This window comes from Brevibacillus centrosporus (genome assembly GCF_003710815.1).
GTDB lineage: Bacteria > Bacillota > Bacilli > Brevibacillales > Brevibacillaceae > Brevibacillus > Brevibacillus centrosporus.
In genome coordinates, this window is the sequence record NZ_RHHP01000031.1 from 115,132 (window position 1) to 172,802 (window position 57,671).

Genomic DNA, 57,671 nt, shown 5'->3' on the forward strand with positions numbered 1-57,671 from the left:
GATCGCTATCTCAATTTCCTGAAAGGCGGCAGCTCCGACTATCCGCTGAACCTGCTGAAAAACGCAGGAGTAGATATGACGACTCCCGATCCGATTCGCGAGGGCTTGGCGGTCTTCAAAGAGCTGCTGGAAGAAATGGAGCAGCTGGTCTCGAAAGGATAAAGAAGAGCAAGGCACAGATCCGAGAAAGCAGTCAGGGCATACGCCTTGGCTGTTTTTTCGTTTGATTTTTTTGTAAAAAATGAGAAAAAAAGTAACGGCTGACTATTTGTTTCGTATATACTTATGTCTTGCGCTATATTGTCCCTCCGCCCTTGGACGGAGGAGAATTTCCACCCGTTGGCTGTTTTGCACAGGAGGGAAAAACTGGCACAATGATGCAAGGAAATGATTGCGAGATAGGTGGAGGAATCAAGGTGAAAAAAAGAACGTCGATTATGTTGGCTTCCTTGCTGCTCGTAGCAACGGGATGCGGCCCTGCTCCCGAAGCTCCCCAGCAGGCAGAAGCAAAGGCAAAAGTAGTGGAAGTGATCAAAGTACAGAAGGCTGCAAAACCTGTCATGCTGAGTGTAACGGGCATGGTGGAAGCGAAGAGGGATGCTGTTCTGCCTTTCGGGACAGGGGGGACGATCTCAGCTATCCAGGTAAGCAAGGGAGCCAGAATCGGTCAAGGGCAGCTTTTGGCGACGCTGGATACCCGATACTACCAAAAGGAAGTGGAAGTAGCGGCAAGTCAGGTCGCAGAAGCGGCGGCACGCAAGACACAGACGCTCAAAGGGGCGACGACGCAAGCGATCGAGCAGCAGCGCCTGCAGGTAAAAAGTGCGCAAAGTCAGCTGGATAAAGCCCGGCAGGATGTTACAGTAGGCGATAAGCTGTTAGCTGGAGGTGCTATTTCGCAAAGCGAAATAAATGACCGGAAGCGGGCGCTGACCCAAGCCGAAATCGCGGTAAGAGACGCACAATTGGCGCTAGACGAACTGTTGCGTGGAGCCGAGCCAGAAGACGTGGCAGTCGCCAACGCATCCATCAAGCAGGCGTCAGGTCAGGTAGATCGAGCGAAAAAGACGCTGGAAGATGCGAAGATCGAAGCGCCTTTCGCAGGCACAATCGTAGAAGTTTTCAAGCAATCCGGGGAGCAGGCCTCACCGGGTGAGCAGATCATCCACCTAGTCGATTTGTCTGAGGTAAAGGTGACATTGGATATTACCAATGACAGCATTGGTCAGTTCCAGGAAAAAGCAAAGGTGCAAACTGTCTCAGATGACGGGAAGAAAAGCGAAGGAACGGTAACATTTGTATCACCCGTCGTCGACAAGCAGACGGGTAAATACCGCGTCGAGGTCACCGTCCCGAACCCGGATAACTACTGGCGAGGTGGCATGACTGCAACGGTGGAGGTTCCACGTAAGATCAACGGCTTCCTGGTACCTTTGGAGAGTGTCGGGGTAAGCCAATCCCAGCACTACGTCATGGCAGTGGAGAACGGCTTGACTGTCCGTAAAGAAGTCAAAGTCGGTCAGATGACAGGGGACCAGGTTGAAATCCTGTCCGGAATCAAAGAAGGGGATCAGCTTTTGCGCACCGGCATTACGTTCTACGTAGAGGGGCAAAAAGTAGAGGCGAGAGGAGAATAGCGGCATGAACAAGATGATCCTCTTTTTGCTAAAGCGCCGGCTCATTGTCTACCTCTTCACGCTTCTGTTGGTGATTGCAGGGATAGGCTCTCTAACCAGCTTCAACGTCGAGCTGGTACCGAAAACCAACTTCCCCGTTCTGTCGGTCAACGTATCGGGTGGATCCATCCCACCAGAGGAAATGGAAGACAAAGTCACCAAAAAGATCGAGCAAGAATTAAAGTCCATCACGGAAATCAAGGAATACACATCGACGACAGGCTCTGGCTCCGTAAACATTCAAATTACTGCAAAGGAAGGGACAGGCGAAAAGGTCAAATCTGACGTACAAAATGCTGTGAACCGGCTGCGCAATGACTTCCCAAAAGCAGTGGACCGGGTGGAAGTCAATCAAATGAGCTTTGGTGACGATGCCCTGATCGACTATGCCCTGGTTGGTGCTGATCCGCAAGCGATGCTGAGCCTAGCCAAGACGACGATCAAAGACCGCATTGAAGCTGTTCCCGGTGTAAAGGAAGTAGAGATTTCCGACCGCAGCTTTGAAAATCAGATTGCCGTCACACTCCGCCCCGAGCAGCTAAACGCTTTTCGGACTACACCTGCCGAGGTCATAAGTCAGCTGCAGCAAACCAACTGGAAGCAAGCCGTCGGAACATTGGAGAACTCCGGGTTTGATACGGTAGTCATGGTCGATGATACGTACAGCACGGTACAGGAAATGACCGTTCTCCCGATCGAAACGCCAAATGGAACAGTCACGTTGAGCCAGCTCGCTACGATTGAGGACCTGCGCGGAAAGGTCAAGGACTCGGTAGCACTGACCGATGGAAATGTCTTCGTTCACTTGAGTGTCAAACGCGCAGAAGGCAGTGATCTGATCACGACGCAAGGCAAGGTCGAAGAAGTCGTCCGTGAAATCCAGGCAGAGGCAAACGGACAATACCAATTGAAGGTCATGGTAGAAGCCGTCTCGTATATTCAGCACGCAGTGACAAACCTCAGCCGTGATGTCATGATTGGCGGCGCGCTGGCCATTATCATCCTGTTCGTCTTCCTGCGCAACTGGCGCGTCACACTGGTCATCGCGACTACACTGCCATTGTCTGCCCTCATGACCTTTATCGCGATGAAGCTGGGTGGATACAACATCGACATGGTGAGCTTGCTTTCTCTCAGTCTATCCGTAGGTCTCATCGTGGACGCCGCCATCGTGGTTCTGGAGAGCATTTATCACTTCAGAGAAAAGGGCGAGCCCTTGACGCAAGCGATTGTCAAAGGGACCAGGGAAGTACTTACTCCGGTTTTTACGTCGCAATTGACGATCATTATCGTATTTCTCCCGCTGGTTTTTGCAGATTTTGAAGACTGGCTCAAACCGATTTTAGCTACGATTGCTTTTACGGTTTCCTCGGCCATTATTGCATCTACCATCGCTGCGTTTTTCTTCGTGCCGGTCTTCTCTGATCGCTTCTTGCAAAAGGATAAGAAAGTTTCTCTGGAAGGAGAGGTCAAAGAGCATGTTATCGTTCGGTGGTTCAGCAAGCTGCTGCAGCTGGCCCTGCGTCACCGGGTGAAAACGTTGCTGGTAGCCGTCGCCACTTTCGTCGTAGCAGGAACGATGATGCCGCTCATGAAGATGGGGCAAGGCATCGATGCCAACGAAAATCTGGTGTTTGCCACCATCGAGATGCCGACAGGCTCAACGCTGGAAAAAACGCAAAAGGCCGCTTTGGCTGGAGAAGTTGCTTTGCGCGAGATTCCCGAGGTTAAAGATGTTTTCTTCTTCTCTTCCAAAGAAAGCTCGGAAATCTTTATCTCCCTGCGCCCAAAAAGTGAGCGTCAGCGAGATAAGGAAGCACTGACAGCAGATGTGAATGAGCGCCTCAAAGCGATACCGGGCATTGATTCCATTTCCACAAACTTTGGTGGGCAAGGTACGGATGCACCGATCCAGCTGGATATCGTCGGGGATGACATGGAGCAAATGCGCAAGATCGCCTCCGATGTAGAAGGCATGCTCGCCACGATCCCAGGTGTTGACAACATCCGTAACGACTTTAAAGAGGGCAAGGAAAAAGTGACCCTCGTACCCAAGCAGGAAGCGATGTCCCGCTTGAACGTCGACCCTCGTTCCCTGCTGCAGCAGCTTAGCACGATGATTGGGGATCAGCCGATTACGTCCATCACGAAAGACGGGATTGACATAGATGTCGTCGCCAAGCTCCCTGACAATTGGCTAAAGCACCCTGATCAGCTGAAGCACATGATGATTACGAGCAAAAGTGGGTCACAAGTGCCTTTATCCGAATTGGTAGATTGGACGTACAGCAAATCGCCAGTGGTCATCACCCACGACAAGGGTGAGCGAATTGTAACGGTTTCAGCAGAAATGCAAGGAACCGATTTGGGGGCAGTTGGCAGACAGGTAACGGAAAAGCTCCCTACGCTAGCTGTGCCTGCTGGCTATAGCATTGAAATAGCAGGGAAGCTGAAGGAACAGAGCGCTAATATGACCCAAGGAATCTTCGTAATCGCCGGCGTGCTCGCACTGATTTACGTCGTCATGGTCGCGCAGTTCGGAAGACTCTCTCAGCCGTTTATCATCTTGCTGACGATACCGATGGCACTGGTTGGAGTCGTGATTGGCTTTGTTCTGACCCAGCGCGTATTCGGTGAGATGGCCATGATTGGGATTATCATGCTCGTGGGGATCGTGGTGTCGAACGCCATTTTGCTCATTGACCGTATCAACCTGCTGCGCAGTCGCGGTATGAACTTGGCAGAGGCGATTGTGCAAGGGACCAAGGAGCGTGTACGTCCTGTCATTATGACCAAACTGACGGCGATACTAGGGATGCTCCCGATGGGTCTTGCCATGGCAGAGGGCTCCGATCTAGAGGCTCCGCTCGCGACAGCGGTCATCTCAGGCCTCGTATTCCACACGATCGTGACGCTTGTTCTCGTGCCTGTCTTGTACTCCTTGTTTGAAGGGGCAAAAGAGAAGCGGCTCGCCCGCAGACTGGCACGTCAAGCCAAGCGCCAGGAGAAGAAAGCAGAGAAAGCCAATCTGCAGCCGACACAAATGTAAAAAGAAAAGAAAGAGAGAAGAGGAGTGCATGATCCCTCTTCTCTTTTGCTTTTCGTATTTCAGAAAGTTCTGTAGAATAAAGAGAGAGCCATAAGATTTGACTGATGGGCATCATGAAGGGAGAATGGTTATGGATTTGCAATTGCAGGGAAAGACAGCGATCGTACTCGCATCGTCAAAAGGGTTGGGAAGAGCAACCGCCATTTGTCTCGCACAAGAAGGGGCAAATGTCACGATCTGCGGTCGCGATGAAGCCGCATTGGCGTCCGTACGGGATGAGATCGAGCAAGCGACAGGGAAGTCTCCGCTGGCAGTCACTCTTGATGTGACCAAAGAAGAAGACATCAAACGTGTTGTAGACGAAACGGTTCGTCATTTTGGCAGTGTACATATTTTAATCAACAACTCGGGCGGACCGACTCCAGGTACATTCGATCAACTCAGTGACGAGCACTGGGTCAAGGCATTTGAATTGAACCTGCTCAGCTATGTTCGGGCGATTCGCGCCGTGTTGCCGCATATGCGCGCCAATCAGTTCGGGCGCATCATCAACTTTGCTTCATCCTCTTTTAAGCAACCGTTGGAGAACCTGATCCTCTCCAATACATTTCGGACTGGTGTGCTCGGCCTCGCAAAAACACTGTCTGCTGAACTCGGCCCGGACGGCATTCTGATCAATACGGTAGGACCGGGACGAATTGCCACCGATCGCGTGAGACAGCTCGATGAGATGGACGCGCAGAAGCTGGATTCCAGTGCAGACGAAGTGCGCAGCTTTTTTGAGAAATCGATCCCGCTTGGACGTTACGGTCAACCGGACGAGTTTGCGCGTATGGTTACGTTCCTCGCATCCCCTGCCAACAGCTATGTGACGGGTCAATCCTTCCTCGTAGATGGCGGGCTTGTACGTGCAATCTAGCGTTTTTTAGCCTGTTGAAAAAAAGTAGACGTAGAAAGGGGTTTTTCCATGAGCAAAGAAAGTTCGTTTGATATTGTCTCCAAAGTGGATTTGTCAGAAGTAAACAATGCAATCCAGACTGCACTGAAGGAAATTGAAAACCGATTTGATTTCAAGGGCAGCAAAAGCAAAATCACGCTGGAAAAGGAAGAGCTCGTCCTCGTATCCGATGACGAATTCAAGCTCGGGCAGGTCAAGGATATTTTGATCGGGAAGCTCGTGAAACGGGAAGTTCCCATTAAAAACCTGGATTATGGCAAGGTAGAGCCAGCTGCTGGGGGGACGGTGCGCCAACGTGTCAAGCTGGTTCAGGGGATTGACAAGGAAAACGCGAAAAAAATCAACACCATCATCAAGGATTCCGGATTGAAAGTGAAAACCCAAATCCAGGACGATCAGATTCGAGTGACCGGAAAAAGCAAGGATGAGCTCCAGCAGATCATCCTTGCCATTCGCAAGTCAGACCTTCCACTGGACGTGCAATTTATCAACTATCGATAAATGCTAGAAAAGTTTTGCTTCTAACTCTCTATATTTTCGCGTATGCATGTACAAATAAGTGACAAGCTTGAGTGAAAGGGAGAGTAGAGACATGAAGGTCTTTATCGTCAGTATGCGCAATCTCATTTTGGGTGGAATCGTCGTCCTGATCGTCCTGGTAGCGGGCATCGTGTTATTAGTAAAAGATCCTTTGCACGTATCGGATTCGTATCGACCGACTGAAGAAAGCGTACCGGCTTCCTCGGTTCCCGTAACTCAGCCCGTCGGTTCGGAAAAGCCCTCGCTGAACATGGACATTTCGGTAGACGGTACGACAGCGGAAGTAACGTTGCTCACGCAGAATTTCCAGTTTACACAGGAAAATGGCGATATGAGCCAGCAAGCGGTATTTGGTCAAGGTCACGCTCATCTGTATTTGGATGGGGAAGCGAAGGGCATGATCTACCACCCCGAGTTTCTTTTAAAGAAGCTGCCAAAAGGAGAGCATGAGCTGCGTGTAGAATTGAACTACAGCAATCACCTCCCCTATAAGGTCGAAACGACTCAAAAGTTTGTCGTGAAGTAAGCAGAAAGCGTTCCAATTGCGGGACGCTTTTCTTTTTGGAGAAGAGCAGGAATATGCTGGAAGAGAGAGAATTTTTCCAATGGCAAGGTCGATTTGTCTGAATATTCGGAGGTGTTTTGCATGCTGCGTGAAATCACAATCGGAGATTTATTGGATGAAACGGCGGGTCAGTATCCAGAGAAAGAGGCCCTCGTTTATCATGAGAGGGGACTTCGCTATTCGTTTGCTCAATTTCAGGAAATTTGCAATCAGGCAGCGCGAGGATTTCTGTCTTTAGGGATTCAAAAAGGAGAGAACATCGCGATCTGGGCAACGAATGTCCCAGAATGGGTCATCTCCCAGTACGCCACGGCAAAAATGGGAGGCGTTCTGGTAACAGTCAATACGAGTTACCGAACGCATGAATTGGAGTATTTGCTGAGACAGTCGGAATCGACGACCCTGCTCTTGATCGACTCCTATCGCGATGCGAACTATTTGGGGATGCTTCGGGAGATTTGTCCAGAGCTTGACACCTGCGAGCCAGGCAAGCTGCATTCAGCACGGCTTCCTCATTTGAAAAATGTGATTTATATCGGGGAAGAACGGCAGCCAGGGATGTTTTTATGGCAGGATCTGATGGAGCGGGCAAATCTGATCCAGGAGGAAGAGCGGATCGCCAGGCAGCAAAGCCTAGCACCTGATGATGTGATCAATATGCAGTACACCTCCGGGACCACGGGCTTTCCCAAGGGTGTCATGCTTTCCCATACGAATATTGTCAACAATGCGATCAAGGTAGCCGAATGCCAGCGACTTGGCGTGCAGGATCGCGTATGTATCCCTGTTCCCTTTTTTCATTGCTTTGGCTGCGTCATGGGAACCTTGGCGTGTGTCGCTACAGGGGCGACGATGGTTCCTGTCATCGCATTCGATCCGGGTATCGTGCTGCTTGTGGTGGAAAAAGAACGATGCACGGCCCTATACGGTGTACCCACAATGTTTATCGCAGAGCTGAACCATCCGACCTTTGCCGAGCGGGATCTAAGCTCGCTGCGGACGGGTATCATGGCAGGCTCATTGTGCCCGATCGAGGTCATGAAAAACGTCGTCCATAAAATGGGCATTCGAGATATCACGATTGCTTACGGACAGACGGAGTCTTCACCCGTTATTACACAGACAGTCCCAGAGGATTCCATCGAGCGGAAGGTATCCACAGTGGGACGACCGCACGCAGGAGTCGAGGCGAAGGTCATCGACCCGGTCACGGGTGAGAGCCTGCCACAAGGAGTGCAAGGCGAGCTGTGCACGCGCGGGTATCTCGTGATGAAAGGGTACTACAACATGCCTGAGCAAACGGCGGAAGCGATCGACGCTGAAGGCTGGCTGCATACCGGCGATTTGGCAACCATGGATGAGGACGGCTATTTTCAAATTACTGGCCGCCTGAAGGACATGATTATACGTGGGGGAGAGAACATTTATCCGCGGGAGGTAGAGGAGTTTCTTTACACTCATCCCAAAGTTCTCGACATCCAGGTGGTTGGGGTGCCGGACCCGAAATACGGGGAGCAGGTGCTGGCGTGCATTCGTGTGAAGCCGGGAGAGGCCTTGACCGAAGAAGAGGTGCTCGAGTATTGCCATGGGAAAATCGCCCGCTTTAAAATTCCGCGCTACATTCAGGTAGTTGACGAGTACCCGATGACTGCTTCTGGCAAGATTCAAAAATTCAAACTGCGTGAGCAAGCCATCCAGTCGCTAGGACTTCAGGGAGATACGGGTATCGAAACCGCATAAGCTGATCTGCAAGTCTTTACATTCGTGCAGGTCTCCTCTATCATTGATGGGAAATGCAAGGAGAGGGGCAGCAGGGATGGAGATCAGACAGCTGGGACCAGAGGATGCACAAGCTTTTGCAGCATGCAGATTAGAAGCGCTGCAAAAGGATCCGGATGCATTTGGGTCGACCTACGAGGACGAAAGGAATCGCACGCTGGAGGAATGGCAGGAGAGGCTGACCCAGACTCCGGGAGAAAACGCATTCTTTGGCGCTTTTGAAAAGGGAGAAATCGTAGGAACCATCGGCTTCTTCCGACATAAGGGAAGGAAAGTCAGACATAAAGGCGCTATTGTTTCCATGTACGTAAGGGAAGTACATCGTGGCAGCGGGGTGGCTGCGGGCTTAATGCATGCGGCACTCGACTACATCCGCGGATTGGGAGATGTAGATCAGGTACAGCTAGCTGTCGTTACCACGAATCCGGCAGCGGTTCGCTTTTACGAGAAAATGGGCTTCCAAACCTATGGATTCGAGAAAAGAGCGCTGAAGGTAGGGGAGCACTACTTCGATGAAACGCATATGTACATGCTAATCGAATAGATCGAAGAGAAGAGGGGCTTCGGAAACAAGAAAGCGAAGGCATGGAACCCGTGCCTTCGCCTCTCTTTTCTATTAGGAGCGTTGTGCTTCGTATGCGGAGATTTTGTCTTCGTACTGCAGCGTCAGGCCGATGTCATCGAGTCCGTTCAGCAGGCAGTAACGACGATAGGGATCCACTTCAAACGGATAGGAGAGACCCTCGTTGTCTTTCACAACCTGCTCATGCAGGTCGATTGTCAACTGGTAGTTTTCGCGGCTTTCTGCCCGTTTGAACAGCTCGTCGACTTGTTCTTCGCTCAGCTTGATCGGCAAGAAGCCGTTCTTGAAGCAGTTGTTGTAGAAAATATCCGCAAAAGATGGTGCGATGACCGCACGGAATCCGTAGTCCGTAAGCGCCCAAGGTGCATGCTCACGGGAGGAGCCGCAGCCGAAGTTGTTGCGGGCGAGAAGAATGGTAGAATCCTTGTACGCTGGCGTATTCAGGATGAACGAGTCAATCGGTGTGCCGTCTACGTTAAAGCGCCATTCAAAGAACAGGAACTGGCCAAAGCCACTGCGCTCGATCCGTTTCAGGAATTGTTTTGGGATGATGGCGTCTGTATCTACGTTTACACGGTCGAGAGGGGCTACCTGACCTGTGTGGATGACAAATGGATTCATTGGAATACCTCCTTGCTCACGTTCTCATTTTTCCATTCACGTACGTCTACGAAGTGGCCAGCAATCGCCGCAGCTGCAGCCATTTCCGGGCTCACCAGATGTGTGCGTCCACCGCGTCCTTGACGACCTTCGAAGTTCCGGTTAGAGGTAGAAGCGCAGCGTTCGCCCTCCGAGAGGATGTCAGGGTTCATCGCGAGGCACATCGAGCAGCCGGACTCGCGCCAGTCAAAGCCAGCTTCTTGGAAAATGAGGTGCAAGCCTTCTTGTTCGGCGAGCTGTTTCACCGATTGAGAACCAGGAACGACCATGGCATGAACAGCAGGGGAGACCTTGCGTCCCTTAGCTACCTCAGCTGCTTTGCGAAGGTCTTCGATCCGACCGTTCGTACAGGAGCCGATAAACACGCGATCGATTTTGATTTCATTCATCGGTGTGCCAGGCTCAAGACCCATGTAAGCGAGCGCGTCTTGCGCAGCTTTGCGTTGTGCAGTGGTCTCGAAGGACTCTGGATTTGGAACGGTGCTTGTGATGTTGGTACCCATTCCAGGACTAGTACCCCATGTCACTTGCGGAGCGATTTGTGTAGCATCGATTTCTACCACTGTGTCGTACGTCGCACCTTCGTCTGTGACAAGCTGTTTCCACGCTTCTACGGCAGCCAGGAAGTCTTCACCCTGTGGTACATAACGCTTGCCTTTCAGGTAGTTAAACGTAGTCTCGTCAGGAGCGATCAGACCCGCGCGAGCGCCGCCTTCAATCGTCATGTTGCAAACTGTCATACGCTCTTCCATGGTCAGCTTGCGGATGGCAGCACCTGTATACTCGATAACATAGCCAGTAGCGAAGTCAGTTCCGTATTTTGCGATAATCGCCAAAATTAAGTCTTTTGCGCTGACTCCGAATGGCAAGTCGCCATTTACGCGCACTTCCATCGTTTTTGGCTTGAGCTGCTGGAGGCACTGGGTCGCCAGTACGTGTTCAACCTCGCTGGTGCCGATCCCGAATGCCAGGGCACCGAATGCTCCGTGTGTAGACGTGTGGCTGTCCCCGCAAACAATCGTTTTCCCTGGGTGAGTCAGACCGAGCTCAGGACCGATGACGTGTACGATCCCTTGGTCAGGGCTGTTCAGGTCAGCGAGGGTGATGCCAAATTCTTGGCAGTTCTCAGTCAATGTTTCCATTTGCTGACGGGAGATTGGATCTTTTACATTGAAGCGGTCTGCTGTAGGAACGTTGTGGTCCATCGTAGCGAATGTGAGCTCAGGACGGCGAACCTTGCGACCAGCCAAGCGAAGCCCTTCAAATGCCTGTGGAGAGGTAACCTCGTGAACCAAATGCAGGTCGATGTACAAAAGGCTAGGTTTTCCTGCTTCCTCGTGAATCGCGTGATTGTCCCAAATCTTTTCAAACATGGTGCGAGCTTTCATAATGACGATTCCTCCTTCGTTCGAAACTCTTATCAAGGTTGTATCATGGTAAAGAAAATAGTTCAAAGATATAATAATTATGAGAAGGATAGTTTTTGCCTATCGGGAGGTTTTTATGGAGTTACGACAAGTTCGCTATGTGCTTGCAGTCGCAGAAGAACGCAGTTTTTCGCGAGCAGCAAACCGATTACATCTGGCTCAGCCATCGCTTAGCCAACAGATCGCCAAACTAGAAAAATTGCTCGGAGTGAGCTTGTTTCATCGGCTGCCCCAACATGTGGAGCTGACGGATGCAGGACAACGTTTTGTGCAAGTCGCCCAAACATTGGTCGATATGTCAGAGGGCTTGGAGCGCGAGATGCGTGCGTACGCGGTCGGGGAGAGCGGCAAGCTGCTCGTCGGTAGCTTGCCGATCACGGGAGCCTACGTCCTGCCGCGCGTCATTTCTGCCTTTACCAAGCAGTTTCCGGGTGTAGAGCTGCAGCTGATGGAGGATACTTCCAGTCATTTGGAGCAGCTGCTCGTGCGAGGGAAAATCGATGTGAGTCTATTGACCATGCCAATCAGTGATCCTTCCCTGGAGATTATTCCGGCGATCAATGAGGAAATATTCTTGGCGCTGCCTCCTAGTCATCCTCTGGCCGATCGGAAGGAAATCGATTTGGCGGAAGTAGCGGACCAGCCCTTTATTTTGCTAAAAGAAGGACAAGGCTTCCGCACCATTTCCCTGCGTCTCTGTGAGCAGGCAGGCTTTCGTCCCAAGATCGTTTTCGAGAGCAGCAACATCCAGACGGTGCAGTCTTTAGTGGCAGCTGGAATGGGGCTTTCCTTTGCTCCCAAAATGATTACGCTGGCACCTGGCACCGTCGAGCCGCCTGTCTACGTCCGCATGACAGCCAAGCCGTACCGGACGCTCGTCGTGGCGTATCGCAAGGACAGGCCACTGTCTCGCCCTGCTGAGGTGTTCGTGCAAAACCTCGTAGAACAGGGAGAACATATCTAAAGCAAAAGGCGAGCCTTTTTTGCCCGCGAAGTCCCGGCGGCTACACTTCCAGTTACGCAAGATCGGCAAGGTTGTGATACACTATTTCCAAATCATTCTGGGAGGGAAACAACCATGAGAGAAGTAAAAATAGAAGCAGATTTTGAGCAAGTAATCTGTGCATCGAAGCCAGTTGTCGTGAAGTTCTTCACAGATTGGTGCCCAGACTGTCATCGGATCGACCCATTCATGCCAGCAGTTGAAGAAAAGTATCAAGCAGAGCTGGACATGATTTCGGTAAACCGCGACACGTTGCCAGAGCTGTCTCAAAAGCTGGATGTATTCGGAATCCCAAGCTTCATTGCCTTCCAGGAAGGAAAAGAACTGATTCGCTTTGTTAACAAACTGGGCAAAAGCCGTGAAGAAATCGAGCATTTCCTGGATCGCGTCATCCAAGTAGGAAAAGGGCTGGAGCAAGCCTAAGTCTTGAGTAGAAATGCCAGGGAGAATCGAACGCCATGCAAACCATGAAAAAAGAAGGGGAGTGGCTTGTAGCGCGCTTGACTGCCGCTGATGCAGCCACCCCGATTGGGAACCTGCTTAGAGAGGGATGGAAGCTGCCTCGCAAGCAGGTCCATCTTTTATTTCAGCACAAAGAAGTTTTCATCGATGGTCAGCCTGTGCCGCAGCATGCAAAGGTGGAAGAAGGGCAAGAAATCCGGCTGCGTCTATGCCAGCCGGAGCCGTTTGGGATCGAGCCGGTAGAAGAGCCTCTCGACGTCTTGTACGAGGACGACCATCTGCTAATCGTTGAAAAGCAGGCAGGAATCCTGCTGCATCCAACAGAGCCGCACCACCATTTGACGTTGGATCATCTGGTTGCGGGCCACTTTTTCCGCACAGGGCAGCAGGCAAAAGTACGGCATGTCCACAGGCTGGATCAGGATACCTCTGGTGTCGTGCTGTACGCCAAGCACCCTTGGGCGTCCGCCGTTTTGGATGAAATGCTGCGCGAGAGGCTCATCAAACGGACGTATGTGGCCTTCGTACATGGGCAGGTGACCAAAGAGAGCGGGAAGATCAATCAACCGATCGGAAAAGACCGCAATCACGCCACACGTAGAAGAGTGACGCCAAATGGGGAATCAGCCATTACGCACTATACGGTACGAGAGAAGTATCGAAACGCCACAAAAGTCGAATGCAGACTGGAGACAGGGAGGACCCATCAGATTCGGGTTCATCTCAGCTACATCGGACATCCATTGATCGGCGATACCTTGTACGGAGGCAAGCGCGACGGGATCTCGCGTCAGGCTCTGCACGCAGAAGTCCTGCAATTTACGCATCCATTTGGAAATGAAACAGTCGAAGTGCATGCCGATCTGCCAGCCGATCTGGTGGAGCTGGAAAAGAGACTCAGATAAGTGCCAATGCTGCCGTAGGTGAATAAACTGCCAGGGAGGAATCGAGAGAGGGTGGTGTGATGAAACGACCCACGATCGGTGTTCTGACCTGGCGCGAAGGCAAACGATTTGCAGAGCCGGCGTACTTCCGGCGTCTTCTCCGGGCAGGACAGGAGCTGGGCAGCACGGTTTTTTTGTTTTCTCCCAAGGATGTGCTGGCACAAGGAAAACAGGTGAGAGGTTTTATTCTTGACGCAAATGGCAACTGGCAGGCGCGGATGTTCGACCGGCCGGATGCCGTTTTTGATCGATACCGCTATACGCCAACGCAAGCTTTTAAAGACTATGTCGCGTTTCGCCGCACGAGCAATTTCCTCTATGCCAACAATCGCTTGGCGAATAAATGGCGCGTGCATGAGGTGTTGTATCGGGATGAGCGGATGCATCGCTGGCTGCCGGAGACCTTTTTGTACAACCGTGCCAACTTCGTTAAAATGCTGGGCAGGCATTCCTTTTTGTACGTCAAGCCGTTGAACGGTACAGGTGGGCGCAACATCCTTTGCATTGAAAAGACGGATCAGGGCTACCGCCTGCTGGGACGAGACAGGCAGCGATCGAAAATATCTACCGTCGTCAAACAGGTGGATGCTGTTTTGCGTTATGTCGATCGCTGGACGAGGGCAGAAAAGTATATTGTGCAGCAAGGACTTCGGCTACAGCTCGTCCCGAAACGGGCTGTCGACATGCGCCTTCTGATTCAAAAGGACGGCAATGGCGATTGGAGGGTTACGGGGCACGGGATGCGTGTCGGGGGAGAGCGCAGCGCCACATCGAACCTGCACGGCGGCGGAAAGGCGATGCCCGTTCAGGAGTTTTTGCGTCCGCGATTTGGGGATGCACGCACCGTGGAAATCGTGCGAGACTGCGAGCAGCTGGCCAATCAGACGGCAGAATCCCTGGAGAATCACTTTGGCCGGATGGTGGAGTTCGGCCTTGATATCGGGATTGATGTAAACGGACGTGCGTGGCTGATCGAGGTGAATCCGAAGCCTGCTCGCGAGGTATTCCGGGAAATGGGGGCCGTGCAGCAGTACAAACAGGCCATTTCGAGACCAATCGAATACGCGATGTATTTGGCTCGCACGAAAGGACAGGAAGAGAAAGAGAAAAAGTATTCCCGCGTATCCGCCAGGCGGTGAGGCGAGGGGACAAAATGCAGGGGGAAGGAAAGCTTCGGACCTGTACGATTCGATTCCAAAACTAAAAAATGAGCGTGAATGACAGGAAAAGCCGGACCAGCAGCAGGTCCGGTTTTTTCATTTGCCATTGTGCGAGAAAGGGAGCAATTGGAAAGATACATAATACTGATTATGTAAACTTATTTCACAATGAAACCAGCAGGTAACGGCAGTCGTAGGGGGCAACTTTTCGATTAAAGCAGGTCCTGGGACAGACGAACCATATCGATCACCTGTATGCCATTTTCAAAGATCGGCTCGTCGTAATGGCGGAGAAAAAAGTCCCGGTCCACTCCTGTGATGCGGAAGCCGCATTTTTGGTAAAGGGCGAGCTGTCCAACGCTTGAATTTCCCGTACCGATCTCCAGCGTGCGATATCCGAGCAGCTTCGCCTGCTCAATTGCATGCTGGACCAGACGTTTGCCGAGACCTTGTCCTTGCCTGGCCTCTGCGACAGCGACATTGACCAGCTCGATCGTATCCGGGCGGGTCGGCAGCAGCACATAAACGCCGTAGATGGCATCAGCTTCCTGGGCGATATAGCATACGCCCCGTTTGATATATTCTTCTACCAGCTTTTGCGAAGGATCTGCCAGCAAGAGCAAGTCTAGCGGGATAGGGTAGGAAGCAGGCAATGGTTTAATTTCCATGTCAGTCACTCCTTTAATGATTATTTTTCGCCTTTCTCGATGTGCTGTCTCAAAAGCCGCAAAAGCTCCTTGGACGTCTTGGTCAAGGAGTTTTTTTTCTTTTTGACCCAGGCGATCTGCATCTTGATTTGCTCACCGTTCATCAATAGCGGGACCACCACGATTTCGCCGTCATCCAAAAAGGCGTGGTTGCGAATCGAAAGCTCCGAGAGAAAAGTGATGCTCGTCCCGTTGACGACTCTGCTCTTAATGGCCTCGATATTGTTGGTGGTCAAAGAGTACTTAAAGTAATCACTTTTGTTGAAGTAGTTGCGGAACCACTCCTTGATACTGCCATTATAAATGACGATGCGCTGATCGATCACTTCTTCGGGAGATAAAGACTCTTTCTTGGCAAGAGGAGAGTCTTTATTGATACAGACAAAAGTATTGGATGACATCAGCACCTGATAATCCAGCTCTGGGTCTTGCCGAATCTCGTCATTCAGGATCAAAAAGCCCAGATCGAACAGGTTGTTTCGCACTTCATAAATAATTTCCTTCGAGCTTTTTTCTGCAACTTCGATTTGTGTAGAAGGGTGCTCGCTCATAATGGTTTCCAGAGATTGGTTCAGGATCAGCATGAACATTGGAACAGAGGCGAGTTTGAGTTCCCGTTTTGCTTTTGGCCCGTGCTCATCCGCAATGTCATTGAACTCACTGACTTTGCTCAAGATTTCCTCGGCTTTCTGGATCAGCTTCCATCCGGCTGGTGTAGGCACGATACCTGTTCGAGAACGAATGAACAAAGTAAAGCCCAGGTCCTGCTCCATGCGCGAGATCGATTTGCTGACAGCGGATTGAGAGACGTGAAGATTTTGGGCAGTAGCTGAAATGGAGCCCGTTCTGGTTGTTTCTACTAAATACTGTAGCTGTTCAATATTCACTTGGCACCCTCCAGTATGACAAAATCTCATACCAATATGACTAACCTGTATTTTATCAGGAGACAGAAATGAAATACAATATAAACAATTCAGTAAACCAATTGTGAATGCGCTTTCTACAAGCAGACGCGTTCTTGGTTTTAGATAGTAAGAAAACTCATTGATCAAACAAGTTTCATGACAAAAGCAAGCGATGAGGGGGAGCAGGATGAACGAGTTGAACCAGGCTGTTTGCTGGGTAACAGGCGCTGCGGGGGGAATCGGTAAAGCTGTATGTTCGCTGATTATGGCCAACGGAGGTCATCTGGTCGTATCGGATGCGAACGAAGAAAAACTGTATGAGCTTTGCGAGGAGCTGAAAAACGAGCAAACGCAAATTTTACCGATCGTGCTGGATGTATCCGATCAGCAAGAGGTAAGATTGGCCGGTGAAAAAATAGAGAGCACGTTTGGTCGTTTGGACGTTCTCGTAAACGGTGCAGGGATTTCGCCGAAAGGGGAGAATGGGCGAATTCTTGTGGAGGACATGGACCCGGCGATTTGGAGAAAGGTATTGGATATTAATTTGAATGGTACCTTCTACTGTAGTCAAGTAGCAGTCAAGCTCATGAAAAAACACAAAAAGGGCCATATCGTCAACATAGCTTCTTCCGCTGGCCGTACATACAGTCCGATCACAGGGGCACATTACGCCGCGAGTAAAGCAGCAATGATCTCGCTGACTCGCCAGCTGGCAGGAGAAGTAGGGCCGGACGGGATCTATGTAAACGCTGTAGCGCCTGGGCGAATTGACACCCCGATGATTTGGGATGTCGCTTCCGAGGTAAACGAGAATGCTGCGAACAATACGCCATTGCGCAGGTTAGGCACACCGGATGAAGTGGCCAAGGCGATCGGATTTTTGATTTCCGAGCAGTCAAGCTTCATCACGGGAGCTGTCATTGATGTAAATGGTGGGCGATTCATGGTGTAGCGGCAAAGGGAAGAGTGGTCAGCAAACTCTTGACACAATCTAATTAGATAGTTCCGAAATTAGTTTGCCACATCTTTAGGCAGCGCGAATCATTTTCCTGCTAGTGAGAACAGTGAGTATTTTATCGTCGGGCGCAGTTTCTAACTAATGAAGCTGCTAGATCGAACATACGAGGAGGGCCGGTTGTGAGTACAAAACAAAAAATCATTGATACGGACGTCCATCACGAGATTCGTTCAACGAGAGATCTGCTTCCTTACCTGCCGGATCAATGGAAACGTTATATTGCAGAGTATGGATGGGTGCCAGAAAGAGCGATTCCATTCAATCAGGTGCGCAAAAATACGAAATACCGGATGGATTCCATTCCGGAAGATGGAGCGACGCCAGGCTCCAACTTTGATCTGCTGAAAGAACAGCTGCTCGACAAGCATGATATGTCGTATGCCGTACTGACCGGTTGGTTTTACGAGGCTACCGTAGCGAAGGGCTGGTATGAGTTTGCAGCAGCGCGGGCCTCTGCCTACAACGATTTTACGGTAGACAAATGGCTGTCGAAGGATAAGCGCTTGCTTGGTTCCATTACGATCCCCAGAGAGCCTGAAGCGGCCGTGCGAGAAATCGACCGGATGGCGGCACATCCGCAAATGGCTCAAGTCATGCTTCCGATCGGGGACTTCGCGTGGGGAGATCCTTATTTCCACCCCATTTTTGAAGCGGCAAACCGGCACGGACTGCCGATCGCCATGCACCTGTCCGCGAGCATCACCGCTCAAGGGGGAGACTTCCTCCGTTATTACGTAGCGTGGCGCTCTCTGCATCCGCAAGCGTATATGACCCAGGTGATCAGCTTAATTACGAACGGCATATTCGATAAGTTTCCGGATCTGAAGGTCGCATTGGTGGAAGGCGGCTTTGAATGGGTGCCGTTCATGATGCACCGCATGGACTCTGCGTACAAAGCTCTGAGACAAGAGACGCCATGGGTCAAGCGAATGCCAAGCGATTATTTCCGCGACAACATGCGGTTCACCACACAGCCATGGGATGATCTTACTGCCCGGGAGTTCATGAATGTAATTGACATGATGGGCTCGGAAGACATGATTATGTACGCTTCGGACTATCCGCACTGGGATTTTGATCCGCCTGAACGTACGATGCCCCATCAAATTTCTGATTCGTTAAAGCAAAAGATCCTGTATGAAAATGCGCGTGATTTTTACCGCTTGTAGATTATTAGCCACTTGGGCGTTGAAGAAAGGAACTGATCAAAAATGAAGCACCTCGTGTGTCATTACGACGATCTGCTGCTGACCCAAAAAAAGTCAGTTTCGATTGATCGAAAGCCGATTGTCGTCGTCCGCTCGGAAAGTGGCGACGTGTATGCCCTTCGCGATGTTTGCCCGCATAAAGGACCTTGCTTGTCTGAAGGCATGCTGGATAAAAGCTGCGCGGGAAAAGAGGTAGGAGAGTATATTTTTGAACCGGACAAAGATGTACTGAGGTGTCCGTGGCATAGCTGGGAGTTCGACATCAAAACAGGATGCTCCTTGTTCGATCCAGAGAAGGTGCGGGTCAAAACCTATGAAGTCACCGTAGAAGACAGCAAAGTCTACGTAGAGGTTTAGGGAGTGGCAACAAGCAAGAAGCAGCAGGAGTTGCTTCTTGCTCGAGCCTCAACGATAGAAGGCAATGGAGGGAGAACACGCATGAAGTACGTACGATTTTCTGAAAACGCTTCCGTTTCTTACGGTCTTGTAGAGGGAGACGAAGTCATCAAGCTGACGGGATCGATATTTGCATCCTACGAAAAAACAGACGAAAAATATGCTCTCAATCAAGTTCACCTGCTTGCTCCCGTGCAGCCAGGAAAAATCGTGGCGATCGGGTTGAATTACAAGAAACATGCGGAAGAAGTGAACAAGCCTTTGCCAGAAGAACCGATGATGTTCCTCGTGGCACCGTCTGCGGTCATCGGTCTGGATGAACGAATTTTGCTGGCCCAGCCGGAACACAGAAATGAGCATGAGGGAGAGCTGGCGATCGTGATAGGAAAACGGGCGAAAGACGTTTCTACTGATGAAGCCCTTGACTATGTGCTCGGCTATACCTGTTGCAATGATGTGTCCGACCGGATCCTGCAGAAGAAAGACGGTCAGTTTACACGGGCAAAATCGTTTGAAACCTACAAGCCGCTCGGTCCCGCGATCGTGACAGACGTCAATCCGGATGACCTGCCGATTCGCGTCCGGGTGAATGGAGAGGTCCGGCAGGATTCCAACACGAGCGACATGATCTTCCCTACTGCTGAATTGATCTCGTTTGTTTCCAAAGTCATGACCCTTGAGCCAGGAGACATCATCATCACGGGGACTCCATCGGGTGTTTCCCCGATGCACGCTGGCGATGTCGTCGAAGTGGAAATTGAGGGGATCGGTACGCTGAAAAATGTAGTGGCCAACAAGCTATAAAAAAACGGAGGGTCTCTTGATGAACAAAAGGAAGCTTGTAACACTGGCAGGGCTGGCTCTTTCACTCGTTATCGGTTTGGCAGGCTGTTCAGGTGCCAGTCAGACATCGGGCGGCACGGCCAACTACCCAGACAAACCGATTCAAATGATCGTACCCTTTACGCCGGGCGGCACGACGGACATCGCGGCCAGAGCGCTTGCAGGTGTCATCAATAAATACATGCCTAATGGCCAGACGGTGGCTGTTATCAACAAAGACGGCGGTGGGGGAACCATCGGAGTATCCGAGCTCTTCCAGGCCAAAGGGGATGGCTACACGATCGGCATGGTGACGTCCGGACCGATGACGATCAAGCCACATGGCGGGCAAGTCGCTTACAAGCCGGAAGATTTCAAGCCAGTGCTGGAAGTCGTGGCAACCCCCAATGTATTGATCGTGAAATCGGATTCTCCCTGGAAAAGCTTTGACGAATGGCTGGATTATGTAAAAGCAAATCCAGGTGACTTCAATTACTCCACGACGGGAACCGGCCTCACGCAGCACATTACCATGGAGAGCATTCAAGTAAAAACGGGAACGAAATTGACGCATGTTCCGTTCAACGGGGGCTCTCCTGCGATCATGGCCATGCTGGGCGGCAACGTTGCCGGAGCATTTGTACAGACGACCGAAGCGATGCCATACATTCTCGATGGAACAGCTCGTCCGCTTTTTGTGGCAGGCACTTTCAAACCGGAAGAGCTCAAAGATGTGCCGATGCTATCTGACAAGAAAATTGATGTTCGGGGCGATGTTTGGACAGGAATTGCCGTTCCGAAAGATGTTCCTGATGAGATCGTTACGATCTTGCACGATTCGTTCAAAAAAGCACTGGAGGATCCAGCCGTAGTCGATCAGTTCAAAAAGATTGGGGCAGCCCCTGTCTACAGAGGACCGGCCGATTTTAAAGCGATTATCGAGCAGGATTACCAAACGAACGGGGAAGTTTTACAAGCGATCGGATTGAAAAAATAAAGAAGGGACGAAAGACGTGCAAAACGGGTACGTCTTTCGGTTTTCTCCAAAAGGGGTGTTCGAGTGCGAAACGCAGGCAGCTGGGCAGCTGTTGTCCTCTTGATCTTTTCGGCACTTATCCTGTGGCAGTCGCTGGGGATGGAAAATCAGAATGCACTTGGCTTTGGTCCAGGGTTTTTTCCATTCTGGCTGAGCATTTTAATGGTCGTTTTGTCCATCGCATACTTGTTCCAAACGAGAAAAGAACGGATTTCCATCAAGGAAATGCTTCCGAAAAACAAAGCGCTTCGGGAATTTCTGCTCATTCTCGTGGCGATGGCTTTGTTCGTTTTGACAGCAGAGTGGATCGGCTTCATCGCCGCTGGAACGATTTCTGTATTTTTGCTGGTTTATCGAGCGTTTAGCAAGGGCGTTGCAGTGGGGTTCTCGATCGGAATTTCGCTCTTGTTGTTCTTCATCTTTGTGAAAGCATTGTCTGTGCCGTTGCCGGTTAATTCATTTGGGTGGTAAAGGAGTGGAGATATGGAAGCATTGGATTCTCTGATCAGCGGCTTCGCTCATGCAGCGACCTGGGAAAACCTGCTTTTCTGTATTATCGGGGTTTCGGTCGGGATGTTTGTCGGTGTCATGCCAGGCTTGGGGCCAGTAGCGGGAACGGCCATCCTCATTCCGATCACATACGGAATGGATCCTACGTCGGCGATTATCATGCTGTCTGGTATTTATTACGGCGCGATGTACGGGGGGACGATTACTTCCGTATTGATCAATATACCGGGCGAGGCGGCGTCCGTCATTACCTGTATCGACGGCCACCAGCTGGCGCGCAAGGGAAGAGCGGGGCTGGCGTTGGGCGTATCGGCTATCGGGTCGTTTGTGGGCGGCATAACAGCCTTGCTCGGGCTCTCGTTCATGGCGATTCCGCTCACGAAGCTGGCGCTGACTTTCGGCCCACCCGAATATTTTGCCCTCATGATCCTTGGACTGGTCATGCTGATTGGCTTGATGGGCAAGTCGCTGGTGAAAGGATTTATTGCGGCTGCCTTTGGACTTTTGCTTTCCTTGGTCGGGATCGATCCGATCTCAGGCTCCACCAGGCTAACGTTTGGCGTGCAGGACTTTTTGGGCGGGATCGATTTTGTGATCGTAGCCATGGGATTGTTTGGGGTATCGGAAATCCTCATGAATGCCGAGGGTCAGAACAAGCTGGAAAAACCGGAGAAAGTAACGGGGCTGCTGCCGCGCAAAGGCGAGTGGGCTCCCACCTCCAAATCGATCGGACGGGGGACCGCGCTCGGCTTCCTAATCGGGTTAATCCCAGGAGCCAATGCCGTGCTTGCATCGATCGCATCCTATTCGCTGGAGAAAAGAATCGCCAAAAACCCGGAACGCTTCGGGAAGGGGGCCATTGAAGGGGTTGCAGGTCCGGAGACAGCCAACAACGCGTGCTCGGGAAGCGCTTTAATTCCGCTGTTCACACTGGGTTTACCCAGCTCACCGACGGTTGCCGTCATCATGGGAGCGTTTATCATGCACGGCCTGCATCCTGGACCTCGATTATTTACGGAACATGCAGACTTTGCCTGGGCCGTCATTGCCAGCATGTTTATCGGCAATATTGTTTTGCTTGTCATGAATCTCCCTCTTGCCAACGTATGGGCAAAAATCGCGCTTGTTCCCTATAAAGTGCTGCTGCCGTTAATTGTCATGTTTACCATGGTAGGAGCCTACACCGTTCGCAATAATATGTTCGATGTCGGAATGATGATCGTATTTGGACTGATCGGCTACGTTATGAAAAAGCTCGACATTCCCATCGCTGCCACGGTTTTGACGCTGGTGCTCGGATCGCAAATCGAAAGCTCTCTGCTGCAGTCCCTGGCGATCTCCAAAGGAAGCGCAGACATTTTTTTCACCCGTCCGATTGCGGCAGGTTTGCTCGTCGTGACGGTGGTGATCCTGCTGGTCAGTGTATGGGCGGGCATGAAAAACAAGAAAGATATGCTGGCAGGAGATCTGGAAATATAAATGGATTCCCATAGAGGAGAAAGAAGGATGAAAAATGGAATTCAATTGGCAAAAACTAACTGAATTTTCCAATTCGTGCCTCGTGAAAATCGGCGTGCCACAACGCGAAGCAAAAATTATTACAGAGACGATGATCAAGGCGGATGCGAGAGGAATCCACAGCCACGGACTCATGCGACTCCCGATTTACATAGAGAGAATGGAAAAAGGACTGGTCAAAAAAGCTTCCAACGTTCTGGTCGTGAACGATTCCAAGTCCATCGCGGTCATGGATGGCAATGGCTCGGCAGGCCAGGTAGTGGCGACCCAGGCAATGGAGCTGGCGATCACGAAAGCAAAAGAATATGGCGTCGGAATTGTCAGCGCGAGAAACAGCAATCATTTTGGCATCGCTGCGCACTACGCGTTGATGGCGAGTCAGCAAGACATGGTGGGAATCGTCATGAGCAATACGGCCCCGTTGATGCCCCCAACAGGAGGAGCGGAAAAAGTGCTGGGAAACAATCCTCTCGCCATTGCTGCTCCGACGCTGAGAGAATTCCCACTCCTTTTGGATATGGCGCTGAGCAACGTAGCGTTAGGGAAAATCCTTTACGCTCAAACAAAAGGCACGGATATTCCAGCTGGCTGGGGTGCAGACCGGAATGGAAACCCTACGACGGATCCTTCCGCTGTCCTCAATGGCGGCTTTATTCTACCGGTAGGCGGTCCCAAAGGCTTCGGCCTCGCGCTGATGGTAGAGCTGTTGACAGGTGTCTTGTCCGGCGGAGCGTTCTCCAAAATGATTCCGTCGATGTACGATCTCACGCAAACGCAAGCCATCGCCCATTTCATGCTGGCGATCAACATTTCTTCCTTCATGGAAGTAGAACGCTTTAAAGAGCTGTCAACGGTTCTTTCTTCCTACGTGAAAGACGCTGTCAAAGCAAACGGAGTCGAGCAACTGTACTTGCCTGGTGAAATCGAATTGTCCACAGAAGGAAAGCGGATGCAGACAGGCATTCCCGTCAGTGACAATGTCGTGGCTGAATTAAACAAGCTGGCAGATGCCCTGCAGGTTGAACCGTTGCAGCTTCAGTAATACAGGACAGGAGAGTATAGACATGAATAAAATCATCGACTTGACAATGCCCATTTATGAAGGAATGCCTCAGCATCCTTCTCACGGAAGGACACCGATGTTTCTGACAGGCACGAGGACCCATGACGTGTGGAGGTCGTTTAGCCGGAAAAATTACTATAACGAAGAGGATCTGGTGTCGTTTCAAAATGAGAACATCATCGTCTGCGGACACACAGGCACGCACATGGATTCCTGCTTTCACGGAGATCCTGAATCGCCGTACACCATCGACAAAATGCCGATTGAATGCGGCTTTGGCGACGCGATCTGGCTTGACGTCTCGCATCGCTTCGGGCCGAAAGCGCGAATTACCGCCAAAGATCTGAAGGAAGCGGAAGCGAAAACGGGGACATCCGTCCGCAAAGGAGATATCGTGCTCATTTTTACAGGCTGGTCGGCGATCCAGGACCCGGCGAGCTATGCCCTCGACCATATGGGCTTATCGATTGATGCTGGAGAATGGCTGCGTGAAAAACAAGTGAAAACGGTGGGAATCGATACGTGCAATGTGGATGCGCCAGGCGAGCTGACGCTGCCTGTTCACATGAACTTTTTGCGTCCGCGTAGTCTCGGGTTAGGCAATGATGCGTTTATTGCCATCATTGAGAATCTGGTCAATATCAACCGGATTCCCAAGTCCCGTTTTTTGTTTTCGGGAGCGCCGATTCCGTATTTGGGTGGTACAGGCGGGCAAGTTCGGGCGTTGGCAATTGTTGACTAAGGAGGAAGCAGCATGGCGAGACTTACCAATTTCTTTACTGTACTGATGAGAAAGTATTTGCCCGATCCTTTTGTTTTTGCCATAGGATTGACGCTATTGGCTGTTCTGCTGGCGGTACTGGTAGAAGGGCAAAATATCGTGGCTACGGCAGCAGACTGGGGAAAAGGTTTTTGGAATTTGCTCGCTTTTACAACACAGGTTGCTGTGATGCTCGCGATGGGATACGTTTTGGCGAGAGCGCCGATTGTGGACAGGCTGCTGGATCGGCTCGTCAATCTGGTGCACACGCCGAGAACAGCGATCATCGCAGCCACATTGGTGGGCGCGATCGGCAGCTATCTGAACTGGGCTTTTGGGCTTGTGATTGGAGGAATCGTAGCGACCAAGCTAGCGTCCAAAGTAAAAGGTGTCCATTATCCGTTGATTATCGCCGCTGCGTATAGCGGCTTTAGCCTATACGGGATGGGGCTTTCGTCCAGCGTGCCCGTTCTCGTATCGACTCCTGGCCATCCGCTGGAAAAGGCTATGGGCGTTGTGCCGTTGAGCGATACGATTTTTGCCTGGCCGATGGTGATTACAACTGTCGTGACGATCGTAACACTACCTCTGCTGAATGCCTGGCTTCACCCGAAAAAGAAGGAAGAGGTAATCGAGTACAAGCTGGAGGCGAGTGCCCAACGGGAAGCAGCGGCAGGAGTCGAGCTGACCCTTCAGCAAGAGAACGTCACGCTGGCTACGAAGCTGAACAACAGCCGCATCCTTAGCCTGCTCATCGGTTTGCTGGGATTCACCTACATCATTTATCATTTCGCCACAGGCGGCTCGCTGGACTTTAACATTATCAATTTTATCATCCTCTTTGGCGGGATTTTGCTGCTCGGAACGCCTGCTAACTACGTGACTCAGCTAAACGAAGGGATCAAAACAGTCTCAGGTATCCTCCTGCAATATCCGTTTTATGCGGGAATCATGGCCATCATGGCCGGATCTGGCCTGGTAGACACCATTTCTGCTATTTTCGTGAAACTGTCTGATGCTTCCACGTTGCCGCTGTGGGGGCTGTGGAGTTCGTACATCATCAACTTCTTCGCGCCGTCTGGGGGAGGTCACTGGGTGGTGCAAGGCCCTTTCATGATTGAAGCAGCCAAACAGCTGGGGGCGCCCTTCAATCAGGTCTCCATGTCTGTCATGCTGGGGAACGCTTGGAATGATTTGATCCAACCGTTCTGGATCCTTCCCGTGCTGGCAATTTCCAACCTGAAATTGAAAGACATCATGGGCTATCTGGTCATCATGATGCTGTGGGTGGGGGTTATTTTCAGTGCAGGGGTGCTGCTCTGGGGATACCTGGGATAGCGCGCACGCGAAAAAAAGCAGGAAATGTCGAACTTCATCGCGAATATAATCTTTCGCCGTTCCCGATCGCTTGAATACGTCCCCCCAATTTTTGGCGACAATGGGGAGAGAAGGAGTGATGAGCGTGGAACAACTGCTTCAATTGGCGAAAGATTATTGGCCGGTTGCGCTTTGCATCATCGTGGTGGTCATGGCAGCTCAGTGGATGCTGCGCAGTCTGTTTCGGATTATTTCGCTGCTTGTGGTGATTGGGGTCGTTCTGGTCCTCTTCTTCCAATTCAGTCCTGAAGAAGTGATACAGATGGGGCGTCAGGCAGTTTCCGCTACGCAGGAAGTCGTTGACAAAACGATCAAGCCTGTGCTGGATGGGGAACTGAAGGATGCGGACATTGATTTTCAGCCGGATGGCACCTACGAAGTAAGGACAGCGAGTATTCGGATTGTTGGGAAAAGAGGCGAGTCGAAAGCCACCGTCTATTACAAAGACGAGAAATGGGAAGTCGACATCGGTCAGCTAGGCAAAATGTTTGAGGATCGACTGGGAAAAGCGGAACAAGAAGGAACGGCTTTGTAGCAGCTGAAAAACAAAAGGAAGACGCAGCCTCCTGTGAGAGAGCTGCGTCTTTTTGCATGTATCGCTACTCCTATGATTCCATTTGCGGTGGAATGCGCAGGCGGGTTGCTTGCTCATAGGCATACGCCATACGAAGTAATGCCGGCTCGGAGAAGGCAAGGCCGGTGAACATGATTCCGAACGGTTTTCCTGCGGAGGTGTAGCCCGACGGTACCGTTACAGATGGATAGCCTGCGCGTGCTGCAATTCCGTATCCTTCGCTGCCTGGGAAGAGGATACAATCCAGGTTGTGCTCAGTCAACACGGCATTGATTCCTTTGTCCTGCGACATTTCCAGATCGTAGGCCCGCTGGTTCAGATAGGCAGCTTCCGTCAAGGTTCCACTCGTCGCATTGGCTCGCTCCAGCAAAACTTGCCCGAATCGCAGCGCTCGTTCCTCATGCTCACGGTTAAAGGCAATGACATCTGACAGCGTTCGAATAGGGTAAGAAGCGGGCAATGTTTTCAGGTAGGCGTTTACACCGGATTTGAATTCATGCAGGAGCACACTCGGCCCCCATTCCGCGTTTTCGGCTGGGATAGTTACGGCATCGATGACAGTAGCACCAGCTTGCCGCAAATGGTTGATGGCATCCTCGTACAATTTCTTTTCCTCATCATCGTACCTGTCCAAAAAGAAGGAGCGGATGATCCCGATACGAGCGCCCTGTAAGCCATTCACATCGAGGAAAGGCTGATAGTCCGCATGGGAGAGGCCGAGACTTTTGCCTGTTACAGGATCTTGTTCGTCTACACCTGTGAGGGCGCCGAGTAAAATGGCCGCATCTTCCACCGTGCGAGCCATGGGGCCGGCTGTATCCTGACTTGTTGAAATAGGGATGATTCCTCTGCGGCTGATGAGACCTACAGTCGGTTTGATGCCGACCAGTGAGTTTTTGACAGAAGGGTGCAGGATGGAGCCGGATGTTTCCGTCCCGACTGCAACAACAGCAAAGCCGGAAGCGATCGCAGAACCAGAGCCTGAGCTGGACCCCCCGACGTCCAGTTGACCAGGGCCATATGGATTCAAGACTTGTCCGCCGCGAGAGCTGTAGCCGTTTGTCATATTCTCCGTCATGTAGTTGGCCCACTCGGTCAGGTTTGTTTTCCCCAAAAGCACAGCCCCTGCCTCGCGTAGGCGAGCGGCAACGGACGAATCAGCAGCAGCATAGGAATCTGCTAGAGCGAGTGAGCCTGCCGTTGTGTGCATGGAATCGCCGGTTGCGATGTTGTCCTTAATCAAGACAGGAATACCGTGAAGTGGGCCGCGGCTGCCTTTTTCCACCCGCTCCCGATCGAGAGCTTCTGCAATATGGAGGGCATCCGGATTGATTTCACTGATCGCATTGACGGCGATTCCTTGCTTGTCGTATTGGGCGATTCTCTTTAAAAACAGGAGGGTCATTTCCCGAGAAGTGGTCGTTCCTGCTTCCATTGCTTGTTGCCATTCCCGAATCGTAGACTCATGGCTAAGCTCCATTTTTTTCACCTTTTTCATTCAGTTTTGACAGTTTCTATTTTACTAAAGAAGAAGAGGATTGTAACGATTTTCAGGGTAAGAGAAGCGGCATAAAAAAAGCTGACTCCGAAAAGGAATCAGCTGGGTGTACACTTGTATTTATTTACTTACTCCGGCAGCCTCGAGCTTCGCTTTTTCTTCCGCTTCCACGAAACGGTTGCGAGGATGCTCGCGGCATTCATCCGAGCAGGAACGCTTGTAGGTTTGCTCGCACTCAGGGCAGCAAAAATGCTGTTTGTTGCAGAATGGGTTCGCGCAGTTTACGTAGCGGTCTTCCACCTTGCCGCAGTAGTAGCAGCGTCCGATGACAACATCTTCTTCCGTGTGGTTGATCGGCACGGAGATGCGCTCGTCAAACACGTAGCACTTGCCATCCCACAGGCGACCTTGAACTTCCGGATCCTTCCCGTAAGTGACAATTCCGCCGTGAAGCTGATACACATTTTCAAAGCCTTGATCCAGCAGCACACCCGTCAGCTTTTCACAACGAATCCCGCCAGTGCAGTAGGTGAGCACTTTTTTGTCCTTGAACTGGCTCATGTTTTCGCGGATCCACTCAGGGAATTCACGGGAGGAATCCACCTCAGGGCGAATCGCGCCACGGAAATGACCGAGATCGTACTCGTAGTAGTTGCGGCCATCGAGGACAACTACGTCATCTTGCTGCAGCATTTCGTAAAACTCTTTTGGGCTGAGGTACTTCCCTGTCTTCTCGTTAGGATCTACGTCATTTTCCAGACGCCAGGTAACGAGCTCTTTCTTTGGACGGACGAAGATTTTTTTGAAGGCATGCTCATCCGACTCATCTATTTTAAACCACATATCCGCGAAGCGCGGGTCTTTGCGTACGTATTCCATGTAAGCTTCTGTTTGTTCAATGGTACCGGAAACCGTTCCGTTAATTCCTTCCGGAGCAACGATAATCCGTCCCAAGAGGCCGTTGTCTTTGCAGAACTGCAAATGCTCGGCAGCGTACTCCTCGTAATTTTCAATCGGAGTATACTTGTAATACAGGAGAATGCGATATGGTTTTTGTACTTGCAAGGTACAATCCACCTTTCTTTAGCGATATTAATTTTTTTGATACAACGGAGAGTATACCACACCGAATGTGAAAATGCGTAGAAAAAGACAGGGATTTGTGAGCTTTCTATGAAAAAAATGTGTGGAAAAGCTGCCTTGCTGGGAGAAGAGCCTTCTTGTACACTATGAGAGGATCATAGGTAGAGAAAAAGGAGAGACGAATCATGATGGTAACAGGTGAACGCGTAACCGCACAGGTAAAAATAAAGAAGCTTCATCCCGATGCAGTCATCCCGCAGTATGCACGCGCAATGGATGCGGGCTTTGACTTGGTGGCAGTAGAGGATGTCTTGGTTGCACCGGGCGAATCAGTGAAGGTACCGACTGGTTTGGCATTTGCCTTGCCAGAAGGTTTTGAGCTGCAGGTACGTCCCCGTTCGGGAATCAGCGCAAAAACAAAGCTGCGCCTATCGAATGCGCCAGGAACGATCGATGCCGGTTATCGCGGGGAAGTGGCCATTCTCGTTGACAATACAAGGGAAGCTAGCCGAACGTACAAAAACGTTTGTCTGGATGCTAGCGAAAAAGAAGTCACTGTAGATCAAGAAGTGGACACGCATAGCTATTTGATCAAAAAAGGGGACCGACTCGCTCAAGGTGTGATCGCGATTGTTCCGGTTGCCCAGTTTGAAGTCGTTGACGAGCTCGATGAGACCGAGCGTGGTACAGGCGGCTTTGGAAGCAGCGGCATCAAACGCTAGGCGTGCCTTTAAACTCAATCAGCATGACAAAAGCCCCTTACCGATGTAAGGGGCTTTCCTGTTTCGCCGGTTAAACTTTCGCTGTCAAAAATTGATTGATCCGCAGCAGGTCTTCTTCGGACAGGGATCGCCCATCCTCTTTGACAAAAACACAGGTGCCATATACCCAATCCAGATACCCCTCTGAGGTGACTGGAAAATTATTGGCTTCCACTCCGCGTGCATCTTCATTGACGATCAGGGAGATTCCTGCAAGGCTGTCGTCTACTACGACTTCGATCTCGCCTCCGACCAACTCCTGCAGCTCGCCTTGTCCGTCTACCTCGTAGGAAAAGGCAGCTTCGTGCGGGCGTTTGACGTACACGTGAATCATGCTCGATCACTCCTTTGACCTTCATCATACCCGAAAAGAACAAAAGGCGCGATAGCAACGGATTAGCCATTGGGCGTTGGTTATCCTAAAAGGGATCACGAATGAGGGGACATGGACATGAACCTGATGACAGGAAAATTGTATTGGCCGACAACACTTGCCGTGCCGCCACGATACCCAGAACTTTCGGATGACTTGCTTTGCGATGTCGTGATCGTGGGCGGAGGGATTGCCGGAGGTCTATGCGCCCATTATTTGATGAAGCACGATGTGGATGTCGTGTTAATAGAAAAAGGATGGATTGGGGAAGGAAGCAGCCGAGCCAACTTGGGGATGCTGCAATTCGCAAATGATAAATCGTTGACTTCCTGTCTGCGCTCCTTTGGGGAGGAGAGAGGAAGGCGATTTTATCAATTATGCCGTCAAGCACTTGATCAGCTCGAGATCATCTCCCGTTCCTTGACGATTTTTCCTGATTTTCAGCGCAAAGACAGCCTTTATTTTGCGAGTCAACCGCAGGAAATCGAGTCGCTTCGTACCGAGTACGAAAACCTGATCCAGCATGGATTCCCCGTCTCTTACTGGGGGCAAGAAGAGATCGAGAACCATTTTTCCTTCTCCAAGCCCGCGGCCATTTATTCCAAGGGAGATGCGCAGATCAATCCATACAAGCTGACCGTGGGATTGATAGCCGATGCTGCTGCTCAAGGCATGTGGGTATACGAGCATACAGAGGTCGTCCATCAAAAAGAGGAAGCAGGAGATATGCTCATCCTGACAGGAAAGGGAAGCCGTATCCGGTGCAAACGGATTGTATTTGCCACCGGCTATGAAGCACAGGTCTTGAAACGCAACCCAAACGCAATCCGATCCAGCACCTCTGCGATTGTGACGAAGCCTGTCAAAAGCTTTCTCGGATGGCCGAAAGCCTGCCTGATCTGGGAGACAGCCCGACCCTACATGTATATACGGGCAAACGAGGAAGGACGCATCATCGTAGGAGGATTGGACGAGCCGAATACAGACCCCAAACATCGAGAAATGACAGTGCTGAGCAAGCGAGATCTGCTGCTTGACAAGGTACAGGCTTTATTTCCGCAGCTATCTCTGGAAGTGGAGTATTACTGGTCCGCTGCATTCGCTTCCACCCACGATGGCCTGCCTATGTTCGGGGAACAAGAAAACTACCCGAATTGCCTGTTTTCGCTTGGATATGGGGGAAATGGCACTGTCTATTCAACGATTGGCGGGCAGATCATTGCCGATTTGATTGTGAAGGGAGAAAATGCAGACGCAGCCCTGTTCTCCTTTGATCGCCCGAAATTCGCTTCATCCGCCCCAAAGCCGAGCCATTTCTAACGGATTTCGTCATGAGCGACAATCCGTTTTTTTGTGCTGGGCAAAAGAATCGGGGAAGGCAACGTTTTCTGGTACTTAGTTCCTAGGATCGGAAATAAGGTTAGAGTGTGACCGCGAAAGGAGGTGAAGATATGGCGGCTCGCTTTTTGAAAATCGCTACCATTTACTTTGTTCTAGCCATTATTTTAGGAATCGGTATGGGAATCACGCATGTTTTTGCCTATGCATCTGTCCACGCCCACCTGAATCTGGCGGGGTGGGTCACGCTTGCAATCATCGGACTGATTTACAAAGCTTATCCCCAAGCAGCTGGGAGCAGGCTTGCGAATTGGCATTTTTGGCTGCACAATCTCGGCCTGCCGGTTATGCAGGGATCCTTGTTCCTCATGATCCTAACGGGGACAGAATCCTTCGTTGTGGGGGCCATTATTGGTTCTTTGGTACTCGGGATAGGCATTCTGCTTTTTGCGATCAACGTATGGAAGCATGTCACGGAATAGGTGCTTCTATCACCAAGCAGCGCGAGCTTTCGGATGGGAACCCGAGTGCACGCGCTGTTTGGGTTGGGTAGGGGACGGTGAATAGAAGGAGTTGGAATGAGTCAAGATAGGTCTATCTTTTCTCGCGGGGAGGGGGTAGGTCTATGCAAAAGAGCATGCACAAAAAGAGACGTATCGTGCCCTCCAAACAATGGTACACAGCTCTTCTTACGACCATTTCGCAAGCTTTCCAATTGAAAAAGAACCCGCTTCCGTGGGGCAGGGCGATCGGCGCTGGTATTTGCTCCGGAATCCCCGTATTGCTTGGATTGCTAGCGGGAAATCTGCCCTACGGGATGCTCGCCGGGATCGGCAGCTTTACATATTTGTACGTATTCAATATTCCTTACGCCCAACGTGCAAAAAAACTGTTGTTTGTCATGCTCGGACTCGCCTTTTCTGTCGGCTTGGGGACGTTGGTGGCTCCCCACCCCTTGGCGGCAGCGATTATAGTGGGATGGATCGGCGCCATTGCAACCTTTATCTTTGGAGCATACAAAGTAGCGGGACCTGCTGCTATTTTTTTTGTCTTGGGCTTCTCCCTTGCAACCGGAATGCCGATTGACCAGTCGGCAGCTCCGCTTCGGGCGGGGCTGGTCCTACTTGGGGGAGCCTTGGCTTGGGTGATGGGCATGAGTGGTTGGCTCCGCAATCCACATGGACCGGAGACTACCGCGATGAAAAAGGTTTATTTGGAGCTCGCCAAATTTATGGACTCAGTAGGCAGTGCAGAGGCACAAGAGGAGAGGCAAAAACTGGTACTGTTACTCAAGTCAGCTGAGGAAACGTTGTATGCTGGGCACGTCTCCTGGCAGCAATCCGGTGAATACCAGCGTCTTCATTCCTTGAATGATCAGGCCAATGCCATTTTCCTTGACATCCTTGCCCATATGGATCAATCGAAGGACAGGCTCCCCGCACATTTTGGGCGGTCTGTACAAGCGATAGCGTCTGCGCTCGGGGAAAAGGACAAGAGGCAGCCAGAGGAGAAGCAGCGAGAAGAGCTTTATGAGCACAGCGAGGTCACAGAACGTCTGCAGGCAAGTATCCGTGAGGCGTTGGCGGTGCTGGAGGCACCTGTCGCCTCTCTGGAGCAAGAGAAGGTCGGGAGGCGGACATCCTTTTGGGTGGTGCTTGGCGGTTCATTTGATAAGAATTCGATTGTGTTTCTCACATCGGTTCGCTTTGGACTGATATTAGCAGTCGCAGCGATTCTCGCCTATTCCTTTGAGCTGAACCGATCGTATTGGGTGACGTTAACCTGTGCAGCGGTGATGTCCGGTTCGACGATTATTGCCACATTTCATCGTGCGATTCAACGGTCGATCGGCACAGTCGTCGGAATCCTAGTGGCTATCATCGTTTTGGCTGCGCATCCACACGGACTTCTCATCGCCGTATTCATCATGCTTCTGACCGCATTGACGGAGCTGTCAATCGTCCTCAACTACGGGCTTGCTGCCTTCTTTCTTACACCCAATGCCTTGCTTTTGGCAGAGAGTATGGGACAGCAACAAAGCCTCTCGTTTTATGCTTCGGCACGACTCATTGATGTGCTTTTGGGCTGTGCGATTGGACTTGTTGGGACCTTGCTTATCGGGAGACGCCAGGCATCAGCATTACTGCCGCACTATATCGCTAAAACGATTCGCAGCCAGCAGCAGTATTTGTTAACGCTTTTTTCCGAGCAGAAAAATCATTCCGATCTCAGAGCGTCGATGGAACGAAGAAAAATGCAGACGAACCTGAGCAATTTGCGGATTGTTTATACGACAGCAACAGGAGAAATCCCCAGTGATAAAACGAAGCTGGAATTTCTCTGGCCTGTCATTTTCTCCATCGAGCAGATTGGCTATCTGCTCGAATCCTGTTTGAAATCGGCTCAGTGCCCCATTCTCCCGGACCAAACGCTATCACAGCTTTTGCTCGTCTTTGAGAACATGGCGAAATCAGCGGAGAGACAAACCTCTTCCGCTAAAAAAACGATCCCGCCAATCAGTGGATTCCCACAGCTGGAAAGGGAAATTCGAGAATTGCAGGACGCGCTGATCATGAGTACCAAAGCTTAACTACGAAGAGCTCCTTCGCTTGCGGAGGAGTTTTTTTGCACTCGACATGCTCCTGTCCCCCGGAATGCGCCCAATTTTCTTCCCTAGGCAAATGCCAGCCGAACTTTGCCTAGGGCTTCGGCATAATGTACATGGAAATATGGTTGACAGGAAGAAAAAGGCAGGTATAATTCTTAATAACTTAGTATTCCGATTAAAATAGTATAGATTAAAGAGGAGTGAAAAAGCCTACATGAGCAAAGCAATCAGTCCCATCCAGAAGTGGTGGAAACGAGCAGGATTTATTTTATTGGCAGCTGCCATTGGTGGGTGCTCGTCAACAGCTCCGACGGGAGGAGAAACCAAAACCACGGATGCGGCTGCTGCTCCTGCGGTTGAGCTGTTGAATGTTTCTTACGATCCGACCCGCGAATTTTACCAGGATGTGAATACGGAGTTCGCAGCGGAATGGAAACAGAAAACGGGTCAGACAGTCACCATCAAGCAATCTCACGGCGGTTCTGGTAAGCAATCCCGCTCTGTTATCGATGGACTGGAAGCCGACGTTGTCACACTCGCCCTCGCCTACGACATCGATGCGATCGCAGAGAGAGGCTTGATTCCGAATGACTGGCAACAGAAGCTTCCTGACAACAGCTCTCCTTATACATCGACGATTGTTTTTCTCGTGCGAAAAGGAAATCCGAAGCAGATCAAAGATTGGGATGATTTGATCAAGCCGGGCATTTCCGTCATCACTCCGAATCCAAAGACCTCTGGGGGAGCACGCTGGAACTATTTGGCTGCCTGGGGATATGCTTTGGAAAAGAATAACCATGACGAGGCAAAAGCCAAGGAATTTGTGACAAACCTCTTTAAAAATGTTCCCGTTTTGGACTCTGGTGCACGTGGTTCTACCACGACCTTTGTGGAACGCGGGATCGGGGATGTACTGATCGCATGGGAAAATGAAGCGTATCTCGCTGTAAACGAGCTGGGCAAAGACAAGTTTGAGATTATTAATCCGTCGCTGAGCATTCTCGCGGAGCCACCTGTAACTGTGGTCGACAAATATACCGACAAACACAAGACAAGAGAAGTGGCTGATGCGTATCTGCAATTCCTGTACACCAAAAAAGGGCAGGAGCTTGCAGCCAAACACTATTACCGACCACGTGACAAAGAAGTGCTTAAGGCACATACCCCTGCTTTTCCAGAGATCAAGCTGTACACCATCGACGAATGGTTCGGTGGATGGACAAAAGCCCAAAAGGATCATTTCTCGGATCAAGGCATCTTCGACCAAATCTACAAGCCTTAATCATCTAAACCATCAGAGGAGTTATCTCCATGAGAAAATCATTACGCAACAAAGGGTTTTTGCCTGGCTTTGGAATGACGATGGGCTATACGATCGTCTACCTTAGTTTGCTGGTGTTGATCCCTCTGTCTGTATTGTTTTTAAAGGCGACGACCATGAGCTGGGAACATTTTGTTGGCACGATCCTCGATAGCAGGGTGCTTGCTTCTATTCGTGTAAGCATTCTGACTTCTTTCTTCGCTGCCTGTGTAAATGCGGTGTTTGGCGTATTGGTAGCCTGGGTTCTGGCACGCTATCAGTTTTTCGGAAAACGAATCATCGATGGGATTGTAGACCTGCCTTTTGCCTTGCCTACGGCGGTCGGCGGGATCGCGCTGACTTCAATTTATGCGGAAAACGGCTGGATCGGACAGTATTTGGCGGAGTGGGGGATAAAGGTTGCGTACACTCCCTTGGGCATTTGGGTAGCCTTGACCTTCATTGGGCTGCCGTTTGTGGTGCGTACCGTCCAGCCGGTTCTCCAAGACTGGGACCTCCAGATGGAGGAGGCCGCAGCGACCTTGGGAGCGAGCCGCTTGCGTACCTTTGTGCGTGTGATCCTGCCACATCTGATGCCCGCCATTCTCACCGGCTTTGCGCTTGCTTTTGCCCGTGCGCTCGGCGAATACGGCTCGGTCGTCTTTATTTCCGGCAATATGCCCTTAAAGACAGAGATTGTTCCTTTGCTGATCATGACCAAGCTGGAGCAATTTGATTACGCAGGGGCAACGGCGATTGCAGCGGTGATGCTGATCGCTTCCTTCGTGATGCTGCTCATCATCAACTACCTGCAGTGGAGAATCAACAAATTTGACGCCGCACGATAGGAGGTGCAAATTTTGAAGCATTTGACCGAGCCGCGTTACATTCGCTGGCTGCTGACTGGGATAGCCTTTATATTTCTCGCCTTGTTTCTGATATTGCCGTTGATCGCCGTATTTACAGAAGCATTCAAGCAGGGAGCCCAAGTTTTCCTGGATTCCATAGCGGAGCCTGAGACACTTTCTGCCGTTAAGCTGACGCTGTTCGTGGCTGCCATCAGCGTCCCGCTCAATGTCGTCTTTGGCATAGCGGCGGCATGGGCCATTGCCAAATTTTCCTTTCCTGGAAAAAACGTGCTGCTGACGCTCATTGATCTTCCTTTCGCTGTTTCCCCCGTTATTGCGGGTCTGATCTTTGTGCTCTTGTTCGGGAGTCAGGGCGTACTCGGCCCATTGCTTGAAGTGTACGACATCAAGATCATTTTCGCCGTACCGGGGATTGTACTGGCGACCACCTTCGTGACGTTTCCCTTTGTTGCCCGCGAGCTGATTCCAATCATGGAAGCGCAAGGAAAGGATGAGGAGGAAGCAGCTGTCTCGCTTGGAGCTAGCGGTTTTAAAACCTTCCTCCGCGTGACGCTGCCCAATGTGAAGTGGGGCCTTTTGTACGGCGTCATATTGTGCAATGCCCGTGCGATGGGAGAGTTCGGAGCAGTATCGGTCGTGTCGGGACATATTCGGGGCATGACGAATACGCTCCCTCTGCATGTTGAAATTTTGTATAACGAATATCAGTTTGCGGCTTCCTTTGCCGTAGCCACACTTCTCGCCGTGCTGGCACTCGTGACGCTAATCGTCAAAAGCCTGATTGAGTGGAGGACTGAGCGACAGCACGCCACCGAGGAAGAGCATTATCACTACGAGGGGTCAGGAGAGAGGGCCGTATGAGCATAGAGGTTGTCAACATTACCAAATCCTATAAGAACTTTACGGCATTGAAGGATGTCAGCCTGCAAATACCCGAGGGTGAGCTGGTGGCTCTGCTCGGTCCTTCCGGGTCAGGAAAAACGACATTGCTGCGACTGATTGCCGGATTGGAACAGCCGGAGCAAGGCAGCATTCTCTTCAATGGCGAGGACAACACAGATCGGGATGTGCGGGAACGGAGAGTCGGCTTTGTGTTTCAGCATTACGCTTTGTTTCGGCACATGAACATCTTTGACAACATCGCGTTTGGCTTGACAGTCCGTTCGCGCAAGACACGACCGAGCAAGCAAGAAATTCACGAGCGCGTCCATTCCTTGCTCAAGCTGGTCCAACTGGAAGGATTGGCACATCGCTATCCGTCTCAACTGTCTGGAGGACAGCGGCAGCGGGTGGCATTGGCGCGTGCACTCGCGGTAGAGCCCAAATTCCTGCTGCTCGACGAACCGTTCGGTGCCTTGGACACAAAGGTCAGGCAGGAATTGAGACGATGGCTGCGTCATTTACATGGAAAGCTCGGACTGACCATTCTGTTCGTCACGCACGATCAGGAGGAAGCGATGGAGTTGGCTGATCAGGTAGTGGTCATGAATGAGGGGAGAGTCGAGCAGGTAGGGCCGCCTGAAGAAATCTACAACTATCCGGCAAACCCGTTTGTCTACAGCTTCCTGGGACGAGTGAATTTGTTTCGGGGAAGAATCCAGAATGGCATCGTGAAGCTGGGAGAAGCAGAATTCGAGACGGATAGCGTGCAACAGCCAGGCGAATACCCTGCCATTGGCTATATGCGGCCACACGATGTAGAGGTCTCCCTGACACCTAAGTGGGAGCAGTCGGTGCAAGCACAAATCCGGCATATTTCCCCGCTCGGTCCGATTGTCCGTCTGGATTTGAAAAGACTCGATACAGAAGAAGTGTTCGAAGCAGAGCTGACGCGTCAACGTTTTACAGAGCTTGGGCTCGCAGAAAAAGCAATCGTCTACGTAACCTTGCACAATCTGTCGTTTTACGTAGATTCCCAACCTGCTCAAGCACCGTCGCCGGCCTTTATCCCGCTGCAGGCGAGTATATAGAAAAGAGAGAACCGGACTGCTTGTGTGCAATCCGGTTCTTCCTGTGTCGATGGCTTGTGTTATTCGCCGCGCTGCTTGGACTGGGTCCGTTCTTTTCCGAGGGTGTTGGATGAACGGGTTTGAGAAGGGTTTTCCTTGTTGCCCATTTCATTTTTCACGCCATTTTTCTTGGACATATTCCTTACCTCTTTCTTGCTGGATTGGAAGTTCTGTGCTAGCTTTCCCTTGTTTGCTTCCTTCTATTGATAAAATGCTCCGCGATTTTTGCATTATCCGGTCAACTCTGGTAAGATAAGTGTTTGAACGATTCAAAAAAGGCAGGTATTGCGACGATGATAAGCACTCAGAACGTGACGCTGCGCTACGGCAAACGCGCACTGTTTGAAGATGTATCCATTAAGTTTACCCCAGGTAACTGTTACGGCCTCATCGGCGCGAACGGTGCGGGTAAGTCCACCTTTGTCAAAATTCTCTCCGGAGAGATTGACCCTACCAGTGGACATGTCTCTGTAACTCCAGGCGAACGGATTGCAGTATTGAAACAAAATCACTTTGAGTTTGACGAATTTGAAGTGCTGAAGACGGTAATCATGGGTCACAAGCGACTCTATGAAATCATGGAAGAGAAAACAGCACTGTACATGAAAGAGGACTTCTCTGAAGCCGATGGTAACCGCGCTTCCCAGCTGGAAGGGGAGTTCGAGGAGCTCAACGGTTGGATGGCGGAAGCGGATGCTGCGAGCCTGTTGATCGGTCTGGGCATTTCGACAGATCTGCATGACAAGCTGATGAAGGATCTGTCTGGTACGGAAAAAGTACGTGTGCTCCTGGCGCAAGCTCTGTTCGGAAACCCACATGTACTCCTGCTTGACGAGCCGACGAACCACTTGGACATCGAGTCGATTCGCTGGCTGGAAAACTTCCTGGCTGACTACGAAAACACAGTAATCGTCGTTTCCCATGACCGTCACTTCCTGAACAAAGTGTGCACGCACATCGCCGATATCGACTTCGGCAAGATTCAAATGTACGTGGGTAACTACGATTTCTGGTACGAGTCCAGTCAATTGGCATTGAAAATGGTTCGTGATCAGAATAAGAAAAAAGAAGAAAAGATGAAGGAGCTGCAAGAGTTTATCGCGCGTTTCTCCGCCAATGCTTCCAAGTCCAAGCAGGCGACGTCGCGTAAAAAGCTGTTGGAGAAAATTACACTGGAAGACATCCGTCCGTCCAGCCGTAAGTATCCATTCATCAACTTCAAGCCTGAGCGTGAAGCGGGCAAAAACCTGCTGCAAATCGAAGGCTTGAGCAAAACGATTGAAGGCGAAAAGCTGTTTGACAAGCTGCACCTTTCGATCAACAAAGGAGATAAAGTTGCATTTGTCGGACCAAATGAGCTGGCAAAAACGACCTTCTTCCAAGTGCTGATGGGCGAGATTCAGCCAGACAGCGGTACGTTCGAATGGGGCGTTACGACCTCCCAGGCTTATTTCCCGAAAGACAATGCCGAGTATTTCCAGACGGATCTCAACCTGGTTGACTGGCTCCGTCAATACTCCAAAGAGCAAGACGAAACCTTTATCCGCGGGTTCCTGGGACGCATGCTGTTCTCCGGGGATGAAGCGCTGAAAAAGGCAAACGTATTGTCCGGGGGAGAAAAAGTTCGTTGCATGCTGTCCAAAATGATGCTGGCTAGCGCCAACGTCCTCATCATGGATGAACCGACGAACCACTTGGACCTCGAGTCCATTACCGCACTGAACAACGGATTGATCGATTTCGATGGCACACTGCTGTTCGTATCTCATGACCATCAGTTCGTACAGACCATTGCGAATCGCATTATCGAATTCACGCCAAAAGGCATCATCGACAAAATGATGACCTACGATGAATACCTCGAGAGCGACGAAATCAATCGTTTGCGCGAAGAGCATTACGCATAAGCTGCCATTTCGTTAGGAGCGGACTCTGCGCTTGGCCCAAAAAGCCCTCTACCATTTGATAGTATCCCCTTTAAGTAGACAGTAATTAGAAAGCCCTTTACTGTTTAACTTGGAGGGGAATTTTTATGGGCCAAATAAAAAAGAGCTACTCCCTTGAATTCAAACACCATGTAGTGGAAAAATTTGAACAAGGGGCTACATATAACGAGATTAAAGAAACATATGAGCTTGATTTGAGGATGTTCCGAAGATGGGTAAGGAAATACCGGGATAATGGCTTAAAAGGACTGGAAGATAGAAGGGGAACACCGCGAAAAACAGATAACACTTTTGAAAAGCTCCCCAAGAGAGAAAATACAAAGACTTGAAACAGAAATAGAATTCCTAAAAAAGCTCTTAGAAGACAGAAAGGGGGAAAGAAGGCAAGGGAGAAAGCGGTAGAATTTAAGATCATTGCAGAGATGGCAAAACGGTATCCTGTTTCTCTCCAAGTCCGGCTAAACGATATGAGCCCGGTTCCTTACCGAACTCAAATTACCTAGTATTCACTGAAACTAATGTATTAGACCTTGAAAATGTAGTTGTAGATTAAGAAAATAACGCTTTAAACTAACTACTGAGTTAGTAAAAAACCACCATACATATCAACAGTCCAAATATTACCGTAATCTAGCCATTGTTTTATGTCCACTCTATATAACCATCTGTCCTTTGTTATAACTAGTATGTGGCGATCATGTCCGCTCTTATTGATTGTTTGGAAAGATTCGATTTCTTTTTGCAAATGTTGTGCGAAAAAATTTCCGAGTACTTTTTTATAATCTTTCCGATCTGATTCATCCTGTAATTCTATAAGCTTTTCTATCTCGAACTCCTCACCAGAATTAAAGTCATGAATCATGGAATATTGATCTACAAGTTTATCCCGATCAATAGCAGCATTAACATTCATTGAATTAAAGCGATCAACGGTTTCACAACCAAGTAAAAATAGGAATACTAGACAAGAAGTTGGTAATTTCATTAATCCCCACCCTTTTCTAACTATTGCCATTTCACATCTAAACATAACATAAATTGGGTGTTTTTACCAAAATCATTATCGATAAAAAGTAATTCAACTAACAGGCTCGATAGTTTAATAAAAACAGCGGTGAGCTTAAGACTTTATTATCAGGTCTTAAGTCGCCGCTGTTTCATGTATTGGTCATAGTCTAAAACTCAATTTTCAACGAACACCTAAACGAGGGCTTGTTTCAAACTGTCTACTTGACAGGGGTAAGACCAATTTACGGTTGAGGGCTTCTTTTCTATGTACGTCGTACGCCGTTTAGGTTGGTGTTTCCTCAATGAATTCTAGCTTGTGCAAAAAAGCTTCTTTGCTCGTAAAAATGAGCCGTTCTTTTCGTGGGGCCGTAAAGTAAACCACGATGTGCTCTGCATCGACATATTCCACAATGCCACGCTTTTTCGGCCGCTCTCGTGTCTTCACCGGTTTGTTCAACCAATCATCCATCTTTTTTCCTCCTGCTCATCACATGCACCCATTATAGCAGACTTAAGAATGACGCCCAACGGCATGGACCGTCAAGGCGATCCGAAACAGCAGTTGGTCCTGTCCGCTTTCGGGATGAAGCCCTGTCAGATCGCGAATGAGCTGCAGACGATACTTGATCGTGTTTTTGTGTACAAAGAGACTTTTGGCTGCATCGACATGATTGCCATTCGCCTGAATAAAGACTTGCAGTGTTTGCAGCAGCTGCCCGTTTTTCTCAGCGTCGTATTGGACGATTTTACTGAGGCACTCCTCTGCGAGCACGCGGGCTTCTACGTTCGGCTGTTCGGCAAACAGGATGCGCTCCAGAGCGAGATCCCGATAGGATTGCATACGCAGCGGGGAGTGATCGCCCATAGTATGCGTATGGCTGTTTGTATGAAACGCGGTACGCAAGCTGATCTGTGCTTCCCGATAGCTTTCCGAGATGCCTTCCCAGCCGAGGTGATGGCGACCGATGCCAATCGATATTGCTGGTATTACGTCGGTGGACAAGAGCGCTTGCTGCAACAAGGAGAAGATTTCGCTCTCCGCATGGCGGGCTTGCTGTTCAGCGAAGGGGACGAGCAGCAGAAGGTGATTGTTTCGATCGAGTCCTGATAAAATGCGATGGGGTGTTTTGGAGAAATACCTGTTGATCAGCTCGAGCAGCGAATGATTTTCCTGCCAGGAGGTCAAGGTCGTCTGGCTTGCCACATCGGCACGAAGTAATACGGCGAAATAGTGATCATCAAGCTCCCAGGCTACTTCTTGTGCCCTGCGAGTCACCACACTGCGCGGGCCGGCATGTCCGCTTACCAGCCATTGCAAAAAATCGTTGCGGAAGCGCTGATAGGTCTCATTCACCGTTTGCTGGCGCTGCATTTCGAGCGAGAGCAGTGCAGCACTTTGCTCGATGGCGACCTTTTCCCAGCTATGCAAATCGCGATGCAGGCCATCGATTAAAATGCCACCCTGTTTGTGTTGTCCGCATAGCAACCAGCGGAGGTAGGAGCCATTTTCCAGAGGTACAAGCGGTTGATTCATAATTGCAGGGGGAGCGGGGTGACCACATTGTCTCTCGATCCAGGCGATGTTCTGGGACAGCTCTGAAAAAGGGGATGTCCAGTTCCACCGATGGGATGGCGAATAAATGGTGACGGACGCGTTCAATGCTTCTTGCAGCAGCTTCGCGAGCTGGCAGACGGGGGCACCGATCGTCAGATGCCGATGAAACCGCTCGTAAATGGCATGGGTTTGCTCAAGCTCGGATCGCTGCTTGTCAACGATGTAGCGTACGACTGGGACGATTACGTCTGACCAAGCTTTTTCCATGGGAAAAGAGAGAATGGGCATCTGCTTCTGGGCTGCATGTTCGATGACAGCGAAAGGGAGGGACTCGATATAGCGCCCCAGTTTGATCGCGAGGCCGGGTGTTCCTACATCGGCTAGGGAATCGATGAGCTGGATCAGTCCTGCTTCAATCGTTTCCGTTTGCGAGAGAAAAGGAAAGCCGGTTGTCAGGACAAACTCTCCTTGGCGCAGCCAGCGATGGCCGTCAGGCGAGTCGAAAGAGGTAACGCCCAGCAGCTCTTTTTCCAAAAAGGCATCGCCAGCGAGGATTGCATTTTCGTCAAAGCCTCCGACTGCTATGAGTTCACGTACAGTGATCATTCCTATCCTCCTCTCGTTTCGTTCATTTATCGGAAATGGACAAAGGGAAGACCGTTTTTCTGGCAAATCGAACAAAGGAAAAGAGCGAATCTTTCGATAATCTTAGATTACATGTCCCGAGTGTCCAACGGCAATGGGACAAATCGTACAAAACAGGGGGATTTGCATGAAAGCTAGAGACTGGCTGGGCGTACTTCCGTTCGTAGGGATGCTGGGCGGCGTACCGTTTGTGAATCAAGTCGAACCATACGTGCTCGGAATGCCGTTTGTCCTGTTTTGGATCGTACTGTGGGTCGTATTGACGTCCGTGATCATGGCGATCGTGAATCGGCTCGACCCTCGTACAAGAGAGGAGGAGCACCACGGATGAACAGTGCACTGATCATCATATTTGCGGTTCTTCTTCTGGCGATTTATTCAGGCATCCGCGCACAAAAGGGAAAAGAAATGACCATGGAGCAGTGGACTGTAGGGGGAAGAGGCTTTGGTTCGATCTTCATTTTTCTGCTCGTGGCCGGTGAGATTTACACCACATTCACGTTCCTTGGCGGCAGTGGCTGGGCCTACTCCAAAGGAGCCCCCTCCTATTACGTTTTGTCCTACATCGCACTTGCCTACGTCATTTCCTATTGGCTCCTGCCGCCGATCTGGCGCTATGCCAAGCAGCACAGACTCGTCTCCCAATCCGATTTTTTTGTCAGCAAATACAACAGTCCCATTCTCGGCATTTTGGTCGCGGCCGTAGGGGTTATCGCGATCATCCCCTATTTGATCCTGCAGTTTAAGGGACTTGGCATCATCGTCTCCGAAGCTTCCTATGGATCCATTTCACCGGCGGCAGCGGTATGGATCGGTGTAATCGGCGTTACCATCTACGTCATGATCTCCGGTATCCATGGCTCCGCGTGGACGGCTGCTATCAAAGATATTCTGATCTTTTTTGTCGTGGTCTTCATGGGTCTGTACTTGCCTTTTCACTACTACGGTGGGATAAAACCCATGTTTGAAGCAGTGGAAGCGGCAAATCCCGGGTTCCTGACGTTCCCTGATGAAGGGCTGAGCGTCTCTTGGTACATTTCCACTGTGCTGGTGACGGTTTTTGGTTTTTACATGTGGCCCCACACTTTTGGTTCCGTCTTCTCCGCGAAGAACGAAAATGTATTTCGCAAAAATACGGTGATGCTTCCGCTGTATACGATCATGCTGCTGTTTGTTTTTTTTGTCGGCTTTACTGCGATCCTGCAAGTTCCTGGACTGAAAGGTGCAGATGGCGACCTGTCCCTTTTGCGGCTGTCTTTAAAGACCTTTGATCCATGGATCGTCGGTGTGATTGGAGCTGCAGGACTCTTGACTGCACTCGTACCGGGATCGATGCTGCTCATGACCGCAGCCACACTGCTTGCGAAGAACGTATACAAAGTCATGGCCCCTGCAGCTTCGGAGGCACGGGTAGCCAAGGTAGCGAAGCTGTTGGTGCCAGTCCTGTCTCTAATCTCTCTGTATTTTACGCTAAGCGGTGGGGATACCCTCGTGACGCTGCTGTTGATGGGGTACAGTCTGGTCACACAGCTGTTTCCCGCCTTGCTGTTTAGCCTACATAGGCAGCCATGGGTCAATAAATACGGAGCCTTTGCCGGTATAACAGCCGGTGTGCTGACTGTAGCGTACGTGACGATTTCGAAAGTGACGATCGCCAGCGTATTTCCGAACTGGCCGGCTGTGATCCAGGATCTAAACATCGGAGTGATTGCTCTGTTGGTCAATATCATCGTCATGTTTGGTGTGACGTTCGTGACCCGCACGTTGCTCACAACTGGCCGTCATCCGGCGAACGCGGAGGGGACCCCGACAATCTGATCTTCCGACGATAAAAGCGAGGCAGTGAAAAGGAGAGGTAAATAAATGGCAGATACTGTGTTTCTCAATGGACAAGTCATTACTGTGGCGCAAGACAATTCCGTGGCAGAAGCGGTCGCGGTACGTGGCAACCGGATTATAGCTGTCGGGACCAACGCCGAAGTGGAGTCCTATATCAGCCCCCGGACGAAGGTCATAGATTTGCAAGGGAAGAGCCTCCTGCCAGGCTTTATCGATGCTCACCTGCACATCACGATCTACGGTACGAACAAGCTCGGGGTAGATTGCAAGGCTCGTTCCATCGCTTCGATTAGCGACCTGCTGGAGGCTCTCAGGGACCAAGCACAAAAGACTCCAAAAGGCCAGTGGGTCAGAGCATGCGGCTTTGATGAGAGCCTCATGATCGAAAAACGCTATCCCACCCTAGCAGAGCTGGACGAAGTGTCCACAGAGCATCCGATTTTTGTCATGCGGACATGCGCCCATCACTCGATTGCCAATTCCATGGCGATGGGAATCGCGGGATACGACCGGGATACACCTGATCCCCAAGGGGGAAGAATTGATCGGGATGCAGCCGGAGCATTGACAGGTTTTCTCGTTGAAACGGCGCATATGAAGATGTTTGAGCTCGCGGCCTTTACAGAAGAAGAGTACAAAGAAGGGCTGCGATTGGCCTCCGAGGATTTTGTCGCTCACGGCATCACGAGTGTGCATGACGCGGGCGGGTACGGGCCGGACAACTACAGGGCGATGCAAAAGGCAGTCCAAGCAGGGGACGTAAAGGTGAGGATTTACGCCATGATATGTGCGCTCAATCAATCGGAGGATTTCGTTCGCAAGATGATTGATGCGGGAATGGTGACCGGCACCGGAGATGAACGCTTTCGAATCGGGCCAGCGAAGGTCTTTACAGACGGGGCGAGCATTGCACCCACGATGGCGATGCGCGAACCTTTCGACAGCAGACCGGATGATTGCGGAATTCTCTACTACGAACAGGACGAGTTGAATACGATTTTAGGAGAGGCGCATGCGAAAGGTTTCCAGATCACAGCGCATGCGCAAGGGGACAAAGCGATTGAGATGCTGCTGAACTGCTTTGAGGCGGCGTTGGCAGCGCATCCGCGTGAAAATCACCGGCATCGGATTGAGCATGCAGGTGTATCAGCCCCGGACTTGATGGAAAGGATGGCTCGTTTGCAAGTTGTGCCGATCCCCAATCCCGCCTTTATTTACGACTACGGTGACTCCTATGTAACGAATATCGGGAAGCGGGCGGGGTATATGTTCCCTGCGCGTGATCAGATCGACCACGGCATCATCGCAGCTGGCGCATCTGACAGTCCGGTAACGAATTTTCATCCGTTAATCGGCATTCATGCGGCCGTCAACCGTTTGAGCAAAACGGGGCAAGAGGTCGGTGTCAATCAGCGGGTCAGTGTGATGGAAGCGATCCGGATGTTTACCTGGAACGGAGCGTACGCCAGCTTTGAAGAGGGGGTGAAAGGAAGTGTTGAAGCAGGAAAATTAGCGGATCTGATCGTGCTGGATGATTGCATTCTCGATACGCCGAATGAGAAGATCAAGGACTTACGCGTGGAAATGACCATGATTGACGGAGAGCTTGTTTATCAAAAGCAAGACGAGGAGGTCATGCAGTCTTGAACGTAAAAGCGAGGACTCTCACCATAAATCAGGATCGGCTGCAAAAACGGATTCAGGAATTAGCCCAAATTGGGAAAATAGGCGAAACGGGTGTTTGCCGTCTGGCGCTGTCTCCGGAAGATCGCGCTGGGGTAGACCTGGTTCGGAGCTGGATGGACGAAGCAGGGATGCAGACACGCATCGATGACTTTGGTAATTTGATCGGGCGGGTAAATGGGCGCAACTCAGACGCTCCGCTCCTGATGATCGGCTCACATATCGACTCTCAGCCGTACGGTGGGCAATATGATGGAGTCATAGGTGTGCTGGGAGCATTGGAAGTGGTACAGACCATGCGGGAGCAGTCTCTCGTCCCGGAACAGAGCATTGAGGTGATCGCGTTTTGCGATGAGGAAGGCTGCCGCTTCCAGAAAGGACTGTTCGGCTCTCGCGGCATTTTGAACCGGCTTGAGCCTGGTGAGCTTGAGCGAACCGACAAAAACGGCGTGACCCGCAGGCAAGCTCTGATCGAATTTGGTTGTGACCCTGATGCTTTGGAGGGCTCTGTTTACCCGGAAGGCAGCATTGGAGCTTTCTTGGAGCTGCACATTGAGCAAGGCCCGATCCTTGATAGCGCGGATGAAGCGGTGGGAATCGTGTCTGCCATTTCGGGTCCGCTGTGGTGGACGGTAGAATTGACAGGCTTTGCAGGTCACGCGGGCTCCGTGCCGATGAATATGCGGCAGGACGCACTGCTTGGTGCCGCCAAGGTCATCGTAGCAGTCAATGAACTGGCTAGGCTGGACCCTGCTGCACCGACAGTCGGTACCGTTGGTCATCTCGAGGTGTTCCCGGACTCGCGCAATATCATTCCGGAACGGGTGCGTTTCACGGTCGATCTGCGGGACATCGACCTGGAGCGTCGAAACGAGCGGGAACAAGCATTGCGGGAGGTGATCGAGCTGGCTGCGATGGAGGGGGGGCTGAAGTACACGATCACTGAAGATACAAACAGTGATCCGCGCTATTGTGCGAGCTGGATCAAAGACATCATACGCGAGGAAAGCAAAGCGATGGGGATTGAGCCGCGTGAGCTGATGAGCGGACCTTTCCATGACGCGCTGGCCCTTTCTTACGTATGTGACTACGGCATGATCTTCGTGCGCTGCAAAGACGGCATCAGCCATAATCCTCAGGAGTTTTCCACCTATGAGGATATCGCTCTTGGCACCGAGCTGCTGTACAAAACGGTATTGCGAATAATTTGAGAGCTTCTCGCCCATCTTAATCCGAGGTGGGCGATTTTTTTGTACACTCATAAGCGAGACATTATGGTAGCTTTTTGCTATATTTTAGTCATGTAGAAAAAGAAGGAGTGTAGTGGCATGAAAATGCGTGTTTCCGCTGTGCAGTATCATCTGCATACCATACATAGCTTCGACGAATTTGCCCATCAGGTCGAGCACTACGTGAAAAACGCACAGGAGTACGATACCGAATTCCTGCTGTTTCCTGAGCTGTTCACGACACAATTGATGTCCATTGGTGATGAACAAGGGAACGCCCTGCCGATCACAGCCCTGCCTTCCTTTACCGAGCAGTATGTGAGCCTGTTTCGTTCGCTAGCGGCGAAATATGAGATGTACCTCATCGGGGGAACCCATATTATCGAAGAAAACGGCAAGCTGTACAACACCGCTTTCCTCTTTTATCCCGATGGCCGCGTAGGTCAACAGAAGAAGATTCATATCACGCCTTGGGAAGTGAAAGGCTGGAATATGGGAGCGGGGGATTCCCTGCAAATTTTCGAAACGGACAAAGGCAAAGTCGCGATGATCATTTGCTACGACATCGAGTTTCCCGAGTGGGTCCGTATTGCGAAGGCCCGGGGAGCAGACGTCATTTTCTGCCCTTCCTGCACAGACGATCGTCACGCGTTCCACCGCGTTCGCTATACCAGCCATGCCCGCACGATCGAAAACCAGGTTTACGTCGTGCTGACTGGTACAGTCGGTTCCTTGCCGACAGTGGATTTCATGCGCGCCAACTTTGGTCAGGCAGCTATTTTGACACCAAATGATGTGCCTTTCCCGCCACGCGGCATTCTCGCGGAAGGCGAAATCAACAACGACATGCTCGTCACGGCTGATTTGGATATTCAACTGCTTTATGATGTTCGCGAAAAAGGCTCAGTCACGACTTGGCGGGATCGCCGTACGGACCTCTATACCGATTGGAATTGATGATCGCCAGCAGGAGGTAGCGGATGTATCGAAAAGAACTGTATGTCTTCGAAAAAGACAAGCCTCATGCGGCCGTTGTTCGCAACTATAGCGAGCAGGACTTTGCCGAGCTGATTCAGATACAGGCAGAGAGCTTTCCCCCGCCATTCCCATCTGAGCTGTGGTGGAATCGAGAGCAGCTGACGAACCACGTCACGCTATTTCCGGAAGGCGCCATTTGTGTCGAGGTGGATGGGGTCTTGGCAGGCTCAATGACCGGGCTGCTTGTAAAATTTGATCCTGCTCACCCGGAGCATAAATGGGAAGAGATCACGGATAATGGCTACATCCGAAACCACGATCCGCACGGCGATACGTTGTACATCGTCGATATTTGCATTCGTCCCAGTCATCGCAAGCTCGGTCTTGGACAGTTGATGATGCAGGCGATGTATGAGCTCGTCGTTCAGCGTGGTTTGCAACGTTTGCTCGGCGGTGGAAGAATGCCTGGATACGGCCGGCATGCGAGTGAGTGGACACCGCAAGAGTACGTGGAACGAGTCGTAGCCGGAGAGGTGAAGGACCCGGTTCTTACCTTTCTCATGCGTTGCGGACGCACACCTGTACAAGTGGTCCCCAACTACCTGGAGGACGAAGAATCAAGGAATTACGCTACTTTGATGGAATGGAAAAATCCGTTTCTTTCGTAGCGAAAGCCGTCAGCGGCCATCATTTTATTCTCATGAGAGTACTAGGAGGATATTTCATCTATGGAATTCGTACGTATTCAGCATATTGACAACCCGTTGTTCGCAAAAATGCACCGTTTGATGCAGGAAGTATTTCCGCCAGAAGAAGTGCTCGATTACGAGCTGTGGAGAGAGCCGCTTGAAGATCCAGACATTCGTGTATTTGTCGCAGTCCACGAAGGAGAAGTAGTGGGGACCACCGAATATCGTTACTATACCGATTTGAACGTGGCAATGACGGATTTCACCATCGTTGGCCGCGAGGGTCTTGGGGTCGGTCGTTTTCTGGTGAGAGAGCGACAAAAGGATCTGGAAGCGCTCGCGAGGGCAAACGGCAAAGAACTGTACGGCATGTTTGCAGAAATCTACGATCCATACCGCGTAGAAGAGCATGCGTTTGGCGGAATCAAGCCGATGGACCCGTTTGTACGCCGAGAAGTGCTGTCTCATCTGGGCTACAAGCGCACCAACATCGCGTATGTTCACCCATCCTGGCAAAATGACGGGGAAGCCGTAACCGGTTTGGACTTGGGCTTTATGCCGGCTAACGAAGAGCAAACGACTTTGGAGGCCGACCTGATCGTCTCCTTCCTCACGCGTTATTATTCTGTATTGCCGCAAAAGCCACAGGCTTGGCTGGACATGGTGGACAGCTTGTCTGGCAAAGAAACGGTGGAACTGCTGCCGATCTAAGGGTATCTCACCGAAAGCGAACTCCTGTGGAGCGATTCTATCTGCTTCATAGGAGTTTTTTTCATCTTTTATCAAAAGAAGAGGGGAGGAGGACGCAAGTGAATGCACAAAATTTGGCGACGATCCTACTGTATCTGGCTGTCATTTTTCATCTGTTAGGTATGAGTGGCTGGGTAGTCGCTACAATGGCACAACCCATTCAATTGGCGACTCTCGGTCTGCTCTTGACTGCTATCTTCGTCTTGCGGAAAAAGAAGCGGAAAACGAAACGCCGACCGCGAAAACCTCCAGCGGAAGTAACGGCCATGCTGGAGCGGGCAGAGGGAGGGGACACCGGAAATTGAAAGCTGCCTGATTTCAGGAAAGGATTGGAAATAGCAAAGGGAAAAGCAGGGGAAGCGGCGAACATTGTGGGTATAGAGGTGGCGGGGGTGTTGTGTTGCAATTGCAACGCTGCTGCCACAGTTTGCAACAACTGTGTTTAACAAAATCACGATTAATTAACAGAAAATTTGCAACATACTGATTTGGCATGGGAGTTGCTACAGAATTTTACTGCTGCGACAAAATTACACAAAGTGAGGGGAGCGCATGTCGAACCAACCCATTATATGTGTCGAGAACGTCTCGTTTGCCTATCAGGTAAACCAGGATCAACAAATACCCGTGCTCCAGAACGTCTCCCTCGAAGTATATCCCGGAGAGTATTTGGCGATTATCGGTCACAATGGCTCCGGCAAGTCGACACTTTCCAAACACCTCAATGGCATCCTCACACCGTTAGAAGGAAACGTGCTGGTAAATGGGATCAATACGCGGGACAAAGGACGTATTCATGAAGTGAGAAGCCGAGTAGGTATGGTCTTCCAGCATCCTGACAATCAGATCGTGGCAACGATCGTGGAGGACGATGTTGCATTCGGATTAGAAAATATCGAAGTATCTGCGGAGGAAATGAAAGATCGCATCGATTTTGCCCTAGACGCAGTGGGCATGAGCGCTTTTCGCCATCGACCGCCCCATCATCTCTCTGGTGGACAAAAACAGCGGATCGCGATTGCTGGGATCTTGGCTATGAAACCGCAATGCCTTGTCTTGGATGAAGCGACGAGCATGCTGGACAGCTACGGTCGTCAAGATATTTTGGCTGTCGTCCGTAAGCTGCACAGAGAGGGCATGACGATCGTGACGGTGACGCACCACATGTCTGAGGTAGCAGAAGCGGATCGGGTCGTCGTCATGGAAGCTGGCAAAGTCGTACTGCAGGGAACGCCTCGGGAAGTGTTTGCCCATCAGGAAAAGCTGAAGGAGCTCCACCTCGATGTTCCGGATGCCAGTCGCATAGCAGCGCTGGTTCATTCCGAGTACCCCGCCTTCAATCCCAATCTGATACACAACGAAGAAGTCGTCGCGGAAGTCACTCGCGTCCAGATCAGAGAAGTGGAGGCGAGCGGATCATGACACAACCGATCGTAGACATCCGAAATCTATCTCATATTTACATGCAAGGCACACCGCTGGAGCACCGTGCACTCGATGATGTGACACTGCAAGTAGCAGAGGGCGAATGCATGGCGGTCATCGGACATACCGGCTCGGGAAAATCGACATTGATCCAGCATTTAAACGGCTTGATCCGTCCGCAATCGGGTACCGTGATTATCAACGGACTGGATGTTTCCCAGCCCAAAGTTGATATCAAGAGCTTGCGTCGCCAGGTCGGCCTGGTCTTTCAAAATCCGGAGGACCAGCTGTTTGAAAAGCTGGTAGGAGACGATGTCGCCTACGGCCCTTTTAAGATGGGGCTTCCCCTAGAAGAGGTTCGCCGCCGTGTTCACTGGGCGATGGAGCTGGTAGGCTTGTCTTTTCAGGAAATGAAGGATCGACCTACTTTCGCCTTGAGCGGTGGACAAAAGCGAAAAGTGGCATTGGCTGGTGTGCTGGCCCTACAGCCCAAGGTGCTCGTTTTAGATGAGCCGACAGCAGGACTCGACCCCCTTTCACGCAAAGAGCTGCTGGAGCGCATTCGCCATCTCAATCGGGAAGAAAATCTGACCGTCATCTTCGTCTCTCACAACATGGAGGAGGTCGCTCAGCTGGCGGATCGTGTGTACGTCATGGCAAATGGAAAGGCAGTCTGTGACGGATCTCCACGGCAAATTTTTGGGAACGAAGAGCTTTTGCGTCAGCATCATATTGGAACACCGGAATCGGTGGACATTTTGTACAGGCTGCGTACGGAAGGGTATTCGATTAACCCAGAATCGTATCTTCCCGAGGAAGCCGCCTGCGAAATTCTGAAAATTTTGAAACGTTAGGGGGGAACAAGATGTCAGCAGAATTTGAATTAACCCGAAATATCACGATTGGACAATATTTGCCGACTGGCTCCATCATTCACCGGTTGGACCCGCGATTTAAGCTGGCAGCCTTTGTGATCCTGATTTTAGCGATCGCCGTATGCAACACCTACATCGGAAATATCTTTGCGATCATCATGTGCGTATGGCTGTTTCAGATATCCAAAATTCCCATTCATTACGGGATTTCCGGAATCAACCCAGCTATTCCTTTCATCATCATCCTCGCGATTTTGCAGCTTCTCTTCTACGGAGGAATTGCCAATGGCGGAGCCGTTTATTTCGAGTACGGCTTCATCAAAATCACGAGTGAGAGCATTCGGCTGGTTCTCGTTTCTGCTATGCGCTTCGTCGAGGTTATCTTCCTCTCCAGTGTCCTTACTCTAAGTACTTCCACTACCGAGCTGACGCATGGGATGGAGAGATTGCTAGGTCCGTTGGAAAAGATAAAATTTCCGGTTCATGCCTTTGCATTGATCATCACGATCGCCATACGCTTTGTTCCTACCTTTGCGATGGAGATGGAAAAGATGATGAAGGCGCAAGCTTCCCGTGGTGCCGATTTCGGTACAGGGGAGTGGTGGCGCATCGTGCAGCGTACCAAAGACATGTTTCCTATCATTATCCCGCTGTTTAACGTGGCTCTGGCGCGCGCAGAGGACTTGATCCTGGCGATGGAAGCACGTTGCTACATTCCGGGAGCGGCACGTACGAGATTCGCTCATTACAAGGCTGCAGGCAAAGATTATGTCGCCATTGTCCTGAGTGTAGTCATTTCTGCCGTGATGCTGGGAATACCGTGGTAGTAAGTCCGGGAAGTCTCCCTATACGGGATTTCCATAGAGAACCAGTAAAAAAGGAGGAATATGCATGGAGAAAGGCTTGACAGTACGCAGGATTGTTATTGCAGGGGTATTGGGAGCGATTGCGATCTTGCTCGGGGTCACGCGTCTGGGCTACATACCGGTTCCGACGGCAGCGGGGAATGCCACGATTCTGCACATCCCGGCAGTCATTGGCGGTATCATGGAAGGCTGGGGCGTTGGCATGATCATCGGTCTCATTTTTGGAGTCTCCTCTTTCTTAAACGCCACCGTTCCCTTGTTTAAAGACCCGCTCGTTGCCATTTTGCCTCGTCTCTTCATCGGGGTAACGGCTTATTTGACCTATGTCGGACTGAAAAATGTCAACCAGTATGTCGCGATCGGGGTTGCAGGCTTTGTAGGCTCGATGACGAACACTCTGCTCGTGCTCGGCATGGCCGTCATTCGTGGCTATATGGCAGCAGGAGTTGCTGCTACTGTCGCGATAACAAGCGGTTTGCCTGAAGCGATCGTATCCGTCATCGTGACGCTGGCAGTCGTAGCTGCATGGAAGAAGCTGGGCACCTCAGGAAAACAAAAATCGAAAATTTCTGGAGACTTGTAAAAGATGAATGGAACCATCACGGATGTGGCTGGCATCAAAATCGGGCACGCGCAAAACACAGATGCCTTGACTGGATGTAGTGTGATTTTGATGGAGAAGCCATCCGTATGCGGCGTGGATGTCCGGGGTTCAGCCCCGGGCACCCGCGAGACGGACCTGTTGGACCCGATGAACATGGTGAGTGTCGTGCATGCCATTTGCCTGTCCGGTGGTAGTGCATACGGGCTGGATGCGGCTGCAGGAGTCATGCAGTATCTCGAAGAAAATGGCATCGGTCTCGAAGTAGGGTTTGGTGTTGTACCGATTGTTCCAGGTGCAGTCCTGTTCGATCTGGCAGTCGGCGATCATAGAATTCGTCCAGACCGCCAGATGGGGTATGAGGCTGCTGTCAACGCGAGCAAAGATCCGGTACAGCAAGGAAATGTAGGAGCAGGCACTGGTGCGACGGTCGGAAAGCTCAACGGCTTTTCCAATGCGATGAAGAGCGGGCTAGGCTCAGCATCGATCACGCTTGAAAACGGCCTGGTCGTCGGGGCGATCGTGGCGGTCAATGCGGTCGGTCACGTCTTTGACCCGCAAACGGATCGTATCCTGGCAGGTCCACGCGATGAGCAAGGAACGATGGTAGACAGTGTAGAGGTGATGAAGCGCTACTCGTTTTCTCCGATTCCACCGGGTACGAACACGACGATAGCAGTTGTTGCGAGCAATGCTGTACTCACCAAGTCCGAAGCGAAAAAAGTCGCCCAAATGGCACACGATGGACTGGCGAGAACGATTCGTCCGATTCACACGATGAATGATGGAGATACCATTTTTTCAGTTGCCACCGGTGATGTGAAGTGCAGCGTCGATCTGATAGGTTCTCTCTCGGCTGATGTGCTGGCTGCGGCTGTATTACAGGCAGTGAAGCAGGCAAAAGCAGCTGGGGGACTTCCTTCACACAGCAGTCTTTCCAAGTAACATATCCCCTACCTTTCACACAAATCGATGCAGAGGAGTGATTGTCAGATGAACCAAGTAACTTCCTTTGTTGATGAGCAGGAAGTCGTCCGATTGACCCAGGATCTCGTCCGAATTGACAGTGTTTTCCGACCCGAGCAGGCAGGCGCGAACGAGGAGAGAGTAGCCCTTTTTGTCGCAGATTATTTGCGGAAAATGGGACTTGAGGTCTACTATGAAGAGGTCGTTCCAGGTCGCCCCAATGTCATCGGGATCTATGATTCAGGCAGGCCGGGAAAAACGCTGTTGTTTGAGGCGCATACAGATGTGGTGACGGAAGGAGACCGGGATGCCTGGAGCTATGACCCGTTTGGGGCGACGATTTCGGGCGGACGCATTTACGGTCGGGGCTCCTGCGACACCAAAGGCAATCTGGCAGCTGCCATCTGCGCGGTCAAGGCGATCCAACGCTCCAAGCAGGAGTTCACGGGCAAGATCCTTTTGTGCATCCCATGTGACGAGGAAGGCATGATGATTGGGATCAAGGATTTCATTCGCCGCGGATGGGCAAACAACGTCGATGCTGCGATTATATGTGAGCCCGAGGAAAATCAGCTGTGCATCACGCAAAAAGGTGCGATGAGGGCGATATTGCGGACGTATGGAAAAATGGCGCATGGCGCAATGCCACTGACCGGTATCAATCCAAATACGCGAATGGCGCGAGCGATTGTGGCCTTGGAAGAGCTGGAGCGCAAGGAAATGGCGCGCTTGGGTCAGCATCCGATGCTAGGCTGGCCAAGCATTACGCCGACGATATTACAAGCGCCTGTCAAGGGTGACGCTCAGATCAACGTGGTGCCGGATCAATGCATGACGACCCTTGATATCCGCACCGTTCCAGGACAGGATCATGAAGTGCTGCATGGGGAAATGTCTGCGATTCTTGAAGTTTTGGCTAGAGAGGACGACAAGTTCAAAGCGACGCTGGAAATCATTGAAGAGCGACCTTGGACGCTAACTGCCATGGAAGAAGAGGTCGTCAAGGCAGTGGCAAGCTCCTATCGGGAAATTACGCGCAAGGAGCCAGTGTACAATGGAGTGCCGGGAGCAACGGACGGGACGTTTTTGCATAAAGCTGGCATCCCGATCCTGACCACCGGAGCGGGTGACCGTCATATTCCGCACCATGCGGATGAATATGTGGATATTGACCAATTGGTAGAGTCCACCCAGCTTTTTGCTTTATCAGCGCTGACGTTTTTGACGCAGCCCGTACGTGCCTAATAGAGTGAATCGCCCTTCCGGAAAGCCAGCGGGGTCTTTTTTTTCCAGAAAACTTGCTTCATTCATCCAAATTTTTTTATACTAGCAGAAGACTCTTGTTATCCTCATTCGCACGTAAAATATACAGGAACCAGACAGAGGAGGACCTCGTCATGAATATGCGCTGGGATTTGGATGTATTGTACACGTCATTTGATTCACCTGAATGCGAGCAAGATTGGGAACATCTGTGCCGCGAGACGGAAGAAGTCAAAAGCTGGGCAAGGGAACAGCTTGGCAACCAAGAAAATGCCGTAGTTAAAATGGAAGCGTACATAACCAAAATGACTTCGATCCTGCAAAAGCAAAACCGCTTGTACAGCTTTGCGGAGCTGACAGCGAGTGTCGATGCCAAAAACGAAAAGGCACTGCAAATGGTGGAGCGAATTCAAAATCAATCCGTGGAACTGGTAGAGCCTAATGTCCAGTTTCAAAAATGGCTGGGTGCTGTTGACGATCTAGATGGGCAGATCGGGGAGTCTGCCTTGCTGGAAACGCACCGCTTCATGCTGAAGGAAATGGCTGAAAAAAGCAAGTATATGCTGAGTGAAAAAGAAGAAATCATTATCGCCAAAATGAAAAATACCGGATCCAACGCTTGGACCAAGCTTCAGGAAATGCTGACTTCGACCTTGCTCGTGGAAGTCACCGTGAACGGCGAAATGCAGCAGCTGCCGCTTCCTGTCGTGCGCAATATGGCGTATGAGAAAGATCCGGAAGTGCGCAAGCAAGCGTATGAAGCAGAGCTGGCTGCCTACAAAAAGATCGAGGAGTCTTCGGCTGCAAGCCT

The 57,671-nt window shown here is 50.9% G+C and carries 58 protein-coding genes (2 of these 58 only partly in view); 48 read left to right on the top strand and 10 right to left on the bottom strand.

Going from position 1 to position 57,671, the window contains the following annotated elements; translation table 11 throughout:
* The 8 genes from pepF to EDM55_RS22110 form a co-directional block, all read left to right on the top strand.
* Positions 1-162: the final stretch of an oligoendopeptidase F gene (gene pepF / locus EDM55_RS22075; RefSeq protein WP_122961402.1), read on the top strand. Its footprint begins 1,650 nt before the window's first position; the window shows 162 of its 1,812 coding nt (coding positions 1,651-1,812); its start codon lies beyond the left edge, outside the window; it ends in the stop codon at positions 160-162.
* Positions 163-416: 254 nt separating this feature from the next.
* Positions 417-1,637, top strand: coding sequence for an efflux RND transporter periplasmic adaptor subunit (locus EDM55_RS22080; protein ID WP_092272518.1), 1,221 nt, complete (start codon positions 417-419; stop codon positions 1,635-1,637).
* Positions 1,638-1,641: 4 nt separating this feature from the next.
* Positions 1,642-4,725 carry an efflux RND transporter permease subunit gene (locus EDM55_RS22085; protein ID WP_122961403.1) on the top strand — a complete coding sequence of 1,028 codons (3,084 nt, stop codon included), beginning with the start codon at positions 1,642-1,644 and terminating at the stop codon, positions 4,723-4,725.
* 130 nt (positions 4,726-4,855) lie between these two features.
* Entirely contained in the window at positions 4,856-5,644 is a 789-nt protein-coding gene (locus EDM55_RS22090; RefSeq protein WP_122961404.1) for an SDR family oxidoreductase, read from the top strand.
* Between the two features lie 48 nt (positions 5,645-5,692).
* Positions 5,693-6,184: a YajQ family cyclic di-GMP-binding protein gene (locus EDM55_RS22095; protein WP_122961405.1), complete on the top strand. Its 492-nt coding sequence runs from the start codon at positions 5,693-5,695 to the stop codon at positions 6,182-6,184.
* Between the two features lie 91 nt (positions 6,185-6,275).
* The gene (locus EDM55_RS22100) at positions 6,276-6,749 is read left to right on the top strand and encodes a hypothetical protein (RefSeq protein WP_122923019.1); all 474 of its coding nucleotides are present in this window, start codon (positions 6,276-6,278) and stop codon (positions 6,747-6,749) included.
* A 120-nt stretch (positions 6,750-6,869) separates the two neighbouring features.
* Positions 6,870-8,528: an AMP-binding protein gene (locus tag EDM55_RS22105; RefSeq protein WP_122961406.1), complete on the top strand. Its 1,659-nt coding sequence runs from the start codon at positions 6,870-6,872 to the stop codon at positions 8,526-8,528.
* A 76-nt stretch (positions 8,529-8,604) separates the two neighbouring features.
* Positions 8,605-9,111, top strand: a complete 507-nt coding sequence (locus EDM55_RS22110; RefSeq protein ID WP_092272333.1) for a GNAT family N-acetyltransferase — start codon at positions 8,605-8,607, stop codon at positions 9,109-9,111.
* 72 nt (positions 9,112-9,183) lie between these two features.
* Here the strand turns inward: EDM55_RS22110 and leuD are convergent, their stop codons facing one another.
* Entirely contained in the window at positions 9,184-9,771 is a 588-nt protein-coding gene (leuD, locus tag EDM55_RS22115) for a 3-isopropylmalate dehydratase small subunit (RefSeq protein WP_122961407.1), read from the bottom strand.
* Complete coding sequence (gene leuC / locus EDM55_RS22120; RefSeq protein WP_092272339.1) at positions 9,768-11,198, bottom strand: 3-isopropylmalate dehydratase large subunit; 1,431 nt, start codon at positions 11,196-11,198, stop codon at positions 9,768-9,770. Before leuC ends, leuD begins: the two co-directional genes overlap by 4 nt.
* A gap of 115 nt (positions 11,199-11,313) precedes the next feature.
* On the opposite strand from leuC, the gene EDM55_RS22125 reads away from it, so the two are divergent.
* The 4 genes from EDM55_RS22125 to EDM55_RS22140 all read left to right on the top strand — a co-directional run bounded on the left by EDM55_RS22125 (position 11,314) and on the right by EDM55_RS22140 (position 14,785).
* Positions 11,314-12,201: a LysR family transcriptional regulator gene (locus tag EDM55_RS22125; protein WP_092272342.1), complete on the top strand. Its 888-nt coding sequence runs from the start codon at positions 11,314-11,316 to the stop codon at positions 12,199-12,201.
* A gap of 114 nt (positions 12,202-12,315) precedes the next feature.
* A complete protein-coding gene (locus tag EDM55_RS22130) occupies positions 12,316-12,663 on the top strand; it encodes a thioredoxin family protein (RefSeq protein ID WP_122961408.1) in 348 nt (115 codons plus the stop codon).
* Positions 12,664-12,698: 35 nt separating this feature from the next.
* Positions 12,699-13,607: an RluA family pseudouridine synthase gene (locus EDM55_RS22135; RefSeq protein WP_122961409.1), complete on the top strand. Its 909-nt coding sequence runs from the start codon at positions 12,699-12,701 to the stop codon at positions 13,605-13,607.
* A gap of 59 nt (positions 13,608-13,666) precedes the next feature.
* Positions 13,667-14,785 (top strand): YheC/YheD family endospore coat-associated protein, encoded by a 1,119-nt coding sequence (locus EDM55_RS22140; RefSeq protein ID WP_122961410.1) that lies wholly within the window; start codon positions 13,667-13,669, stop codon positions 14,783-14,785.
* A 233-nt stretch (positions 14,786-15,018) separates the two neighbouring features.
* On the opposite strand, the gene EDM55_RS22145 is transcribed toward EDM55_RS22140, so the two are convergent.
* Together EDM55_RS22145 and EDM55_RS22150 are read right to left on the bottom strand one after the other, a co-directional pair.
* Positions 15,019-15,474 (bottom strand): GNAT family N-acetyltransferase, encoded by a 456-nt coding sequence (locus EDM55_RS22145; protein WP_122961411.1) that lies wholly within the window; start codon positions 15,472-15,474, stop codon positions 15,019-15,021.
* A 20-nt stretch (positions 15,475-15,494) separates the two neighbouring features.
* Positions 15,495-16,400: a LysR family transcriptional regulator gene (locus tag EDM55_RS22150; protein WP_170184358.1), complete on the bottom strand. Its 906-nt coding sequence runs from the start codon at positions 16,398-16,400 to the stop codon at positions 15,495-15,497.
* A 208-nt stretch (positions 16,401-16,608) separates the two neighbouring features.
* On the opposite strand from EDM55_RS22150, the gene EDM55_RS22155 reads away from it, so the two are divergent.
* The 11 genes from EDM55_RS22155 (at position 16,609) to EDM55_RS22205 (ending at position 26,664) form a co-directional block, all read left to right on the top strand.
* The gene (locus EDM55_RS22155) at positions 16,609-17,373 is read left to right on the top strand and encodes an SDR family NAD(P)-dependent oxidoreductase (RefSeq protein WP_170184357.1); all 765 of its coding nucleotides are present in this window, start codon (positions 16,609-16,611) and stop codon (positions 17,371-17,373) included.
* Positions 17,374-17,558: 185 nt separating this feature from the next.
* Positions 17,559-18,608: an amidohydrolase family protein gene (locus EDM55_RS22160; RefSeq protein WP_170184356.1), complete on the top strand. Its 1,050-nt coding sequence runs from the start codon at positions 17,559-17,561 to the stop codon at positions 18,606-18,608.
* Positions 18,609-18,650: 42 nt separating this feature from the next.
* Positions 18,651-19,004, top strand: coding sequence for a Rieske (2Fe-2S) protein (locus EDM55_RS22165; RefSeq protein ID WP_122961414.1), 354 nt, complete (start codon positions 18,651-18,653; stop codon positions 19,002-19,004).
* A gap of 81 nt (positions 19,005-19,085) precedes the next feature.
* Positions 19,086-19,847, top strand: coding sequence for a fumarylacetoacetate hydrolase family protein (locus tag EDM55_RS22170; RefSeq protein ID WP_122961415.1), 762 nt, complete (start codon positions 19,086-19,088; stop codon positions 19,845-19,847).
* 19 nt (positions 19,848-19,866) lie between these two features.
* Positions 19,867-20,862, top strand: a complete 996-nt coding sequence (locus tag EDM55_RS22175) for a Bug family tripartite tricarboxylate transporter substrate binding protein (protein ID WP_122961416.1) — start codon at positions 19,867-19,869, stop codon at positions 20,860-20,862.
* Positions 20,863-20,925: 63 nt separating this feature from the next.
* Positions 20,926-21,372 (top strand): tripartite tricarboxylate transporter TctB family protein, encoded by a 447-nt coding sequence (locus EDM55_RS22180; protein ID WP_122961417.1) that lies wholly within the window; start codon positions 20,926-20,928, stop codon positions 21,370-21,372.
* A gap of 12 nt (positions 21,373-21,384) precedes the next feature.
* Complete coding sequence (locus EDM55_RS22185; protein WP_122961418.1) at positions 21,385-22,890, top strand: tripartite tricarboxylate transporter permease; 1,506 nt, start codon at positions 21,385-21,387, stop codon at positions 22,888-22,890.
* Between the two features lie 34 nt (positions 22,891-22,924).
* On the top strand, positions 22,925-23,971 hold the full coding sequence (locus tag EDM55_RS22190) for an Ldh family oxidoreductase (RefSeq protein WP_122961419.1): 1,047 nt from the start codon (positions 22,925-22,927) through the stop codon (positions 23,969-23,971).
* 22 nt (positions 23,972-23,993) lie between these two features.
* Positions 23,994-24,734 carry a cyclase family protein gene (locus EDM55_RS22195; RefSeq protein WP_170184355.1) on the top strand — a complete coding sequence of 247 codons (741 nt, stop codon included), beginning with the start codon at positions 23,994-23,996 and terminating at the stop codon, positions 24,732-24,734.
* A 12-nt stretch (positions 24,735-24,746) separates the two neighbouring features.
* A complete protein-coding gene (locus EDM55_RS22200) occupies positions 24,747-26,090 on the top strand; it encodes a short-chain fatty acid transporter (RefSeq protein WP_122961421.1) in 1,344 nt (447 codons plus the stop codon).
* Positions 26,091-26,208: 118 nt separating this feature from the next.
* Entirely contained in the window at positions 26,209-26,664 is a 456-nt protein-coding gene (locus EDM55_RS22205) for a hypothetical protein (RefSeq protein ID WP_246070877.1), read from the top strand.
* Positions 26,665-26,734: 70 nt separating this feature from the next.
* Here the strand turns inward: EDM55_RS22205 and EDM55_RS22210 are convergent, their stop codons facing one another.
* Together EDM55_RS22210 and trhO are read right to left on the bottom strand one after the other, a co-directional pair.
* Positions 26,735-28,183, bottom strand: a complete 1,449-nt coding sequence (locus EDM55_RS22210; RefSeq protein WP_092272360.1) for an amidase family protein — start codon at positions 28,181-28,183, stop codon at positions 26,735-26,737.
* Positions 28,184-28,321: 138 nt separating this feature from the next.
* Entirely contained in the window at positions 28,322-29,266 is a 945-nt protein-coding gene (gene trhO, locus EDM55_RS22215) for an oxygen-dependent tRNA uridine(34) hydroxylase TrhO (protein WP_092272363.1), read from the bottom strand.
* A 203-nt stretch (positions 29,267-29,469) separates the two neighbouring features.
* Here trhO and dut point away from each other — a divergent pair, with 203 nt between their 5' ends.
* Positions 29,470-30,006 carry a dUTP diphosphatase gene (dut, locus tag EDM55_RS22220; RefSeq protein ID WP_092272366.1) on the top strand — a complete coding sequence of 179 codons (537 nt, stop codon included), beginning with the start codon at positions 29,470-29,472 and terminating at the stop codon, positions 30,004-30,006.
* Between the two features lie 70 nt (positions 30,007-30,076).
* On the opposite strand, the gene EDM55_RS22225 is transcribed toward dut, so the two are convergent.
* Entirely contained in the window at positions 30,077-30,379 is a 303-nt protein-coding gene (locus EDM55_RS22225; RefSeq protein WP_122961422.1) for a DUF3846 domain-containing protein, read from the bottom strand.
* 117 nt (positions 30,380-30,496) lie between these two features.
* On the opposite strand from EDM55_RS22225, the gene EDM55_RS22230 reads away from it, so the two are divergent.
* From EDM55_RS22230 to EDM55_RS22270, 9 genes are all read left to right on the top strand, one after another.
* A complete protein-coding gene (locus EDM55_RS22230; protein WP_122961423.1) occupies positions 30,497-31,738 on the top strand; it encodes an NAD(P)/FAD-dependent oxidoreductase in 1,242 nt (413 codons plus the stop codon).
* 131 nt (positions 31,739-31,869) lie between these two features.
* Positions 31,870-32,238 carry a cytochrome-c oxidase gene (locus EDM55_RS22235; protein ID WP_092272374.1) on the top strand — a complete coding sequence of 123 codons (369 nt, stop codon included), beginning with the start codon at positions 31,870-31,872 and terminating at the stop codon, positions 32,236-32,238.
* 143 nt (positions 32,239-32,381) lie between these two features.
* Positions 32,382-34,346 carry an FUSC family protein gene (locus EDM55_RS22240; protein WP_246070876.1) on the top strand — a complete coding sequence of 655 codons (1,965 nt, stop codon included), beginning with the start codon at positions 32,382-32,384 and terminating at the stop codon, positions 34,344-34,346.
* Between the two features lie 253 nt (positions 34,347-34,599).
* A complete protein-coding gene (locus EDM55_RS22245) occupies positions 34,600-35,646 on the top strand; it encodes a sulfate ABC transporter substrate-binding protein (RefSeq protein WP_373863284.1) in 1,047 nt (348 codons plus the stop codon).
* A gap of 29 nt (positions 35,647-35,675) precedes the next feature.
* Positions 35,676-36,512: a sulfate ABC transporter permease subunit CysT gene (cysT, locus tag EDM55_RS22250; protein WP_122961424.1), complete on the top strand. Its 837-nt coding sequence runs from the start codon at positions 35,676-35,678 to the stop codon at positions 36,510-36,512.
* Positions 36,513-36,524: 12 nt separating this feature from the next.
* On the top strand, positions 36,525-37,394 hold the full coding sequence (gene cysW, locus EDM55_RS22255; RefSeq protein ID WP_092272385.1) for a sulfate ABC transporter permease subunit CysW: 870 nt from the start codon (positions 36,525-36,527) through the stop codon (positions 37,392-37,394).
* Positions 37,391-38,503 carry a sulfate/molybdate ABC transporter ATP-binding protein gene (locus EDM55_RS22260; RefSeq protein WP_092272388.1) on the top strand — a complete coding sequence of 371 codons (1,113 nt, stop codon included), beginning with the start codon at positions 37,391-37,393 and terminating at the stop codon, positions 38,501-38,503. The genes cysW and EDM55_RS22260 overlap by 4 nt, the downstream gene beginning before the upstream one ends.
* A gap of 332 nt (positions 38,504-38,835) precedes the next feature.
* Complete coding sequence (locus tag EDM55_RS22265; RefSeq protein WP_122961445.1) at positions 38,836-40,449, top strand: ABC-F family ATP-binding cassette domain-containing protein; 1,614 nt, start codon at positions 38,836-38,838, stop codon at positions 40,447-40,449.
* Positions 40,450-40,574: 125 nt separating this feature from the next.
* Positions 40,575-40,817, top strand: coding sequence for a helix-turn-helix domain-containing protein (locus EDM55_RS22270; RefSeq protein ID WP_092272391.1), 243 nt, complete (start codon positions 40,575-40,577; stop codon positions 40,815-40,817).
* Positions 40,818-41,062: 245 nt separating this feature from the next.
* Here the strand turns inward: EDM55_RS22270 and EDM55_RS22275 are convergent, their stop codons facing one another.
* The 3 genes from EDM55_RS22275 to EDM55_RS22285 form a co-directional block, all read right to left on the bottom strand.
* A complete protein-coding gene (locus EDM55_RS22275) occupies positions 41,063-41,473 on the bottom strand; it encodes a hypothetical protein (protein WP_122961425.1) in 411 nt (136 codons plus the stop codon).
* 306 nt (positions 41,474-41,779) lie between these two features.
* Positions 41,780-41,965: a hypothetical protein gene (locus EDM55_RS22280; RefSeq protein WP_122961426.1), complete on the bottom strand. Its 186-nt coding sequence runs from the start codon at positions 41,963-41,965 to the stop codon at positions 41,780-41,782.
* 42 nt (positions 41,966-42,007) lie between these two features.
* A complete protein-coding gene (locus EDM55_RS22285; RefSeq protein ID WP_122961427.1) occupies positions 42,008-43,657 on the bottom strand; it encodes a PucR family transcriptional regulator in 1,650 nt (549 codons plus the stop codon).
* A 166-nt stretch (positions 43,658-43,823) separates the two neighbouring features.
* Here EDM55_RS22285 and EDM55_RS22290 point away from each other — a divergent pair, with 166 nt between their 5' ends.
* The 15 genes from EDM55_RS22290 to EDM55_RS22360 all read left to right on the top strand — a co-directional run.
* Positions 43,824-44,027, top strand: a complete 204-nt coding sequence (locus tag EDM55_RS22290) for a DUF3311 domain-containing protein (protein WP_092272402.1) — start codon at positions 43,824-43,826, stop codon at positions 44,025-44,027.
* Positions 44,024-45,514 (top strand): sodium:solute symporter family protein, encoded by a 1,491-nt coding sequence (locus EDM55_RS22295; protein WP_092272405.1) that lies wholly within the window; start codon positions 44,024-44,026, stop codon positions 45,512-45,514. Before EDM55_RS22290 ends, EDM55_RS22295 begins: the two co-directional genes overlap by 4 nt.
* Before the next feature lie 45 nt (positions 45,515-45,559).
* The gene (locus EDM55_RS22300; protein WP_122961428.1) at positions 45,560-47,182 is read left to right on the top strand and encodes an amidohydrolase; all 1,623 of its coding nucleotides are present in this window, start codon (positions 45,560-45,562) and stop codon (positions 47,180-47,182) included.
* A complete protein-coding gene (locus tag EDM55_RS22305; RefSeq protein ID WP_092272411.1) occupies positions 47,179-48,429 on the top strand; it encodes a M20 family metallo-hydrolase in 1,251 nt (416 codons plus the stop codon). Before EDM55_RS22300 ends, EDM55_RS22305 begins: the two co-directional genes overlap by 4 nt.
* Positions 48,430-48,546: 117 nt before the next feature.
* The gene (locus EDM55_RS22310) at positions 48,547-49,404 is read left to right on the top strand and encodes a carbon-nitrogen hydrolase family protein (protein WP_092272414.1); all 858 of its coding nucleotides are present in this window, start codon (positions 48,547-48,549) and stop codon (positions 49,402-49,404) included.
* Between the two features lie 23 nt (positions 49,405-49,427).
* Complete coding sequence (locus EDM55_RS22315; protein ID WP_092272417.1) at positions 49,428-50,093, top strand: GNAT family N-acetyltransferase; 666 nt, start codon at positions 49,428-49,430, stop codon at positions 50,091-50,093.
* A 60-nt stretch (positions 50,094-50,153) separates the two neighbouring features.
* On the top strand, positions 50,154-50,825 hold the full coding sequence (locus tag EDM55_RS22320; protein ID WP_092272420.1) for a GNAT family N-acetyltransferase: 672 nt from the start codon (positions 50,154-50,156) through the stop codon (positions 50,823-50,825).
* 98 nt (positions 50,826-50,923) lie between these two features.
* Positions 50,924-51,169: a hypothetical protein gene (locus EDM55_RS22325; RefSeq protein WP_092272423.1), complete on the top strand. Its 246-nt coding sequence runs from the start codon at positions 50,924-50,926 to the stop codon at positions 51,167-51,169.
* 247 nt (positions 51,170-51,416) lie between these two features.
* Complete coding sequence (locus tag EDM55_RS22330) at positions 51,417-52,286, top strand: energy-coupling factor transporter ATPase (protein WP_122961429.1); 870 nt, start codon at positions 51,417-51,419, stop codon at positions 52,284-52,286.
* Entirely contained in the window at positions 52,283-53,143 is an 861-nt protein-coding gene (locus EDM55_RS22335) for an energy-coupling factor transporter ATPase (RefSeq protein ID WP_122961430.1), read from the top strand. Before EDM55_RS22330 ends, EDM55_RS22335 begins: the two co-directional genes overlap by 4 nt.
* 11 nt (positions 53,144-53,154) lie before the next feature.
* Positions 53,155-53,991: an energy-coupling factor transporter transmembrane component T family protein gene (locus tag EDM55_RS22340; RefSeq protein WP_092272432.1), complete on the top strand. Its 837-nt coding sequence runs from the start codon at positions 53,155-53,157 to the stop codon at positions 53,989-53,991.
* A 64-nt stretch (positions 53,992-54,055) separates the two neighbouring features.
* Complete coding sequence (locus EDM55_RS22345) at positions 54,056-54,613, top strand: ECF transporter S component (protein WP_092272434.1); 558 nt, start codon at positions 54,056-54,058, stop codon at positions 54,611-54,613.
* Between the two features lie 3 nt (positions 54,614-54,616).
* Positions 54,617-55,576, top strand: a complete 960-nt coding sequence (locus EDM55_RS22350; protein WP_122961431.1) for a P1 family peptidase — start codon at positions 54,617-54,619, stop codon at positions 55,574-55,576.
* Between the two features lie 48 nt (positions 55,577-55,624).
* A complete protein-coding gene (locus EDM55_RS22355; RefSeq protein ID WP_122961432.1) occupies positions 55,625-56,842 on the top strand; it encodes a M20 family metallopeptidase in 1,218 nt (405 codons plus the stop codon).
* A gap of 152 nt (positions 56,843-56,994) precedes the next feature.
* Positions 56,995-57,671, top strand: partial view of a M3 family oligoendopeptidase gene (locus EDM55_RS22360; RefSeq protein ID WP_122961433.1) — the 5' end (the start) only. The gene runs 1,105 nt beyond the window's last position; only the first 677 of its 1,782 coding nucleotides appear in the window; its start codon is at positions 56,995-56,997; the stop codon falls past the right edge of the window.

Excerpts from the sequence above, each read along its gene's own strand:
- EDM55_RS22085 (WP_122961403.1), top strand. The coding sequence starts at position 1,642 with ATGAACAAGATGATCCTCTTTTTGCTAAAGCGCCGGCTCATTGTCTAC.
- EDM55_RS22090 (WP_122961404.1), top strand. The coding sequence starts at position 4,856 with ATGGATTTGCAATTGCAGGGAAAGACAGCGATCGTACTCGCATCGTCA.
- EDM55_RS22095 (WP_122961405.1), top strand. The coding sequence starts at position 5,693 with ATGAGCAAAGAAAGTTCGTTTGATATTGTCTCCAAAGTGGATTTGTCA.
- EDM55_RS22100 (WP_122923019.1), top strand. The coding sequence starts at position 6,276 with ATGAAGGTCTTTATCGTCAGTATGCGCAATCTCATTTTGGGTGGAATC.
- EDM55_RS22105 (WP_122961406.1), top strand. The coding sequence starts at position 6,870 with ATGCTGCGTGAAATCACAATCGGAGATTTATTGGATGAAACGGCGGGT.
- EDM55_RS22110 (WP_092272333.1), top strand. The coding sequence starts at position 8,605 with ATGGAGATCAGACAGCTGGGACCAGAGGATGCACAAGCTTTTGCAGCA.
- leuD (WP_122961407.1), bottom strand. The coding sequence starts at position 9,771 with ATGAATCCATTTGTCATCCACACAGGTCAGGTAGCCCCTCTCGACCGT.
- leuC (WP_092272339.1), bottom strand. The coding sequence starts at position 11,198 with ATGAAAGCTCGCACCATGTTTGAAAAGATTTGGGACAATCACGCGATT.
- EDM55_RS22125 (WP_092272342.1), top strand. The coding sequence starts at position 11,314 with ATGGAGTTACGACAAGTTCGCTATGTGCTTGCAGTCGCAGAAGAACGC.
- EDM55_RS22130 (WP_122961408.1), top strand. The coding sequence starts at position 12,316 with ATGAGAGAAGTAAAAATAGAAGCAGATTTTGAGCAAGTAATCTGTGCA.
- EDM55_RS22135 (WP_122961409.1), top strand. The coding sequence starts at position 12,699 with ATGCAAACCATGAAAAAAGAAGGGGAGTGGCTTGTAGCGCGCTTGACT.
- EDM55_RS22140 (WP_122961410.1), top strand. The coding sequence starts at position 13,667 with ATGAAACGACCCACGATCGGTGTTCTGACCTGGCGCGAAGGCAAACGA.
- EDM55_RS22145 (WP_122961411.1), bottom strand. The coding sequence starts at position 15,474 with ATGGAAATTAAACCATTGCCTGCTTCCTACCCTATCCCGCTAGACTTG.
- EDM55_RS22155 (WP_170184357.1), top strand. The coding sequence starts at position 16,609 with ATGAACGAGTTGAACCAGGCTGTTTGCTGGGTAACAGGCGCTGCGGGG.
- EDM55_RS22165 (WP_122961414.1), top strand. The coding sequence starts at position 18,651 with ATGAAGCACCTCGTGTGTCATTACGACGATCTGCTGCTGACCCAAAAA.
- EDM55_RS22170 (WP_122961415.1), top strand. The coding sequence starts at position 19,086 with ATGAAGTACGTACGATTTTCTGAAAACGCTTCCGTTTCTTACGGTCTT.
- EDM55_RS22175 (WP_122961416.1), top strand. The coding sequence starts at position 19,867 with ATGAACAAAAGGAAGCTTGTAACACTGGCAGGGCTGGCTCTTTCACTC.
- EDM55_RS22185 (WP_122961418.1), top strand. The coding sequence starts at position 21,385 with ATGGAAGCATTGGATTCTCTGATCAGCGGCTTCGCTCATGCAGCGACC.
- EDM55_RS22190 (WP_122961419.1), top strand. The coding sequence starts at position 22,925 with ATGGAATTCAATTGGCAAAAACTAACTGAATTTTCCAATTCGTGCCTC.
- EDM55_RS22195 (WP_170184355.1), top strand. The coding sequence starts at position 23,994 with ATGAATAAAATCATCGACTTGACAATGCCCATTTATGAAGGAATGCCT.
- EDM55_RS22200 (WP_122961421.1), top strand. The coding sequence starts at position 24,747 with ATGGCGAGACTTACCAATTTCTTTACTGTACTGATGAGAAAGTATTTG.
- EDM55_RS22205 (WP_246070877.1), top strand. The coding sequence starts at position 26,209 with ATGAGCGTGGAACAACTGCTTCAATTGGCGAAAGATTATTGGCCGGTT.
- EDM55_RS22210 (WP_092272360.1), bottom strand. The coding sequence starts at position 28,183 with ATGGAGCTTAGCCATGAGTCTACGATTCGGGAATGGCAACAAGCAATG.
- dut (WP_092272366.1), top strand. The coding sequence starts at position 29,470 with ATGATGGTAACAGGTGAACGCGTAACCGCACAGGTAAAAATAAAGAAG.
- EDM55_RS22225 (WP_122961422.1), bottom strand. The coding sequence starts at position 30,379 with ATGATTCACGTGTACGTCAAACGCCCGCACGAAGCTGCCTTTTCCTAC.
- EDM55_RS22230 (WP_122961423.1), top strand. The coding sequence starts at position 30,497 with ATGAACCTGATGACAGGAAAATTGTATTGGCCGACAACACTTGCCGTG.
- EDM55_RS22235 (WP_092272374.1), top strand. The coding sequence starts at position 31,870 with ATGGCGGCTCGCTTTTTGAAAATCGCTACCATTTACTTTGTTCTAGCC.
- EDM55_RS22240 (WP_246070876.1), top strand. The coding sequence starts at position 32,382 with ATGCAAAAGAGCATGCACAAAAAGAGACGTATCGTGCCCTCCAAACAA.
- cysT (WP_122961424.1), top strand. The coding sequence starts at position 35,676 with ATGAGAAAATCATTACGCAACAAAGGGTTTTTGCCTGGCTTTGGAATG.
- EDM55_RS22260 (WP_092272388.1), top strand. The coding sequence starts at position 37,391 with ATGAGCATAGAGGTTGTCAACATTACCAAATCCTATAAGAACTTTACG.
- EDM55_RS22265 (WP_122961445.1), top strand. The coding sequence starts at position 38,836 with ATGATAAGCACTCAGAACGTGACGCTGCGCTACGGCAAACGCGCACTG.
- EDM55_RS22270 (WP_092272391.1), top strand. The coding sequence starts at position 40,575 with ATGGGCCAAATAAAAAAGAGCTACTCCCTTGAATTCAAACACCATGTA.
- EDM55_RS22275 (WP_122961425.1), bottom strand. The coding sequence starts at position 41,473 with ATGAAATTACCAACTTCTTGTCTAGTATTCCTATTTTTACTTGGTTGT.
- EDM55_RS22280 (WP_122961426.1), bottom strand. The coding sequence starts at position 41,965 with ATGGATGATTGGTTGAACAAACCGGTGAAGACACGAGAGCGGCCGAAA.
- EDM55_RS22285 (WP_122961427.1), bottom strand. The coding sequence starts at position 43,657 with ATGATCACTGTACGTGAACTCATAGCAGTCGGAGGCTTTGACGAAAAT.
- EDM55_RS22290 (WP_092272402.1), top strand. The coding sequence starts at position 43,824 with ATGAAAGCTAGAGACTGGCTGGGCGTACTTCCGTTCGTAGGGATGCTG.
- EDM55_RS22295 (WP_092272405.1), top strand. The coding sequence starts at position 44,024 with ATGAACAGTGCACTGATCATCATATTTGCGGTTCTTCTTCTGGCGATT.
- EDM55_RS22300 (WP_122961428.1), top strand. The coding sequence starts at position 45,560 with ATGGCAGATACTGTGTTTCTCAATGGACAAGTCATTACTGTGGCGCAA.
- EDM55_RS22310 (WP_092272414.1), top strand. The coding sequence starts at position 48,547 with ATGAAAATGCGTGTTTCCGCTGTGCAGTATCATCTGCATACCATACAT.
- EDM55_RS22315 (WP_092272417.1), top strand. The coding sequence starts at position 49,428 with ATGTATCGAAAAGAACTGTATGTCTTCGAAAAAGACAAGCCTCATGCG.
- EDM55_RS22320 (WP_092272420.1), top strand. The coding sequence starts at position 50,154 with ATGGAATTCGTACGTATTCAGCATATTGACAACCCGTTGTTCGCAAAA.
- EDM55_RS22330 (WP_122961429.1), top strand. The coding sequence starts at position 51,417 with ATGTCGAACCAACCCATTATATGTGTCGAGAACGTCTCGTTTGCCTAT.
- EDM55_RS22335 (WP_122961430.1), top strand. The coding sequence starts at position 52,283 with ATGACACAACCGATCGTAGACATCCGAAATCTATCTCATATTTACATG.
- EDM55_RS22340 (WP_092272432.1), top strand. The coding sequence starts at position 53,155 with ATGTCAGCAGAATTTGAATTAACCCGAAATATCACGATTGGACAATAT.
- EDM55_RS22345 (WP_092272434.1), top strand. The coding sequence starts at position 54,056 with ATGGAGAAAGGCTTGACAGTACGCAGGATTGTTATTGCAGGGGTATTG.
- EDM55_RS22350 (WP_122961431.1), top strand. The coding sequence starts at position 54,617 with ATGAATGGAACCATCACGGATGTGGCTGGCATCAAAATCGGGCACGCG.
- EDM55_RS22355 (WP_122961432.1), top strand. The coding sequence starts at position 55,625 with ATGAACCAAGTAACTTCCTTTGTTGATGAGCAGGAAGTCGTCCGATTG.